The 57,671-nt window shown below is 31.6% G+C and carries 41 protein-coding genes (1 of these 41 running past the window's edge); 13 read left to right on the top strand and 28 right to left on the bottom strand.

All coding sequences use genetic code 11. The features are described 5' to 3' along the window. The 4 genes from P8I29_05345 to P8I29_05330 all read left to right on the top strand — a co-directional run. Window positions 1-1,176, top strand: partial view of a bifunctional (p)ppGpp synthetase/guanosine-3',5'-bis(diphosphate) 3'-pyrophosphohydrolase gene (locus P8I29_05345; GenBank protein MDG1917228.1) — the 3' portion only. The gene continues 1,032 nt to the left of window position 1, outside the view; the window shows 1,176 of its 2,208 coding nt (coding positions 1,033-2,208); its start codon lies off the left edge, out of view; the stop codon is at window positions 1,174-1,176. 68 nt (window positions 1,177-1,244) lie between these two features. Then, on the top strand, window positions 1,245-1,697 hold the full coding sequence (locus P8I29_05340) for a Fur family transcriptional regulator (GenBank protein ID MDG1917227.1): 453 nt from the start codon (window positions 1,245-1,247) through the stop codon (window positions 1,695-1,697). Between the two features lie 10 nt (window positions 1,698-1,707). Further along, window positions 1,708-2,973 (top strand): adenylosuccinate synthase, encoded by a 1,266-nt coding sequence (locus tag P8I29_05335; GenBank protein ID MDG1917226.1) that lies wholly within the window; start codon window positions 1,708-1,710, stop codon window positions 2,971-2,973. Between the two features lie 32 nt (window positions 2,974-3,005). Next, window positions 3,006-4,472 (top strand): OstA-like protein, encoded by a 1,467-nt coding sequence (locus P8I29_05330; protein MDG1917225.1) that lies wholly within the window; start codon window positions 3,006-3,008, stop codon window positions 4,470-4,472. Window positions 4,473-4,479: 7 nt separating this feature from the next. Here the strand turns inward: P8I29_05330 and P8I29_05325 are convergent, their stop codons facing one another. The 9 genes from P8I29_05325 to P8I29_05285 are packed head-to-tail and all read right to left on the bottom strand — an operon-like array spanning window position 4,480 to window position 10,793. Beyond that, a complete protein-coding gene (locus P8I29_05325) occupies window positions 4,480-4,815 on the bottom strand; it encodes a hypothetical protein (protein MDG1917224.1) in 336 nt (111 codons plus the stop codon). Next, the gene (locus P8I29_05320; GenBank protein ID MDG1917223.1) at window positions 4,800-5,195 is read right to left on the bottom strand and encodes a hypothetical protein; all 396 of its coding nucleotides are present in this window, start codon (window positions 5,193-5,195) and stop codon (window positions 4,800-4,802) included. The genes P8I29_05325 and P8I29_05320 overlap by 16 nt, the downstream gene beginning before the upstream one ends. A 46-nt stretch (window positions 5,196-5,241) precedes the next feature. Beyond that, complete coding sequence (locus tag P8I29_05315) at window positions 5,242-5,643, bottom strand: hypothetical protein (GenBank protein MDG1917222.1); 402 nt, start codon at window positions 5,641-5,643, stop codon at window positions 5,242-5,244. Window positions 5,644-5,686: 43 nt separating this feature from the next. Continuing rightward, window positions 5,687-6,154, bottom strand: coding sequence for an ABC transporter ATPase (locus P8I29_05310; GenBank protein MDG1917221.1), 468 nt, complete (start codon window positions 6,152-6,154; stop codon window positions 5,687-5,689). Window position 6,155: 1 nt separating this feature from the next. Next, window positions 6,156-6,944 (bottom strand): (Fe-S)-binding protein, encoded by a 789-nt coding sequence (locus P8I29_05305; protein ID MDG1917220.1) that lies wholly within the window; start codon window positions 6,942-6,944, stop codon window positions 6,156-6,158. A gap of 3 nt (window positions 6,945-6,947) precedes the next feature. Next, window positions 6,948-7,373, bottom strand: coding sequence for a phosphoheptose isomerase (locus tag P8I29_05300; protein ID MDG1917219.1), 426 nt, complete (start codon window positions 7,371-7,373; stop codon window positions 6,948-6,950). Continuing rightward, the gene (locus P8I29_05295; protein ID MDG1917218.1) at window positions 7,366-8,673 is read right to left on the bottom strand and encodes a (Fe-S)-binding protein; all 1,308 of its coding nucleotides are present in this window, start codon (window positions 8,671-8,673) and stop codon (window positions 7,366-7,368) included. The genes P8I29_05300 and P8I29_05295 overlap by 8 nt, the downstream gene beginning before the upstream one ends. 9 nt (window positions 8,674-8,682) lie before the next feature. Further along, window positions 8,683-9,669, bottom strand: a complete 987-nt coding sequence (locus tag P8I29_05290) for an MlaD family protein (protein ID MDG1917217.1) — start codon at window positions 9,667-9,669, stop codon at window positions 8,683-8,685. Further along, complete coding sequence (locus tag P8I29_05285; GenBank protein ID MDG1917216.1) at window positions 9,669-10,793, bottom strand: N-acetylmuramoyl-L-alanine amidase; 1,125 nt, start codon at window positions 10,791-10,793, stop codon at window positions 9,669-9,671. The genes P8I29_05290 and P8I29_05285 overlap by 1 nt, the downstream gene beginning before the upstream one ends. Before the next feature lie 109 nt (window positions 10,794-10,902). Here P8I29_05285 and P8I29_05280 point away from each other — a divergent pair, with 109 nt between their 5' ends. Next, a complete protein-coding gene (locus tag P8I29_05280; protein ID MDG1917215.1) occupies window positions 10,903-13,335 on the top strand; it encodes a putative LPS assembly protein LptD in 2,433 nt (810 codons plus the stop codon). Here the strand turns inward: P8I29_05280 and P8I29_05275 are convergent. Genes P8I29_05275 through P8I29_05210 form a run of 14 tightly spaced genes read right to left on the bottom strand, consistent with a single transcriptional unit; the run spans window position 13,329 to window position 31,610 of the window. Further along, window positions 13,329-13,892 (bottom strand): aminodeoxychorismate/anthranilate synthase component II, encoded by a 564-nt coding sequence (locus P8I29_05275; protein MDG1917214.1) that lies wholly within the window; start codon window positions 13,890-13,892, stop codon window positions 13,329-13,331. The genes P8I29_05280 and P8I29_05275 overlap by 7 nt on opposite strands. 11 nt (window positions 13,893-13,903) lie before the next feature. Next, a complete protein-coding gene (locus P8I29_05270; GenBank protein MDG1917213.1) occupies window positions 13,904-15,031 on the bottom strand; it encodes a glycosyltransferase in 1,128 nt (375 codons plus the stop codon). Further along, window positions 15,028-15,756, bottom strand: a complete 729-nt coding sequence (locus P8I29_05265) for a polysaccharide deacetylase family protein (protein MDG1917212.1) — start codon at window positions 15,754-15,756, stop codon at window positions 15,028-15,030. Before P8I29_05265 ends, P8I29_05270 begins: the two co-directional genes overlap by 4 nt. After that, window positions 15,746-16,825: a glycosyltransferase gene (locus tag P8I29_05260; protein ID MDG1917211.1), complete on the bottom strand. Its 1,080-nt coding sequence runs from the start codon at window positions 16,823-16,825 to the stop codon at window positions 15,746-15,748. Before P8I29_05260 ends, P8I29_05265 begins: the two co-directional genes overlap by 11 nt. After that, window positions 16,800-17,957: an O-antigen ligase family protein gene (locus P8I29_05255; protein MDG1917210.1), complete on the bottom strand. Its 1,158-nt coding sequence runs from the start codon at window positions 17,955-17,957 to the stop codon at window positions 16,800-16,802. The genes P8I29_05260 and P8I29_05255 overlap by 26 nt, the downstream gene beginning before the upstream one ends. Window positions 17,958-17,964: 7 nt before the next feature. After that, window positions 17,965-19,113 carry a glycosyltransferase family 4 protein gene (locus P8I29_05250; protein MDG1917209.1) on the bottom strand — a complete coding sequence of 383 codons (1,149 nt, stop codon included), beginning with the start codon at window positions 19,111-19,113 and terminating at the stop codon, window positions 17,965-17,967. A gap of 1 nt (window position 19,114) precedes the next feature. After that, complete coding sequence (locus tag P8I29_05245) at window positions 19,115-20,281, bottom strand: CDP-glycerol glycerophosphotransferase family protein (protein MDG1917208.1); 1,167 nt, start codon at window positions 20,279-20,281, stop codon at window positions 19,115-19,117. Next, complete coding sequence (locus P8I29_05240; protein MDG1917207.1) at window positions 20,281-22,623, bottom strand: polysaccharide biosynthesis tyrosine autokinase; 2,343 nt, start codon at window positions 22,621-22,623, stop codon at window positions 20,281-20,283. The genes P8I29_05245 and P8I29_05240 overlap by 1 nt, the downstream gene beginning before the upstream one ends. A gap of 1 nt (window position 22,624) precedes the next feature. Continuing rightward, on the bottom strand, window positions 22,625-23,368 hold the full coding sequence (locus P8I29_05235; protein ID MDG1917206.1) for a polysaccharide biosynthesis/export family protein: 744 nt from the start codon (window positions 23,366-23,368) through the stop codon (window positions 22,625-22,627). A 37-nt stretch (window positions 23,369-23,405) separates the two neighbouring features. Then, on the bottom strand, window positions 23,406-24,227 hold the full coding sequence (locus P8I29_05230; GenBank protein ID MDG1917205.1) for a prolyl oligopeptidase family serine peptidase: 822 nt from the start codon (window positions 24,225-24,227) through the stop codon (window positions 23,406-23,408). 11 nt (window positions 24,228-24,238) lie between these two features. Continuing rightward, window positions 24,239-26,617 carry a choice-of-anchor B family protein gene (locus P8I29_05225; protein MDG1917204.1) on the bottom strand — a complete coding sequence of 793 codons (2,379 nt, stop codon included), beginning with the start codon at window positions 26,615-26,617 and terminating at the stop codon, window positions 24,239-24,241. A 46-nt stretch (window positions 26,618-26,663) separates the two neighbouring features. Next, on the bottom strand, window positions 26,664-29,294 hold the full coding sequence (locus tag P8I29_05220) for a DNA gyrase/topoisomerase IV subunit A (protein ID MDG1917203.1): 2,631 nt from the start codon (window positions 29,292-29,294) through the stop codon (window positions 26,664-26,666). Continuing rightward, the gene (locus P8I29_05215; protein ID MDG1917202.1) at window positions 29,294-29,770 is read right to left on the bottom strand and encodes a hypothetical protein; all 477 of its coding nucleotides are present in this window, start codon (window positions 29,768-29,770) and stop codon (window positions 29,294-29,296) included. The genes P8I29_05220 and P8I29_05215 overlap by 1 nt, the downstream gene beginning before the upstream one ends. Next, window positions 29,760-31,610 carry a DNA topoisomerase IV subunit B gene (locus P8I29_05210; protein MDG1917201.1) on the bottom strand — a complete coding sequence of 617 codons (1,851 nt, stop codon included), beginning with the start codon at window positions 31,608-31,610 and terminating at the stop codon, window positions 29,760-29,762. Before P8I29_05210 ends, P8I29_05215 begins: the two co-directional genes overlap by 11 nt. 140 nt (window positions 31,611-31,750) lie before the next feature. Here P8I29_05210 and P8I29_05205 point away from each other — a divergent pair, with 140 nt between their 5' ends. From P8I29_05205 to P8I29_05185, 5 genes are read left to right on the top strand one after another with little or no spacing between them, the layout of a single operon-like run. Beyond that, window positions 31,751-33,454, top strand: a complete 1,704-nt coding sequence (locus tag P8I29_05205; GenBank protein ID MDG1917200.1) for a hypothetical protein — start codon at window positions 31,751-31,753, stop codon at window positions 33,452-33,454. 7 nt (window positions 33,455-33,461) lie between these two features. Beyond that, window positions 33,462-34,316 carry a UbiA-like polyprenyltransferase gene (locus P8I29_05200; protein MDG1917199.1) on the top strand — a complete coding sequence of 285 codons (855 nt, stop codon included), beginning with the start codon at window positions 33,462-33,464 and terminating at the stop codon, window positions 34,314-34,316. Between the two features lie 44 nt (window positions 34,317-34,360). Beyond that, window positions 34,361-36,778, top strand: a complete 2,418-nt coding sequence (locus P8I29_05195; protein ID MDG1917198.1) for a thiamine pyrophosphate-dependent enzyme — start codon at window positions 34,361-34,363, stop codon at window positions 36,776-36,778. Next, window positions 36,779-37,591, top strand: coding sequence for an N-acetylmuramic acid 6-phosphate etherase (murQ, locus tag P8I29_05190; protein MDG1917197.1), 813 nt, complete (start codon window positions 36,779-36,781; stop codon window positions 37,589-37,591). Then, complete coding sequence (locus P8I29_05185) at window positions 37,584-37,793, top strand: hypothetical protein (GenBank protein MDG1917196.1); 210 nt, start codon at window positions 37,584-37,586, stop codon at window positions 37,791-37,793. The genes murQ and P8I29_05185 overlap by 8 nt, the downstream gene beginning before the upstream one ends. Window positions 37,794-37,960: 167 nt before the next feature. Here P8I29_05185 and P8I29_05180 read toward each other — a convergent pair whose 3' ends face one another. Next, the gene (locus P8I29_05180) at window positions 37,961-38,665 is read right to left on the bottom strand and encodes an SDR family oxidoreductase (protein ID MDG1917195.1); all 705 of its coding nucleotides are present in this window, start codon (window positions 38,663-38,665) and stop codon (window positions 37,961-37,963) included. Window position 38,666: 1 nt separating this feature from the next. Continuing rightward, complete coding sequence (locus tag P8I29_05175; GenBank protein ID MDG1917194.1) at window positions 38,667-39,704, bottom strand: endonuclease/exonuclease/phosphatase family protein; 1,038 nt, start codon at window positions 39,702-39,704, stop codon at window positions 38,667-38,669. Window positions 39,705-39,784: 80 nt separating this feature from the next. Here P8I29_05175 and P8I29_05170 point away from each other — a divergent pair, with 80 nt between their 5' ends. The 3 genes from P8I29_05170 to P8I29_05160 all read left to right on the top strand — a co-directional run bounded on the left by P8I29_05170 (window position 39,785) and on the right by P8I29_05160 (window position 44,667). Continuing rightward, window positions 39,785-42,772 carry a T9SS type A sorting domain-containing protein gene (locus P8I29_05170; GenBank protein ID MDG1917193.1) on the top strand — a complete coding sequence of 996 codons (2,988 nt, stop codon included), beginning with the start codon at window positions 39,785-39,787 and terminating at the stop codon, window positions 42,770-42,772. Window positions 42,773-43,031: 259 nt separating this feature from the next. Then, window positions 43,032-43,385 (top strand): hypothetical protein, encoded by a 354-nt coding sequence (locus P8I29_05165; protein MDG1917192.1) that lies wholly within the window; start codon window positions 43,032-43,034, stop codon window positions 43,383-43,385. A 4-nt stretch (window positions 43,386-43,389) separates the two neighbouring features. Beyond that, complete coding sequence (locus P8I29_05160; GenBank protein ID MDG1917191.1) at window positions 43,390-44,667, top strand: hypothetical protein; 1,278 nt, start codon at window positions 43,390-43,392, stop codon at window positions 44,665-44,667. Window positions 44,668-44,758: 91 nt separating this feature from the next. On the opposite strand, the gene P8I29_05155 is transcribed toward P8I29_05160, so the two are convergent. The 3 genes from P8I29_05155 to P8I29_05145 are packed head-to-tail and all read right to left on the bottom strand — an operon-like array spanning window position 44,759 to window position 57,570. After that, window positions 44,759-46,012 (bottom strand): hypothetical protein, encoded by a 1,254-nt coding sequence (locus tag P8I29_05155; GenBank protein ID MDG1917190.1) that lies wholly within the window; start codon window positions 46,010-46,012, stop codon window positions 44,759-44,761. Window positions 46,013-46,030: 18 nt separating this feature from the next. Next, window positions 46,031-47,485: a PorP/SprF family type IX secretion system membrane protein gene (locus tag P8I29_05150; GenBank protein ID MDG1917189.1), complete on the bottom strand. Its 1,455-nt coding sequence runs from the start codon at window positions 47,483-47,485 to the stop codon at window positions 46,031-46,033. Next, a complete protein-coding gene (locus P8I29_05145; GenBank protein ID MDG1917188.1) occupies window positions 47,485-57,570 on the bottom strand; it encodes a gliding motility-associated C-terminal domain-containing protein in 10,086 nt (3,361 codons plus the stop codon). The genes P8I29_05150 and P8I29_05145 overlap by 1 nt, the downstream gene beginning before the upstream one ends. Window positions 57,571-57,671: the final 101 nt, after the last annotated feature.

Here is a 57,671-nt window from a genome sequence, read left to right as displayed (position 1 = left end):
ATGGATGATATTGCTGAAAAAGGTTTTGCCGCTCATTGGAAGTATAAAGGCTCTTCATCAAAAGAATCTAACCTCGATAATTGGATAAACAGAATAAGAGAGTTATTAGAAAACCCTGATGCTAACGCCATTGATTTTGTAGATAATTTTAAAATGAACCTCTTTACAGAAGAAATATTCATTTTTACTCCAAATGGTGATTTAAAAACTTTACCAAAAGATGCAACCCCGCTTGATTTTGCTTATGAAATACATACTGAAGTAGGTAGTCACTGCTTAGGTGCTAAAGTTAACGGTAAGCTTGTACCTTTTTCCTACATCCTTAAAAGCGGTGATCAAGTTGAAATAATAACTTCCAACAAGCAATCTCCAAAAGAAGATTGGCTGAGTTTTGTTAAAACATCAAGAGCCAAATCAAAAATAAAAAATGCTTTAAAAGAAGAAAAGAAGAAAATAGGTCAAGAGGGTAAAGAATTGTTGCTTAGAAAATTAAGACACATTAAAATAAACTTCAACCATAATACTGAAAATGAAATGTTGAAGTTTTTCAATTTTAAAAGCAGTCTTGATATGTATTATAATTTTGGGGTTGGAAATCTAAACAATAAGCATATTCGATCTTTTGTAAACACGAAAAATCAAGGCTGGTACGGTCTTATTAAAAGTAAAATATCGAAAAAAGATAACAAGATAGTTACAACTAATGATACTGTAAAACGTGCCAATAGTCAACCTGCTATTTTATTTGGTGATGATAAGCAAATTCTAGATTATAAACTTGCTAAATGTTGTTCATCAATTAGTGGCGATGAAATTTTTGGATTTACCACAATAAATGAAGGCATAAAGGTTCATAATGTAAATTGCCCCAATGCTATTCAACTTCAATCTAGATACGCATACCGCATAATGAAAGCGGAATGGGCAACTATAGAAAACTTAAAATACTCTGCCGTTCTTAGCGTTAAAGGGTTTGACCAAATCGGACTAGTTAATAAAATAACCAAGCTTATTTCAAACGAAATGAATGTTAATATATCATCAATCAATATTAAATCTAATAACGGTATTTTTGATGGTATAATTTCTGTGATTGTTATAAATAAAGTACACCTTGAAAATCTTATTAACAAATTAGAAAGTATTGAGGGGGTTGAGTCGGTAGAACGCCTTTAAAAAGTGTTGAAAAAATACTCATACAACTTCTCAAAAAAAAGTTATTTTTACACATAACATTAACACAAATGTCTAAGATAGAATCAACTTCATCTGTATTAGAAATTTTTACTCAATATCTTGAGAAAAATGGTCAGCGCAAAACACCTGAACGCTTCGCTATTCTACAAGAAATATACGATCATGATGGCCATTTTGATATAGAAACTCTTTATATTAAAATGAAAAATAAAAAATATAGAGTAAGTAGAGCTACCTTATATAATACTATTGAATTACTTATTGATAGTAAATTAGTGAGAAGACATCAGTTTGGTAAGAATCAATCGCAATATGAAAAGTCCTTAATTAGTGGGCAACATGACCATCTTATTTGCTCCGCTTGTCATTCAGTGACAGAGTTTTGTGATCCAAGAATTCAAAACATTAAGAATACAGTTGAAGAATTATTGAAATTTAAAGTGTCTAATCATTCTTTAAACCTTTATGGTTTATGTGAAAAATGTCAATCAAAAAAATAAACTTATATAAATGTCGGTAGATGTATTATTAGGCCTACAATGGGGCGACGAAGGAAAAGGTAAGATTGTAGATGTATTAACTCAAGATTACGATATTATTGCTCGTTTTCAAGGTGGTCCAAACGCTGGTCATACACTAGAATTTGACGGTATCAAACACGTGTTACATACTATTCCATCAGGGATTTTTCATAAAAATGCCATCAATATTGTTGGTAATGGAGTCGTTATTGACCCTATTATTTTCAAAAAAGAAATTGACGCATTAAACGAGATGAATGTTGATTTAGTTTCTAAACTTTTTTTATCCAAAAAAGCCCACCTTATATTACCAACTCACAAACTTTTAGATGCTGCTTCAGAAAAAGCAAAAGGTAAAAGTAAGATTGGCTCTACTTTAAAAGGTATTGGGCCAACTTACATGGATAAAACTGGTAGAAATGGCTTAAGAGTAGGTGATATTAGTTCTACAGAGTTTAAAAACCGTTATGATAAATTAGTATCAAAACATTCCCGAATGTTAGATAATGACTTTATGGGCTTTGATTTAGAGAAATTAGAGAAAGATTGGTTCGAAGGAATTGAAGTTCTTAAATCATTCAAACATATTGATAGTGAACACTATTTGCATCAAGCACAAAAACAAGGCAAAAAAATATTAGCTGAAGGTGCACAAGGTACTTTATTAGATATAGATTTCGGTTCATATCCATTCGTTACATCATCCAACACCATATCTGCTGGTGCTTGTACCGGTCTAGGAATAGCACCTAATAAAATTGGTGATGTCTTTGGTATTTTCAAAGCCTATTGCACTCGTGTCGGGAGTGGCCCCTTCCCTACTGAATTGTTTGATGAAGTAGGTGAATTTATTGGTAAAGTAGGTAATGAATTTGGTGCTACAACAGGTAGAAAAAGGCGTTGTGGATGGATAGATATTCCAGCTCTTAAATACGCAATCGCCATAAATGGCGTTACTAAGCTAATGATGATGAAAGCAGACGTTCTTAGTAATTTAGAAAATATTCAGGTGTGTACTCATTATGAATACAATGGAGAGTTAATTGACTATCTACCATTTGATGCTAGTGAAGACACCATTAAGCCCATATACAAGGAACTAGCTGCTTGGACAGAAGATTTAACCCAGCTATCTTCATTGGACCACGCTCCATCTCAATTGATAGATTATATCGATTTTCTTGAAAAAGAGCTAGAAACACCAATTGTTGTTGTTTCTGTAGGGCCTGATAGAACTCAAACATTAAACAGATAACGAATTTGATATTTCTTCGAAATATGGTATTAATGATTAGCATCATTAATATCGTATATGCACAAGAGAGTAGTCAACTAGAAATTATCAACGCCAATTATACTTATTTCGACCAAGAAAAATTCCCTGATATTAGACGTTTGGTCGGTGATGTGAGTTTTAAACACGAAGGAGCCATAATGGATTGTGATAGTGCTTGGCATTATTTCAAAGAAAATCGATTTGAAGCATACAGCAATATCCACATCAACAAGGGTGATAGTATTCATTTATATGGAGAAAAGCTAAATTATGATGGTGCTAATCATAAAGCCATAGTACAGAGAAATATCTTACTTAAAGATAGAACCATGAACTTAAAAACGGATGAACTGCATTACTTCTTAAAAAGTAATATCGCCTCCTATTATTCTGGTGCTGTAATTACCAATAAAGAGAATGTTTTGAAAAGTAAAAAAGGTGACTACCTTTCTCGAGCTAAAACCTTAGTATTTAAAGGCGATGTTACACTTGACAATCCAGAGTATTTGATAGAGTGCGATACTCTAGATTATAATATTGATAGTGAAATAGCTTATTTTAATGGACCAACCACAATAACATCAGACAGCAACTTTATTTATTGTGAAGACGGCTGGTATAATACCCTTACCAATAAATCCGAATTTAGCAGTAATGCCTATTTGAAAAGTGACAATCAGATACTTTCAGGAAATATCTTGTACTATGATAGAAACAATGGATATGGTAGAGCTCTTTCGAATGTAGCTATTGAAGACACTGCCAATGATTATACTATTTATGGAAATAAAGCCGAATATTTTGAGAAATTAGATAGCTCAATAATCACTGATTTACCTCTTCTAGTTGCCGATTTTGAGGAAGACACTTTATACCTACATTCTGATACTATTATCGCCAATTTAGACAGTTTAGGAAAACAACAAATTAAAGCGTTTACTGGAGCTAAATTCTATAGTCAAAACCTTCAAGGCAAATGCCAAGTATTGTTTTACTATATGCGAGACTCAACTATTCAGATGTTCAATGAGCCTATACTCTGGTCTGATAATTATCAATTGACTTCAGAGCATATTATACTTGAGCTAAAAGACAATTCTATTGATAAGATGAATCTATTACAAAATGCCTTCATCATTTCTCAAGATAGTTTAGACTTATACAACCAAATTAAAGGAAGAAATATGATTGGTTTTTTCAAAAGAAATGAGCTAAACAAAATCAATGTTAATGGCAATGGTCAGGCAGTATATGTCATAAAAGACGAAGGTGATAAAATATCCGGCATCAATACAGTAAGCTGTAGTCAGATGAATATCAATGTGAAAGAAAAAGAGATTCGACGTATATCTTTTCAAAAACAGCCCAATGCTATCATATACCCTATTGAAGAATTACCCAATGAGTGGAAAAGATTAGAAGGCTTCAATGAACGCTATCAAGAACGCATCATAGATAAAGAAGATATTTGGGAGTAGTTATTGACTAAAAATCACCAAAGCCCCACACTATACCAATATTGGCATAGTACAAATTACCTTCAAAAAAATCATCGGATTGTGATATCATATCATAACCAACATTTAGTGCCAAAGCAATATGATGTTTTGGGTTAAACATTTCGTAATACGAATATTTAGCTTGAAATTGAGCTAATTTTATTTCCGCACGACAACCTAAGCCATAGGTAAAATCATTTATTAATACATATTCTTTATCTTTTTCCGAAGGTCCGAACTGATTGCTTTCTATTGAAGTCTTAACTATATTTATATAAGGAGCAATATTTAAAACTTCTGAATCATCTATAAAATAACCCAATACATTCCTCTTTTAAAATATGATACAGAGTCATTTAATTCAAAGTTAATTGGTTCGTTATTATCTGTATATCCAAAAAATGGAGTTTTCACATTGAAATTACCTCCATTTAAATAAAGAGAAGCTAACACATTATGTATCCTAATATCCATTGACATATTGAAAATCATATTAGTAGAAAATGTATTTTTTAAATTATTAGTTAAACCAACTCCTCCTGTACCAAATGTATATGTAAAATAGGCTGGGGTATATTTTTTAGGTAATGCCTCTTGTATAAAATCAGAGTATTTAGTTTTAGGGAAATTGCTTTTATAGTTCCTCAATAATCGAGAATATTCATCATTTTTAGAACCCTCATTAACAAGGTGTAAATACATATTTATTAGTCTTTTCCCTTCACTATCTATAGCAGTCTTTTTTAAGTTATTTAAAATGTCTTCTTTTTTTATTGTCAATCTCTTTTAGCAATACATTGCCTATCTTATAAGAATCTGGATAAGGAGCTTGATTTGCATACATATCATATTTTTTGACTTTTTCTAAAAAGCCAGAAAAATCTGAAGTCAGTAAGTTAATATTTAAATTTTCAGGAAAGTAGAAAGCTGAATAGGCTTTATCTGACGTATATTCATTCAAATATTGGCTAATTTCTTTTGCTTTCTCATAGTCTTCTTTGGCAATGGATTGAATTAATAACTTTCTACCATTATTCACAAATTCAGTTGTGGAATCAGAAAATGATTTAATTTCATTTTCAATTTGAGCGTTCGTATTCGTAAATATAAAGATTAGAAATAAGAAAGGTATTACAATTTTAGTTTTCATGACATAAATTTTAAGGAGTAACAAATGTATAAAATATATCCCTTTAGGAAATATACTTAGCTAACCAAGAATCTGAGATAGGTATCTTCCACTGACTTTCATATTCCGCTTTAGTTTTCACTAAGTTGTTAAAAACTAGCGTTTCTGAACTTAGTATTTGCTTAAATTTAGGAAGTGGTAAAACCTGGGTATTCTCCCCTTCCAAATAAGCAATATTCATTCTATCAAAGCAATCTATTTGATACTGTTTAGCTATAGATTTAATAACGGCTACCGAACTGTCAATAGAACAGCCACTTGCGCCCTGCATACTCTCATCTACAAATAAACAAATGAACCAATCGTGTATTTGAAATGAACAATGCAATGCTGTTCCGTGAGTATTCCAATTATTACACAAGTCAATGAGTTGTTTTTCTATATCAGCTTTTTCATCGGAGTCAAACGCCCTATTGCTTTGATATATCCACACTCTAGCATCAGCACTTATTTGGTCGTAAGGAATGTACATTTTAAAGGTCTTGAGCTTGAGCAATCATTTCTGCAATATCCATGACTTGAATATCGTTTTCTTTTTCTTTGTTCTTTACACCATCCGTCATCATAGTATTACAAAATGGACAGCCTGTAGCGATGAATTCAGGCTTTACAGCTAAAGCGTCTTCTGTACGTTCAATATTGATGTCCTTATTACCTTTTTCAGGCTCTTTAAACATCTGAGCACCACCAGCGCCACAACATAGGCCTTTGGCTTTACAACGCTTCATTTCTACCAATTCGGCATCTAGCCTTTGAATTAGTTCTCTTGGTGCTTCATACACATCGTTAGCCCTACCCAAATAACAAGGATCGTGGAAAGTGATTTTCTTTCCTTCAAAACTTCCCCCTTCAATAGTTAGTTTACCTTTATCCAGCAATTCTTTTAATAATTGAGTGTGATGAACAACTTCATAATTACCCCCTAAATCAGGATACTCATTTTTTAAGGTATTAAAGCAATGCGGACAAGCGGTTACTACATTTTGTACTTCATAGGCATTCATAACTTCGATGTTTGCCATGGCTTGCATTTGAAACAAAAATTCGTTTCCTGCTCGTCTTGCAGGGTCACCACTACAACTTTCTTCCGTACCTAATACAGCAAATTTGACATTGGCTTTATTTAATAACTTAACAAAAGCCTTAGTTATCTTCTTAGCTCTATCATCAAAACTTCCTGCACAACCTACCCAAAAGAGAACTTCTGCTTTTTCTCCTTTGGCCATTAGCTCTGCCATTGTAGGTACTGTTAATTGACTCATATCTTATTTTTCAAATACTTGAATAGTAACTTTTTTCTCAACAAGGTCGGTAAATTTACCATCAAATCGTGTTGCTCTAACTAAGTGGTTATCAATCCAATGATAATTACCACCTCTTGGTTTTCCCATGAGCATACCATGGTATTTAAAACCGTGTTTGTTTAACCATTTCTCAGTCACTTCTCGATGTTCTTCTATCCTAGAAGTAAAAAAGGTAATAATGTGACCTTGATCATACCATTTGTTTAGTGTTGCTAAAGCATCTGGATATAATTCTGCTGTTGCCATTCGTTCTGGCTCTTCATTAGGGATATCATCACAAATAGTGCCATCGATATCAATCATATAATTTTTTACGTGTTCTGGTAATACTGGACTTATGTGCTGTCCATCGACAATTTTGTCTTCTAAATTAATCTTGTTATTCATCTTTCCAATTCAATCGGTCTGACATAGAGAATTGCCAAGGCGCACCATTATTCTCCATGTTAGTAAAAATAGTATTCAGTTCCATCGGTGCGGCTGATTCTTCCATCACTAAATATCGTCTTAAATCTACAATTATAGATAAAGGATCAATATTTATTGGACATGCATCTACACAAGCATTGCAGGACGTACAAGCCCATAATTCTTCTTTTGAAATAGAATCTAGTAAGGATTTATTATCGTTAAAATTGTCTCCTTCATTGTCAATTCCCTTTCCTACTTCTTCTAGTCTATCTCTTACGTCCATCATTATCTTTCTGGGAGATAATAATTTGCCCGTTTGGTTGGCAGGACATTCAGAGGTACATCTTCCACATTCAGTACAACTGTAAGCATTCATAAGCTGTATCCAGCTTAAATCTTGAACGTCTTTAGCACCAAAGCGTTCTGTTGCTACATCATCAGTTGCTGCAAAAGGATCAATATTGGGGTCTAGCATTTTTTTAACCTCGTTGGTTACCGAATCCATATTTGAAAACTTCCCCTTTGCGTTCAGGTTAGAATAATATGTATTTGGAAAGGCTAATATGATATGTAAATGTTTTGAAATAACTAGGTAGTTCAAAAATGCAAGAATCCCTATAATATGAAACCACCAGCATATTCGTTCTACTAAAATCAGACTGGATTCAGAAATATCACTAATTAAAGGAATGAAATATTGACTAATAGGTGTTGCAAAATCTACGGTATAATGTGCTGAATTCATAGCTACTAGCAAAGAGTCACTAGCATTCATTAGAAGAAAAGCAAACATCAAAACTATCTCAAACACTAGAATTAGATTAGCATCTGTTTTTGGCCATCCTTTCATCTCTTTACTTAAAAATCTTGGAATACGCATTATATTTCTCCTAGTAAGGAAGAAGACACAAGCAATGAGTACTAAAGCTGCTAAAACTTCAAATGCTCCAATGATGAATGAATAAAATGGTCCTAAGAAAGCCAATATTCTGTGTGTGCCAAAAATACCGTCAATGATGATTTCAATAACTTCAATATTTATGATTACAAAACCAATATAAATCAATAGATGTAAGAACCCAGCTATTGGTCTAGTTACCATTTTAGATTGTCCAAGAGCTACCCGAGCCATTACTTTCCATCGCTCAGACGAATTGGAAGACCTATCAATATCTGTTCCTAGATTTATATTACGAATGATTTTTCTAAAATTCTTGGCAAACAAGAATGAAAAACCTATAAAAACTAATAAAAAAATGACTTGCTCTAATCCCATATATGATGGTTATTTAACGGTATCTTTTTTTAATTCAAATGTTGTTCTTTTACCTCCTAAAAGTGAAAAAGTAACGTAACGTTTTGGGTGTTTTTTCATATCCTCAATCAACAAGTCTAATTGTTTAGATGCACTTGATAGATTATTATACATTTCTTTATCATTAAGAAGTAAACCAATTGTACCCTCTCCATTTTCAATCTTTTGAAGAATTTTATCAAATTCAAATAACGATTTATCTAAATTCTTGATTGTACTTTTAATATTCGATTTAGCTAAAGAATCAGAGATGGATTCGAAATTCTTTAAGGTTCTTGCAATCATATCGTTATTGTTATGCAAGTTAGTGGTAATTGACTCTACATTTTGAAGTATGGTAGTCACTCTCAAATCATTTTTATAAATTACACTATCCAACTTTACCATCGCCAACTCCATAGTGCTAAAAGTTCTGTTGAGGCTTCTTAAACTGCCTGATAAACTTTCTCTAGCATCTTTGTCCAATACAGTAGTAATTACTGTCATAACAGAATCAATAGATGAAATGAGCTCTTCTGCTTTATTTTTTAATGGAAGTACTTGTTTGTTCACTTCATCTTTGAGGCCATCTTCTATCTCTGCGTAAAGAGTATCACCGGGAGATGCAAACAGATTAGAGTTGCCATAAATTAACTGAACAGCTTTAGTCCCCATTATATCCGAATTATAAATTCTAGCAATTGTATTTCTAGGAAATCTAATGTCATCATTTAAAGTAAATTGAACAATGATGTCTCCTGAATTATTAGGATGAAAGTATATTTCAGTTACATTTCCAACCGTCAAACCATTTATTCGTACAGGAGCTGAAGACTCAAGACCATCAATATTATTATAAATAGAATAGTATTCATTAGAATTTTTAAAAATATTATTACCCTTTAGAAAACTAATTCCCCAGATAAGTAACAAAATAGAGAGAATACCTATAATACCTATTTTTAATTCTGCTTTCATTATTCTTGATTTTGATAATTTATAGCTTCAGAAATGCCTATTTTTTTGTTATTTAAAAATGCTATGATAAAAGCATCTTTATAGCCATTTTCAACTGCAATTTGTTGAATTTCCTTTGCCTTTTCCAATTGCATCTCATTACCTATTGTGTATTTATACATGTTACTTTCTTTGAATACATCTACTTTATAATCTAAAATAGATGAGAATTCTTTCGGTTGTAAAGAGGTTTTAATTTGGACTTTAAATATAACACCTTTTTGTGTCGTTTCATTATTTGCAAATAACTTTGTCGAATCTACCATATCCTTAGCTACAATTGCTGGGCTTTCTAGATTATTTGAAGGTAATTCTAGATCATTTTTATATTCCTTGATAGCTCTAAAAATAGCAGAAGCCATGTAAGATTGTCCATTTTCAGAGTTTAAAAAGTCTTCTTCATTAGGGTTTGATATAAAACCTAATTCAACTAGAACGCTGGGCATAGATGTTGCTCTAGTAACCCATAAGGGTGTTTGCTTAACCCCTCTATCGGATCGTTTAACTCTTTCTCTAAATTGCTCTTGAATTTTCTGAGCGATTAGTATGCTTTGATCCAAGTAAGTAGTCTGACTTAGTGAAAATGCTATTATACTTTCTGGTGAGTTAGGGTCAAAACCATCATAATTTTCTTCATAATTATCTTCAAGATAAATCACAGAATTTTCCTTTTGTGCAACCCTTAAATTTGCTTCTGTATAGCGTAAGCCCATAACGTGGGATGAACTGCCTTTTGCTGATGACTTAGTAAAGGAGTCACAATGAATTGAAATAAATAAATCGGCATTAGAATTGTTGGCCAAATCTGTTCTATCCTTTAGCGTAGGAAAAGTATCACCTGTTCTCGTATATATGACTTTCATTTCAGGAAATGTCTCCTTGAGGTACTCTCCTACCTTAAGAGTAACCTCTAAGGCAATGTGTTTTTCTGATTTAGAATACCGTCCGGTTCCCAAAGCACCTGGATCTTTACCTCCGTGTCCTGCATCTAGCACAATAGCTTGAACAACACTTTTTTGAGCTAAAGTAGCATCAGCAAAAAAGAGTGATATCAGAACAAGAAATATAAAATTATAGCGTTTCATAATATCAAGCTTTTAAAATAGTAGAAATGATTAGTTTTGAATCCAAATACAAGTGTAGTTGAAAAACCATCTTTACATTTCAAAATCAATCTCAAAAGTAGCATATTTTATGTGCTACTCTTTATTCTCATTATTTGTTTTTTCAACAAGCAATGCACAAGAAGTTATTAGCGATTCTCTGAGTATTAGTTCTGATTTAATTTCAGAAGATAAAATTGAAGAACAAGTGATAAGCTCTGCTCAGGATTCTATCGATTATGATATTGAATACAACAAAGTGTTTTTATATAATAATGCTGAAATTAAATACGGATCAATAACACTTAGAGCCGCATACATTGAACTCGATTCAGATAAAAATATTGTTTTTGCAAAAAGCCTAGTTAATGATAGTACTGGAGAAAAATATGGATTTCCTGTATTTACTGAAGATGGAAAAAGTTTTACATCTAAAGAGATAACATATAATTTTAACACTAAGAAAGGAATAATAAAAGAAGTTCGTACTCAAGAGGGTGACAGTTATATTCTTGGAGAAAAAGTGAAGAAAAATCCCGACGATGTTGTTTACACTTCCAAAGGAAGGTATACCACCTGCGATGCCGAAATACCTCATTTTTCTATTAAAGCAAATAAAATTAAGACCATTCCTAACAAAAAGATTATTACTGGTCCAGCAGTGCTTGAGTTTGGTGGTGTTCCTACTCCATTAGCAATTCCTTTTGGATTCTTTCCAAATCAGAAGAAACAGAGTTCAGGAATAATCTTTCCTTTTTATGGTGAATCTTCTAATCAAGGTTTTTTTCTTAGAAATGGAGGCTATTACTTTGCTATTAGTGATTACATGGATTTATCAATTATTGGCGACATTTATACTAAAGGATCTTGGAATTTAAAAGCCAATTCAAATTATAAAAAGAGATATCGATATCAAGGAAATTTCAATTTAAGTTATTCAAGCCTTAAAAATGGTAATCCTTTAGTGGGTAACAATACCGATAAAAGAGACTTTTTTATTAGGTGGAAACATCAACAAGATGCTAAAGCTAATCTGAACAGACGTTTTTCAGCAAATATAAACGCTGGTAGTAGTTCTTATCAACAAAACAACTCTTTTTCTGATAAAGACTATTTAAGCAATACTTTTCAATCTAACTTATCATACTCTAGAAATTGGAAGTCATCGGCGTTGTCTATGAATCTTAGACACAGTCAAAATACCCTTTCAAAACAAGTAGATTTAAGTTTGCCAGAAGTAGCCTTTAACTTAAACCGTTTTTATCCCTTAAAGCGCTTTAATAAAAGTAATAAACCCAAATGGTACGATAAATTATCCGTAAATTATTCTAGTAATTTTAAAAATACAATTTCTATTGCTGATAGTTTACTTTTTCAGCCTTCTACCTTAACAAAATTTAGAAATGGTATTGTACATAATATTCCGGTATCAACTTCATTAACTGCATTCAAATACTTCAATCTATCCCCATCATTTAGTTATCGTGAACGATGGTATTTTGATAGAACAGAAAAACAATGGATAGACAATCAATTAAACACAGACACTGTTAATGGCTTTTATAGAGCATTCAATTACTCCTACAGTTTATCAGTTAGCACAAAGCTTTATGGAATGTTTAATTTTAATGGTAAAAAAGTAAAGGCAATTAGGCATGTATTAAGTCCTTCCGTTTCATTGAGCTATTCTCCAGATTTTTCAGCTAATAATTTTAACTTTTTCGATGAAGTTCAGATTGACAGCCTAGGAAACACTCAACAGTATTCTTATTATCAAAATGGTATTTATGGATCACCAGGGAGCCAATCAAACGGATCTATGCGTTTCTCATTAGGGAACATACTTGAAATGAAAACACTATCGAAAGATACTATTAACCCTATCAAGAAAATAAAACTATTAGAAGGTCTAAATGTTTCAACAAGTTATAACTTCCTAGCTGACTCTATGCAGTTCAGCAATGTTTTAATTAATGGTAGAACACGATTGTTTAATAAGTTTGACATCACTTTTAGTAGCACTTATGACCCATATCAAAATATAAATGGTAGCCGAGTCAATAAATATTATTTTTCGGACACCTATTTGCCTGCCAGATTAACAAATGCCAGTACAAGTTTAAATTTTAGATTAAATGGAGGTGCTAAAAAGGAAGAAAACGATATTACACATTGGCTTGATTACGTAGACTTTGATATTCCTTGGAACTTAAGCGTGAATTATACCATGAATTACAATAAACAATCAATAACTCAAAAATTAAATCAATCTCTAAATTTTTCAGGAGATCTTAAACTTACTGACAAATGGAAAATTGGTTTTAACTCTGGATATGATTTTGACGCTAAAGACTTGAGTTACACATCATTAAATATATATAGAGATTTACATTGTTGGGAAATGTTGGTAAAATGGATTCCTTTTGGATTTAGACAGAGCTATAACTTCACAATTAGAGTAAAAGCTTCGGTATTACAAGATTTAAAATGGGAAAAGAAAAAAGATTGGTACGACTATCAATAAGTCAACCAATTATCTAGAATCTTTTCTCCTTGGGGAGTTAGAATAGATTCTGGATGAAACTGTAAACCTTTCACATCGTATTGTTTGTGAGTAATTGCCATAATTAAGTTCTCACTCTCGGCTATAACTTTTATATTACTAGAAATCGTCTTATCGTCAAGAATCCATGAATGGTAATGTCCAACTTGAATTGGATTTTTTAAACCTTTAAATAAGTAATCATCGGTGTCATAAGTCGTCAAAAAGGATTTAGAGCCATGAATTACATTGCTCATTTTGAGCATTTTACAGCCAAACACCTCGCCTATCGCTTGATGACCTAAGCAAATTCCTAAAATACTCTTAGACATTGAAAAAAACTCTACTAAAGGTTTAAGTTTTGAAGCTTCTGACGGAATGCCTGGACCTGGTGATAAAACAATTTTATCGTATTGATGAACTTTATCAAAATCGAGTTTATCATTTCGTACTACATCAATTGAAGAAACTTTGCCCTGTATTAGATGAAACAAATTGAATGTAAAAGAATCGTAATTATCGACCAATAATATTCTCATCAAATAACTTTTTAGCTTTTAGATATTTTTAATAAAGTTGATTTATAACTTTCGGCTATTTTATCCCATGAAAATTGTTCAACAACATGGCTTGTATTTTTTCTATAAGATTCAACATCTTGTAATAAGGTGATTACGGCTTTGGTCATTGCCTGTGGCGTATTGTCAATGTGAAAACCGGCATGCTTAGTTTCTAATACACCCCAAGGAGTATGCTTTGATGCAATAACAGGTGTTTTTTGATTCAAAGCCTCAGCTGCTACTATCCCAAAATTTTCAGTATGAGAAGGCATTACTAAACACTGTGCATATTTCAAAAAACAATTTTTATCATCTGATTCCAAAGGACCTTGAAACTCTACATTGTTTTCAATGTTTAATTCTAATGTCAATCGCTGAAGATTATCTAACTCTCCTTCATCCATTCCAGCTATGAATAGCTTTAGTTTAGGGAGGGATTTTATTATTTCAGGCATTGCCTTCAATATAATATCATAGCCTTTAATTTTGTGAATCCTTCCTAGACAAGCAATGTAAAAGCTATTTTGCCACTTTTCACTACAAACGTGCTTTATTTTGCTTTCCTCAAAATCAACACCATCAGGTATTAATTCAATTTTAGCATTAGGAAAAAAATGACGGATATCATCTATTTCTTTTTGAGAAGTGGCGTGCCAATGTATTCTCTTTGCAAAAGGCTTAATGAGAAAAGCTATCCACAATTTTTTCATCATTCCCCTATGTTTAAATGAATAAGTGGTTAAACTCCCTCTTGGAGAAAGTAAAGTGGTCTTTTTTTGAATATATGAATGAAATAAAGCAAAAGGAGTACTTAAAGAATAAATGGATTGAATATGAACAACATCTGCTTTTAGAATATCATTTGCTAATCCAAAAATCATTTTAAAGGAGAAGAAAGGAATCAAACATTTATTGTAATACTTAACTTTAAAGCCATTAAGTGAAGTTAAAATATTAGGTGTTACGTCTAGTTTAGTACTGCCATTTAAATTAGTTGTTATGACTTCAACATCAACATCATTTTGAGCCGTTTTATGACTTAAATGATATGCTGCAAAAACAGCGCCGCCATAAACATAGGCTGGATAAAAATATGGTATAACAACAACTAGTTTCATCTTGAGAAATGCTTCGCAAAATACAATTTATTAAAAATAGAATTAGCACCTTTAAGTACTAATTTCAACTCTTTAGTATTTGCAAATTGAACAAGGTTTCTTCTATATACATTTTCAAAGGGATTATCATAATAAGAACCTGCTAATGATGAATATTGAAATTCATAATTTGATAACGAACACTCCTTAATCACTTGACTTGAAAATTTACCTAAAGGATAACAAATAGAATTTGTTGTTGTTTTAGTTAAACTTTCTATAATTTCTTTCGATTTTTCCAACTCATATTTGAGAGACTTTTTATCTATCTGATTTAACTCTAAATGTGAATGAGAATGAGATGATATTTTTACTAACCCACTATTTAAAAGTTCTAAAATTTGCTTTTCATTTAAGAAATTTGGATTACCAATTTCAGAAGTGATTATAAAAATCTCAATCGGTATTTTTTCTTCAATTAAATACTCCAAACAGTCATAAACACCTTTATAACCATCATCAAGTTGCAATTTAATTTGATTTTCTTTTCTAGTTATCTCTGAAACAATTTCAAAGGATTCAGCTCTGATTATCTTAATGTGCTCCATAAAGAGATCTAATGACGTTGATGTCTGGCTATAAGTGTTAGCTTTATGAATATCATGATAAAATAAAACTTTACTATCCTTATTAGAATATAAAAACGAACCTAGCTGAAGTAAAATATTTCTCAGTTTATTTTTCATTTATCATTTTAGATAATGCCAATTTTAATTGTTTTGAATAAAGGTTAAAATTCCAATATTCATGCATTAATGAATATGCATTTTTTGAGCATACTTGATACAAGTCTTTATTTTTATATATGATATTCATCTTATTAGCCAAATCTCCCTCAATCGATGAATCAAACGTAAGGCCAGTATCTTTATCATCAATTAAATCATGATTAGCACCAATTCCTATGTTAGATAACACGGGAATAGCTGCAGACATTGCTTCATTAATAACTAAACCCCAATTTTCATTATTAGAAGCTAAGACAAGTACGTGAGCCAATTCAAACTCTTTTTGTAAAGCCTTTCCCGATAATCGTCCTTTGAATATGACATTTTCAAATTTAGAATAGTTTTCAAAAATGTTAGAATATCTATCCCCATCTCCAACAAGAATTAGCTGTACGCTACTGTCATTTTTAAATTTCAATAAAAACTCATCAATTATACACTCAATTTGTTTTAATGGAATGAAACGTCCTACAAAAAGAAACGAAAACTTTGTATGTCTTTTTCTCTGAGGCAGATAATTAAATTGATTAACATCAACTACCATTGGTAAAAAATGAATTCTTTCAAAAGACATTCCGTAATGACTAAACAATTGCTTTTGTGACTTATTACCTCCTGCTAATCCATGTAGATATGGATTTTTAAATAAATAGTTTAAATACAACCTTTTAACTATTCGTTTAAAAAAATTAGCTGGTATTTTTAAAGGAGTATCAGACTCAATAGCAATGGGTTTTTTATTTTTCGAGAAAATATGAACCAACCATAATAAGAGGAAAGAAACAGAATCATAACCATTAAAAACAATAGCATCATGATTTATATAGTCTTCTCTAATTGTTTGAAAACGACTTACAATAGGTATTTTATTCAAAAATAAATCATCATTATTAATTAGGTTTGATTCTAATCTAGTGTAAGATAGGTCAAACAAAAATTTATACGAAATATGATTAGGTATATGAACATTTTTAACCAAATCAATTGTATATGAAGCTGGTTCAGTCAGAAATGCTATTACTTTCATCTTTATGATATAAAACAAATAATAAATAAGCTAAAGTAATCCAAAACAAATTACTCTGAAAAAAATTAATTCCGATAAGGGTATTTTCAAACATTCCATTAACTAAAGTGTATGAAATTAAAAAAAACAAAAACTTGGTTTGCAAAATATTTTCTCCAAAAGCTTCAATTTTAGATTTATAAATTTTGTTTAGGAAATAAATAAAAACACTGAAGAATATTATTGAAAAAATGATACCGTATTGTACTAATATTGAAAGGTATCCATTATGAGCACCAAAATCAATTTGTACATCATTAAATTGAATTAATGAAAAATCGATAAAAGCATAATTCTTTAGTCCATGACCAAATATTGGTTTTTGTAAAAAAGTATCAATTGCATATAGGTATTCATACCTTCTATTAACAAGCAAGTCTACATCAAACATTCTTTGAATAGCATTATTTTGACCGCCCAAAAGAGAGAAAGCTATCATAGTTAATACAATGAAAATAATATTATTTAAGTTCCTTGATTTATAATGAAGGACGTAGGTAATAATGGCAAGACTAAGACCTACAATTGCTGACCTAGATCCAGATAAAACGATAACAAGCAAGAATAGTGTTAGAATCAAATAATTAATTGTGGTTTTATTTTCTGTAAAGAGAATAAGAGCGAAACCTATTACCATGATAATAGAAAATTCATTTGGGTTGAAAAAAATACCCATATACCTAGACTCAAAATTTGGAAAGTTGAATAGTAATGATATGAACAAAGATCCTATTGTAATGATTTTCAAAAGTTTAATAAACTTTGATGGAAAATCTTCTTTTAAAGAATAAATAGAAATTGAAAAAATAGAGAATTGTACAAACCTTGCAGATAAATATTTTAAAGATTCAAAATCTCCCAATTCAATAAAAAGATAATATACTAGATTTAAGAAATTTAAAATGAAAAATAATTGAAATGATTTATCAAAAATCACATTCTTCAAAATGTTAACTGAATACATTACAACCAATAAGGAAGCTCCCATAAAGATTAGAAAAAACGATTCTGCATAATCATAAAACCCACTTATACTAAATACAATATTATTTATCAGAAAAATAAAAGCTAAATATTTTATAATGTTATTCATATCTGCGCTATTGATTATTTATATGATTTAACATTTGTCTAATAGTATTATCAATGTTGTATATTTCATCAAATTTAATAGTCAAATTATTTGAATAAAAGTAGGAAATCAATTTTGATAAATCAGCTGGAGAATTCTTTTCTACAAGCTGAAAATCTTTCAAACCATCAGGAACAACATCTTCTATACCTTGGTTTTTCACTCCAATAAATGGCACTCCACAAGCTAATGCTTCCAAATATACACATCCAAAAGCTTCGTATTTTGAAGGAAGTACAAACAAATCTAATTGATTATAATATGTACGTAATTCACTATGCTTTATTTCATCTACAAATTCACAGTCTATATTGTTATTCTTAGCATATTCAAAACATTGCTTAAACGTTTCTCCATTTCCAACTAACTTTAGGTGTATATTTTTAACACCTTCATCATTTAATATTTTAACCGCTTTTAAAAGAGTAATATGATCTTTTAGTTCCCAAAAATTTGCAACACATCCAATGATAAACTTTGAATTTTTTGTTTTTTTTAGTGAGTCAACATAAAATTTGGAGGTGTCTACACCATTAACACATACATATAAACGATTCTTTAGTTTTGGCACGATTTTAATTAGCTCTGCCTTGACAACACTGCTAACTGCAATATGTGTGCTTATGTAAGTCGAAAAGCTTTTAAATCGCTTTAAAATGATTTTATTTTGAATGTTTTTTAAAAATGGTAATCTTAAACCTGTCTGCGTTTGCAATATATCTAAACCATGATGCTGCAAAATTGTTTTGCATTTATATTTCTTAGAAAAGAAATCTAAAAAATTTAAGGATGGATAATTAATATGTCCATGAATAATAGACTTATCATTAGGAGTTAAGCCATTTTTTTTCAAAAAGACATTAAACCTAGATAGATTTATAGAATGAAAAATACCTGGAAAAATAAAAGAAGGTAAATCTAGAAGTTGAAACGTTATACAATTAACTCCTTCAAAAGTATAATTTTCATCTGATTTCTTAAAAAAAGAGGATAATATAATTACCGTTAATTTATGATTTGAATTGGATTGTATAGCTTTAGCCTGATCCAACAAATAAGAACCCCTAAAAGAACCCTTGCTTGGAAAAAATGGCGTTATTACTATATAATCAATCATCTTATTTTATTAAATCTATGAAATATTTTTCATCAAAAGGTTGATACAATTCCTTTGACCATTTAACTTGCTCATCAATTATTTTTTTATAGAAATTGTCGTTATTGATTTTATTAAAGTTATCAATTAGACTTAATTTACAGCTAGTAAAAGAATATTCCCTTTCATAAATATTCATTTCTTCAGAAAATGCTGTTAATAAAGTAGGTACTCCTTCAGTAATAGAATCGAAAAGCACTGAAGAATACTCCGTAATGTGTAGGTTACAAATTTTAAAACAATCCTTTAAATTTTCAGGTGCACACTTAACAAAATTATATTCGTATAACATCTTAGTGTCAACATTTTTATCAAATCTAGGGTGCGATTTTAGATATATGGTTAAATTTAATTTACTAGACTTAATTTTTTCGAATAATTCGATAGTTTTATTCAATAGGAATTTATTGAACTCATAGGAATGACTTTCTGTAAATTGTAAAGTAAACAATACATTTCCATTAAATGATTCTCTTGGTTTTTTGTATTCTTCGTAGATAGATCCAATGACAAAGGAATGATTTTGAAAATACTCCCCTCCTCTGATATTCAACAACTTATTCTTAAACCCTTGACCATAAAGCAAAACATTTGATTGATTATTAGTGATGTGTTGAGCAATGGAGTTTCCATTTATATAACCATAATATTTTGATGAAATTAAACCATGCTGATAATCATAGAGATTAGCATTGGGAAACATACCTCTAAAAATAGACTGAAAACTTTGAGAGACAGTTATTATGTTTTTAACATCACGATTTATGAGTAATACCTTTGACAAAAGTTTACCAATTTTAACGTCTATTAGATTATAATCATTACCCCTGTAAAACTTTCTTAAAAATAATGCCAAAATCCATATAAAATCAATGGGCACTGCCTTTCTAGAACGGCTTTCTCTAACAAATATATTAGGCTCTTCAATTACCAAAAAAGAAAGTCGGTTATTCTCAGTACTTTTAATTAATGGCGAAAGAGATAAAGGATATTCAGATTTAGTATTAAAATGCTGAGGATAATAATAAAAAACATCCGTTCTATTATGAGAAGTAAAATAGAATAAAAGTCTTAATGAACGATAAAAAGAAAGTGAAGTAAAAAACTGGATATAATAAAAAATCCTCATTAGTCTTCATCATAATATCCGCCACCATAATTGTATCCATAATTATAGCCATAATTGTAACCATAGTTATAGCCATAATTATAACCGTAATTATTAGAGAAATCCACATCATTTAAAATTAAAGATATGTTTTTGACTTTATCAGAATCATAAAAACTATTTGCATAATTTAATAATTCGCGTTTAGTATAGTTTTGTCTCAATACATAAACATTTAAGTCAACAAACTCCATAAGAGACATTGAATCCGAAACAATAAATACAGGAGGAGAATCTATAATAACATAATCATATTCATTTTTAAGTTCATCAATGAATGATTTCATTTTATCTCTCCCTAATAATTCTGCTGGATTAGGAGGTATAGGTCCAGAAGTAATATAATCTAGGTTTTCAATTTTAGAATTTTGAATGATTTCATCTTTAGTAGAATGACCGGAAAGAAAAGTTGATAAACCAACATCATTTTGATCAGTAAAGGTTAAATACATTTTTGGTTTTCTTAAGTCAGCACCAATAATGATAGTCTTCTTTCCAGAAATAGCATATACTGTAGCAAGATTTTTAGCGCAAAAGGTTTTTCCTTCACCACTAATTGATGAAGTAAATAACATTGTCTTACCAAAATTATGTTTAGGCAAGATGAATTCGATATTTGACCTAATATTTCTGAAGGATTCTGAAATCCTAGACTTAGGTTTTTCATTAACTATCAAATCAAAACCCGTATTATTACTGGCTACATAACCTAGATACGGAATTTTAGTATTTTTTTCGATATCGTTAGAGCTAGTTATTTTTGTATAAAACAGCTCAATAAGAGTAAATACTGTAAAGGGCAAAAATATTCCTATCAACAATGCTAGAATATTATTTTGTGATTTATTAGGGGAAACTAACACTCCTGATTGAATAATTGCTGGCTCTACAATTTTGGCATCTGACACATTCCCAGCACTTAATATGCCAGCCTCGGTTCTTTTAGTCATTAAAAGCAAATAGATGTTTTCACTCAATTCGTAATGTCTCTCAATATTTATGAGTTCCCTTTCGACACTAGGCAGTGTTTTAAGCATTTCTTCGGAGACTTTAATTCGCTTTGTCAAGTCGTTTATCAAGATACTATTCTTAGATTTCAAATTAGAAATCATATCATTAAGTGTACCTTTTAATCTATCAATCTTACCATTAAGCTCTGAAACAACAGGGTTTATAAGTGTACCGTTAGGATTCAGTAAATCTCTTTCTAGCTGTAAGTCAACTAACTGTGTAATTAAATCATTTAATAGGTTATTCGATATTCCATAAGAAACAGGAACAATTATATCTTCAAAGGATGATTTTTTGTTCAGATAATCTGAAAGATATTTGAAATATTTATTTTCAATTAAAAATTTAGATTTTTCATTTTGTAAATCTTTAATATCACCATAGAAATTTTCTGATTCGACACTTATTTGAACTACTCCATTATTTTTCTTGAAAATCTGTAATTGTGCTTCAATTAAATTTAAAGAATCCTTAATTTCTATTAATTGTTGATCTATAAATTTAATAGTGTTAGTAGAAACTTGATTTTTAGTATTTAAATCATCTTGAATATAATTTTCACAAAGCTTATTCAAAAACTCTGTTTCTTTAACCAAGTCCTCCCCTTCTATAGATATATTTATTATTGAAGCTTCCTTTGAAAGTCTATTAACTTTTATCTTGTCTTTGTAATATTTAGTAATAGAATGCGGGTTTTTAACCTTTACAATTAAAGCAGGATAATCATTAATCTTTTCTAGCTCAAAATAATCATTAAGAGATACAGAAAAAGAGCCATAAGAAGTATTTACTACTTCATCAAAATTGTAGGTCTTCTTCATCAACAAATCAGATTCAATAGAATATTGATATTGATTTATTAAATCAATATTAAATTCTTGCCCATATTTTTTATTAAAAATTAAAGGGTTAAATGTTATGGGTCTATACTTATAAGATTCTGCTGTTTTAATATTACCTTGTATAAAATACTCTACATCAAAACCCAAATCATTGATTGTTTTGTAAACCAAAGGATATGAGGTTATCATAAATATTTTATCAGAAAAATTTACCGAATTGAATCTTGATGTTTTTTCACCCAATACGGATTCTAGTGGATCTATTTCACTAGAAGAATTATTAACATTCATTTTAATTGAATTAGAATAAATGTTAGCTGAATATCTATTTATAAGTAATGAAACTAGTAATGATAAGGATATACTTACAATAAACCATTGCCAGTTTTTTAAAATTAAAAAAACAAACTTTTTAATTGGAATAAAATCTTCATCTAGTAATTTAGCCATATTAGTTTGTTGTAAGTAAAAAGTAAAGAGTTAAACTTGAAATGATTACCGAAATCCCTGATGACAAGCTATTAATTACGAAAAATCGTTTTTTAACAGGTTCTACCGTTATTATATCACCCGATTTTACAAAAAATTTCTCAGAGTTAGATACATTAGTATCCGTTAAATCTATAGTATAAACCTGTGGTTTTTTACCATCAAATCGAATAACTTTAATTTTTTTTCTGTTTGCAATTGAAGTAAATCCATCTACCATACCAATTGCATCGATAATATTCATTGAAGGATCCACGACATTTATCTTACCAGGGCTATTAACCTCGCCTAAAACAGTGATATTGAAGTTTAGTAAAACAACTTTAACAAAAGGGTTGGAAAAATAATTTTTCGATACATTTTTTATTGTTTTTTCTGCTTCCTGTATAGATTTACCTCGAACATATATCTCACCTAATATAGGGAGAGAAACAAAACCCGAATCATTAACTAAATAGCCATAAACATACGGATTAAGTAATTTTGAGTTTGAATTATCTTGACCTTTGTTGAAAAAATCATAATTAGTTGGTGTTAATGATTTTATTTCAACATATATCAAGTCACCATCAGATAATTCATTGACATTTTCAAAAACATTTATTTCAGAATCCTGTTTAACTTGAAAGATATCCAAGTCCTTGTTGGTAATACAAGACGACAATAAGAAAATAAATAATAAGTATGTTAAGGTATTTCTAAACATGTTTAGGTAATTAGTGTACTAGCAAATATAGTGGATTTCAATTTTTAAAGAAAGAAATACTTTCAGCAATTACTGTTTTAAGCTGATTTGAGAAAGAATTTTCATCAAAAGGGTGCTTTGCATTAAAAACATGATCTGAGTTTACCAACTTTAATAATTGAGAGTTATTAATATTAGTGTGTAAATCTTCTGCTTCTGAAAAGTCTACTGTTTGGTCCTCGTCACCGTGAATAATCAGAGTCGGTATAGTTAACATACGGCATGCATTAGGTATAGAAAAAAGCGACTTATTATTGATATAATCTTCGTAAAACTGATAATATAGTGGCATTTGCTGATTCGTTCTGCTATTAAAAACATAGACTACTCCCCTATCCTTCCATAGATTAACTTTATCATTTTCGATTCTTTTTTCAAAATCACTTACACTTGCCCATGAAACTAATTTTTTGACTTTTGTATTTGTTGAAGCTTTTAGGATGGAAATACCTCCTCCTCTACTATGACCTAATAAATATATTCTATCAAGATCAACTTTATCAGCTAAATTATTTGTTGCCCAATCAATAACACTTTCTAGATCTTCTAATTCAATAGAAAAATTATTACTACCAAAAGAATCTAAGTCAGTAAATTCTAATAAATTTTCATTTGAAACTCCATTGTGCGAAAAATTAAACTTAAGAAAATTCAGTCCAGATTGAGCAAAAATATTAGAAATCGCATTAAATGGCCCCCAATCTTTAAAACCCTTGAAACCATGACTAAAAATAACTAATGGATCCTGTATAGTTTTTGTAAAATTAATATCAAGAGTAATGTTTTTGTTTCTTTGGCTTGAGATAACAAAAGTTTTCATTGTGACGATTTTTATAATTTAACGAATTTATAAAAATGTTCGTTAGAATTTATAAAATATACTCCTGCTTTTAATTTAGTAACATCAATTATTTTTTCGTGTGTTGACAAGACAAGCGTTCCTGAAAGATTATAAATCTTCTTTAACCCATTGATAGAAATATTTATTTCATTTTCTGCTGGATTAGGATAGATGGTGTTTTTATCAAGGAATTTGCTATTTATTGACACTGTGTTATCTTCATAAACTTCAAATCCGTCAATTCCTGCTTCTACTAAATGATTGTATGGATTAAAATCGGTGACTTTAAATGAAATTGTCATTTCTGATGTTGGCTCAAGAAAATTAGAAACATTAATATTTTTCTCAATCCATTGGTTATTCATCTGACCTACAGTATAAGCTACCATTTTTGAAGTTATTCCATTAGAGATGAATACATTTAAAGAATCATCTCCGTCTGACCAACCGCTTCCGTTAGCAAACCATTCAAAATACTTTATAGCAGGGTTATTATACGAAGTCAAATCAAAAATAGGTGATGTTATTTGTGTATATCCATCATCCACATCGTCAGCTGTAGATCCGCCTCCGAGTGCATTACCAGTAATTAGTGCATTGATATAACAATCGTTATCAATATCATCACTAGGATTATAAATTTCATCGTCTTCAATTGTAGGGTTTGGGTTGCCTATCTCCCATATACCGCTTGAAGAATTTCCAGAAATAATCCAACCAAAATCAAAAGTAAAATCATCGTAATATGAATAATCTAAATGAAGAACTATTGGTAAACTATCATTTGAAATTGTTATCGTTTCACATTTTGTACGAAAACCCCAACTTCCATAATAAATTGAGTAGTCAGATTGATACAACGTATCAAGTGAAAATTCTCCATTTTGATTGGTTATTAAGGAATCTTCATAGAAACTACTTGATATAAACAAATTACAATTTGGAATCCCTACACCTTGACTATCTACAATTTTGCCCGTTTTTGAAAATGAATCTTTTGGCAACAGAGAAACGTTTTTAGTTACTATCTCGCCATTAATTAAGGTAACTTGTACAGTATCTGTGAAATAACCTTCTTTGCTATATTCAACGTCAAATGTATTGGCATTTTCTACTCCCATAAAGTAATTTCCTGACAAATTTGTTGATGAAGTTGTGACACTATACCATAAAATTCTAACCGAAGCATTTGATAATGAATTTCCTGAAAGTGAATCTTTTACTGTACCTTCTAAAAAGGCTGCTCTTTTATATTCAGGATCTAAAACTAATAATTGTCCAACTCCATTTGGACCACTATTAATTTCTGCCGAAAGCACTAACCCTGAAGGCAAATAGGGATATGCACCCCATGATCCGTCAAAGCCATCTCCTCCTCCTGCAAAAGCATCATAATGCCCTACTTCTACCATATTATTTGGGTGTGATATATCATGAATAACGATACCATCTCTATAATATGAAGTCACTAAAAAATCTCCGTATACGTGTGCATTATGAGGAATAACAGTTCCTATTTCTGGTGAAGATTGAATTCTGTCTATTTCTTGAATATTTTCTAAGTCAGAAACATCGTATGCTGCTATATATGCACCACTTTTCTCATCAGTTGTAAATAAAGTATTACCATCATCTGATATCCAACAATTATGAGTAAAAGCATTAGGCGTTTGATGAAAAGCTAGACTATCGTTAAATATTACAGGCTCAGCAGGGTTTGATACATCTATTGCGAAGAAGTTTCCTTCATATACAGCTGAACCCCATAATGTATCACCACGCGCCATACCATCGTGTAAATAGAAATTGTCAAAAATTCCTAAAACAGTTGGTAGAACAACATTTCCTTGTTCTAGTGAAACATTAGTCACATCTAAAATAAGAGCACCAGCATTATTTACGGAATTACCTCCAACATCACCACCAAATAAATAAGCCTTGCCAAATTCATCAATATAAATATTATGTGCTCTATTGAAGATTAAATCATTATTAATGTCTGTGGTTGTATAAAGATATGTATTTCCAGTCATATCATTTAGGTCAACAATCAACAAACCATCACTTCCTTCATCAGCTGTTACATATGCATAATGTTCCCATACTTTTATATCACGCCAAATGGATTGAGTTCCTGAAATAAAGAAAGATTCTGTAGGGTTAGCAGGGTCTGATAAGTCAACTACAGAAAAGCCATTCTGCAAACCAACTAAGGCATATTCTCTTCCCGTAGAATCGACATATCCCCAAACGTCATTACCTTCAGTACCCGCGTAATCTAATAAACCTACAAGTGAAATATTACTGCTACTTTGTGAAAATGCCGTCAGAGAAAATATAAGACAGGTGAAAATAAATAGCTTTTTCATAATATAAAAGTTTGGTACAAATATACTCAAATGGTTTTGAGTAAGTTTATAATTCGAGTTTGAACTGATTGTCAGTGCTATCTTCGTCAATAATTATTTTTGTATCAGATTCAGATTCTGTTTTAATTTCGTCAGATGAATCATTTTTTACAAAATCTTTATCTTTATTTATCTCCTCTACAACTTCTTCTTCATTCTGTTCAACTTCTTTTTCAATCAAACTGAGTTTGTGAATTTTCTTTGAGCTGAGTTTATTGCCTTGTGCTTTTTCACCTTTTACAGCGATAAAATCTTTAAGAACTAAATGCTCTTCTTTCCTATCTTTTCCTCTTTCCTTGACAAAGGAAATATTTAATTCTGGCGAAGGGTGAGAAGTTATTATTTCAAGAAAAGAACCTTTAGAGTCACTAATTATGGTTATGGACTTATCAGAATTAACAGGAATAAATCGCTTGACATAATAACATTCTTTTGAATTATCAAAATACACCGCCGTTAAAGGGTTTTCTGGCTTCCATTTTTCAATAAGAAGAATGTCATCATTAAAATGTCTACTTAAATCAAAGTTTAATAATTGAAGAACCCCTGATTTTTGAATAACAAGGATCTTATCATCTGCTTCAAATTCCCCTAAGTATTTGCCTCTTTCTTCTGTATTTAACTTGTTTATTAACTCATCAAAACAAATTTTTCTGGCTGATAAGGTAGAAACACCTTCTTCTTTTAGCTCTATCTTCTTAATGGGTGATTTGCAAACCAAATTACCCATTGATAATTTGCCTTTGATTGCTAGTTCAGAAAAATCTATATCTAATTTTAACTTTTTCAAACGTTGTAAAGCTCTTAAGTGTACGGTAACTTTTTCTGCCTCTCCATTTGGATTTGAAGTAAAATAAAGAACTTCTCCTTTTCCATTTTTAGTAAGATCGTATTCTTTATCTCTTGTCGAACTTGTTATATGAAAACGTTTCATATAGGAGTTTTTGGTTACTCCATTAGTGTAAATCATATTATAAGTTGTCCTATCATCTTTCTTTTTAAATACAGCTAGATGTATAATGTTTTTACCAACAAAAGTCTTTTTATCAACTTTAGTCACAACTACTTTTCCGTCTTTTCTGAATACTATTATTTCATCTATGTCAGAACAGTTGAATGCAAATTCATCTTTTCGCATACTTGTTCCTATAAAACCCTCTTCTTTATTAACGTAAAGCTTTTGATTTTTAGCGACAACTTTAGCGGCAATAATGTTGTCAAATGTTTTTATCTCAGTTCTTCTACCTCTTTTTTCACCGTATTTCTTTTTAAGGTTTTTAAAATAATCTATAGCATAATCAACAAGATTATCTAAATGATTTTTTATGATAGCTATTTGATCTTCTAGTTTCAGAATATCTTCATCCGCTTTAAAGCTATCAAATTTCGAGATTCTTTTAATTTTTATCTCTGTGAGCCTAACTATATCGTCTTTGTTAACCTCTCTTAAAAGATGTTTAATGTGTGGTTTTAATCCATCGTCAATTGCTTTAATAACGGCATCCCAAGTTTCACATTCTTCAATATCACGATAAATACGGTTTTCTATAAATATCTTTTCTAAAGATGAAAAATGCCACTTCTCTTGAAGTTCTTTAAGGTTAATTTCTAACTCTTTCCTTAGAAGCTCTAAAGTATTTTGAGTAGAAACTTGAAGCATTTCGCTCACCCCCATGAAACGTGGGGTGTCACTATCGATAACACATCCTAATGGTGATATTGCTAATTCACAGTCTGTGAAACTATAAAGAGCATCAATAGTTTTATCAGGAGAAACACCTGCTGGTAAATAAACCAATATCTCAACTCCCTCTGAAGTGTTATCGTCAATTTTTTTAATTTTAATTTTCCCTTTATCGTTGGCTTTTAATATGGAGTTAATTAAAGAAACTGTAGTTGTAGCATGAGGGAGCTCACTAATCTTTAAAGTTTTGCTATCAAGAACTTCAATTTTAGCTCTAACTCTTACCTTCCCTCCTCTTAAACCATCGTTATAATTAGAGAAGTCTGCCATTCCTCCATTTGGAAAATCTGGGTATATCTTTGGCTTACTTCCTTTTAAAATTTTAATAGAAGCATCTATTAATTCATTAAAATTATGTGGTAAAATTTTGGTTGATAAACCGACAGCAATACCTTCAACACCTTGTGCAAGAAGTAGTGGGAATTTAACGGGTAGTGCAACGGGTTCTTTACCTCTACCATCGTATGATGGAGTGAATTCAGTAATTTTTGAATTATATACAACCTCTAGAGCAAATTTGGATAATTTAACTTCTATATATCTAGCTGCTGCAGCACTATCACCAGTAAGTGTATTTCCCCAGTTTCCTTGTAAATCAAGTAGAATATCTTTTTGACCTATTTGGACCATAGCGTCATAAATAGAAGCATCTCCATGAGGGTGGTATTTCATTGAGTGTCCTACTACATTTGCTACTTTGTGGAATCTACCGTCGTCTAGATCTTTTAAAGCATGAAGAATACGTCGTTGTACAGGCTTTAAACCATCTTCAATCAATGGAACTGAACGTTCTAAAATAACATAAGAAGCATAGTCTAAAAACCAGTTCTTATACATTCCGTTTACATGAGAAATGTCTTGTGGTAAATCGTTATGTTCAGAGGTGTTATCCACTATTTATTACTTTTTAATTTTTCTTGTAAATCATTGTGCTGAATGCTAGATAAAAGAGAGATATTTATTTTACCACTTACTAATTTATCATTGATGTTTTGTCTAATGATAAGGGATTTCCTTAATCCAAAATGAGATATAGTAATATTTTTGTCGAATGGCTCATGAAGATTAATTATCATTTTTTTATTGAATTTATCTGAAAAGCTACTCATGACAATACAATCAGAGTATATTTTGACATTTTCAGCATTTTTTTCAATCTTGAAATTATTAAGACCAACCATTGACAAGAATATAGGAATAAATAAAGGAAGTAAAATGTATAAATAATTATCCTGAATATTATTTTGTATAGAACCATTGGTAAAAAATAAAAACAATAGAATGATTATATATCCTACCAGCATTGCTATGTATAAGCTCTTTACAAAATTGAGCTTATTTTCAAATGAAAACAAATCGTTATTCTTCATTACTAATATCTTTTTCAACTCTTAGATTTTCTATTATAAATTCTTGTCTTTCAGGCGTATTTTTGCCCATGTAGAATGAAAGCAAATCTTCAACACTCATTTTCTTACCAATAATAATTGGTTCTAAACGCATATCTTTTCCAATGAAATGCTTAAACTCATTAGGTGATATTTCTCCCAAACCTTTGAATCGTGTTACTTCAGGATTTCTACCAAGTTTGTTAATAGCATCTACCCTTTCTTGTTCTGAATAACAATAAACGGTTTCTTTTTTATTTCTGACTCTATACAATGGAGTTTCGAGGATATACAAGTAGCCTTCTCTTATCAGCTCAGGAAAAAACTGCAAGAAGAAGGTTATAAGTAATAATCTAATATGCATACCATCAACATCTGCGTCAGTAGCAATAACGACATTTTTATATCGCAAACCTTCTAAGCCATCTTCTATATTTAATGCTGCTTGAAGTAGGTTAAACTCTTCGTTTTCATAAACGATTTTTTTTGTCAAACCATAAGAGTTCAAGGGCTTGCCTTTTAAGCTGAATACAGCTTGAGTAATGACATCTCTGACTTTGGTTATAGAACCACTTGCTGAATCACCCTCAGTTATAAATAATGTGGTTTCAAATCGCCTATCATTTTTTTCATTATTCAGATGAACACGACAATCTCTGAGTTTTCTATTGTGTAGGTTAGCTTTTTTAGCTCGTTCTTTTGCCAACTTCCTAACCCCAGCTAATGCTTTTCTTTCTTTCTCTGCTTCAATAATTTTCTTCAAAAACAACTCTGCTGTTTCAGGATTTTTATGAAGATAATTATCTAGTTGTGTTTTTAAAAAATCATTGATAAACGTACGAATAGTAACCATTCCTGGCCCTATCTCATTTGAACCTAATTTTGTTTTGGTCTGGGATTCAAAAACAGGCTCAATTACTTTTATACTAACTGCCGCAACGATACTTTGTCGAATATCAACCGCATCAAAATTCTTGCCATAAAACTCTCTTACCGTTTTAACTACTGCTTCTCTAAAAGCTGCTTGATGTGTTCCTCCTTGAGTAGTATGCTGACCGTTGACAAAAGAATAATATTGCTCACCATAAGCTTTCTGAGAGTGAGTCATCGCCACTTCAATGTCTTCTCCTTTCAGGTGTAATACAGGATAAACTATTTTAGAATCAATATTCTGTTCTAGTAAGTCTTTTAAACCGTTTTCAGAATAAAATTTTTCACCATTGTAGATAATTGTTAAACCAGGATTTAGGTAACAATAATTCCATAGCATTTTCTCAACATATTCATTGAGAAAACGGTAATTCCCAAATATAGAATGATCAGGTGTAAAAGTAACCTTTGTACCTTTTCTGTTGGTACTAGATTCAATAGGAGAATCGTTAATAATAACCCCACTTTCAAATTCTGCTACTTTGGTTTGGTTATCTCTAACACATTGTATTTTAAAATGGCTTGACAGTGCATTAACTGCTTTTGTTCCTACACCATTAAGACCTACTGATTTTTTAAACGCTTTAGAATCGTATTTGGCACCAGTATTGATTTTAGATACACAATCAATAACTTTTCCAAGAGGAATACCACGACCATAATCTCGTATTGTAACCCTCTTGTCTCGAATGGATACTTCTATTGTCTTACCATTACCCATCACATACTCATCAATGGAGTTATCAATAACTTCTTTGATAAGAATGTATATACCATCATCGGCAGAAGAACCATCACCTAACTTACCAATATACATACCAGGACGAAGGCGAATATGCTCTTTCCAATCTAACGAACGGATATTGTCTTCTGTATATTGATTTTCTGCCATTAACTATCTTTAAATTTCCTAAAAAAATATAGGATTGTAAAAGTAAAAAAAACACCTTTCATGAAATCCTAAAGCACACCAACTTTATTAACAGAGTTTTCAACGAAGAATCTGTATATTTGGGCTCTATTTTCAACCTCATGATGCACTATCTTTTTTCATATACCAAAGCTCACAATCACTTCATTGATATTGACTTAAAAGTTAAAACAAATGGAGCAAATCTTCTCACTTTTCAGCTTCCATCTTGGAGGCCAGGCAGATATGAATTAGCCGATTTTGCTAAAAATATTCAGAAATGGAATGCTTTTGATGAAAATGGGCTTGAACTAGTCTCTAGAAAAACAACAAAAGACCGTTGGGAAGTCGATTGTAATGGTATTAATGAAGTCACTGTTACGTATAATTATTACGCAAACGTTTTAGATGCTGGTTCTTCCTATTTGGATGAAAATCAGCTTTATGTAAATCCAGTGAATTGCTGTTTGTTTGTTGTAGGAAGAGAAAATGAAGAACATCAAGTTGAACTAGATATTCCAGATGACTACAAAGTAGCATGTGGCATGAAAATCAATGACAAGGGTTTTCTTACAGCAAATAGTTTTGATCAATTGGCCGAATCACCATTCATAGCTTCAAATAGTATGCAATATGCTAATTATGATGTTAATGGCGTAATTTATCATCTATGGATTCAAGGGCCTTGTAATCCAGATTTAGATAGGTTATCTAAAGATTTTAAAGCATATACCATAGAGCAAGTTGAAAATTTCGGCACACTTCCTGTGGATGACTATTATTTCTTATTTCAAATCACACCATACAGAAGTTATCATGGGGTAGAACATACTAACTCCACAGTCATTTTAATGGGAAATACCGAAGATGTATTTGATAAACATTACGATAACATTCTAGGAATTTGCTCTCATGAGCTTTATCACACTTGGAACATAAAGGCTATTAGGCCTCAGGAAATGCTGCCTTACGACTACTCTAAGGAAAACTACTCAAGACTTGGATATGTAGCAGAAGGTGTTACCACTTATATGGGAGACCTTATGCTTAAGAGAAGTGGTGTATTTAATTGGGGGCAGTTTATTAAAACACAAAACGAAAATTTAAAACGCCACTATGAAAACGATGGAAGACATAATATGTCGGTCGCAAATAGTGGCTTTGACTCTTGGCTTGATGGCTACTCTTTAGGAATACCCAATAGAAAAACCTCTATTTATGCCGATGGCGCTTTAAATATGCTCATGATTGATTTATTCATCATAGAGCATTCTGATGGCAAACACTCTCTTAATGATGTTATGAAACGCCTTTATGATGACTTTCTAACAACAGGATATACAGAAGACGACTTCCAAAATTTATGTGTAGAATATGGCGGATTGAACGTTAGTGAAGTGTTTAGTAATCACATCTATGGAATTGAAGACTATACTGAATCTTTAAAGTCTGCAATGAAAATAGTTGGTTTTGAATTAGTTAAGACAAACAACCCTAATCCATCTGCCAATAAGTTTGGTTTCATATCCATTGTAGAAAACAACAAGCATATCATCAAGAAAATTCAAAATCGCAGCATTGCCGATAATTCAGGAATAGCTGTTGAAGATGAAATACTAGCTATTGATGGTAAAGAAATTAAAGGGCAAAAAATAAGCGACCTCTTGAAAGACTCCAAAGGTTTGGTAAAAATGACAATCAAAAAACGCTTTAACACTGTTGATGTGAACTTAGAATGCGGACACTACTACCCTATTTATTGTTTAGAAAAACAAGACAAAGCAAGTGAAAAGCAATTGATGTACAGAGCCGTTTGGGCTAAATAATTTACTAATGGCAAATATTAAAAATTACCTTTCTCTCATAAAATTTAGTCATACCGTTTTTGCATTACCTTTTGCAATTATTGGCTATTATTTAGCTAGTAGCCGATACGGTTTCGATTGGAGCATATTGATTTATGTTCTTTTATGTATGATTTTTGCCCGTTCTGCTGCTATGGCTTTCAACAGATATATTGATAGAGATATAGACCTAGAAAATCCTAGAACAGCCCAAGTTAGAGAAATACCAAACGGCACAATAAAACCAAAATCTGCTTTATTATTTGTCATTTTAAACTGCTTAGCTTTTATACTAACAACTTATTTCATTAATAGTCTGTGTTTTCACCTCTCACCTATTGCTCTACTAGTGATATTAGGGTACAGTTATACCAAACGATTTACAGCTTTATGTCATATTATTTTAGGCTTAGGTTTATCATTAGCTCCCTTAGGTGCATATTTAGCGGTATCCGCTGAATTTGCAATTTTACCGATTCTTTTTTCTATATCCGTTTTATTTTGGGTGGCAGGTTTTGACATTATTTATTCATTACAAGACGATACCTTTGATAGTCAGCATAAATTGCATTCTATTCCTGTAGCCTTAGGACGTAAAAATGCATTGCTAATGAGTCGTTTTTTACATCTATTAACTGCTTCTAGCCTATTGTTAGCAGGTACTCTTTTTGAAACTCAATTATTATATTGGATTGGCTATTCTATTTTCACCCTATTGTTAGCGTATCAGCACAATATAGTGTCTGAAAAAAACTTGAGTAAAGTAAACATAGCATTTTTCACAACGAATGGAATAGCATCTATTATTTTTGGTGTTTTTGTCGTTATAGAAATACTTATCTAAATCCTCTTTTTTTCTTAATTTCGCTCATTCAAATCCCAAGGTTTATGGCAAAGAAAAATAATGATTCACAAGAATTAACATTTAATGATTTTAAATCATCTGTACTAAGGGATTTTAAAATTGCATGCGAGAGCAGAGAAATTAGTTTGATGGGAAGGCGTGAAGTTCTTTCTGGCAAAGGGAGTTTTGGAATTTTTGGTGATGGTAAAGAATTGGCACAGATAGCCTTAGCTAGGTGTTTTAAGAAAGGGGATTTCAGATCAGGTTATTATAGAGATCAAACTCTAATGATGGCCTTAGGAGAGTTAAATATCAATCAGTTTTTTGCTGCTTTGTATGGTCATGCCGATATAGATGCCGAACCGCAATCTGGCGGAAGGCAAATGGTAGCCCACTTTTCTACACAATCATTGAATGCAGATGGTAGTTGGAAAAAATTAACTGAACAATACAATTCAGCATCTGACATTTCGTGTACTGCTGGTCAAATTACTCGACTAGTAGGATTAGCACAAGCATCAAAAGTTTATAGAGAAAATGAATTACTTAAAACTTGGGATAATTTTTCTAAATCAGGAGATGAAATAGCTTGGGGTACAATAGGAAATGCTTCTACTTCAGAAGGTCATTTTTTTGAATCTATAAATGCTGCTGGGGTTTTACAAATTCCAATGGTAATTTCGGTATGGGACGATGGTTATGGTATTTCTGTTCATAGCAAACACCAAACTACTAAAGAAAATATATCTGAGATACTTAAAGGGTTTCAAAGAGATAAGAAGAATAAAGGCTTTGAGATTATTAAAGTAAAAGGATGGGACTATCCTGCTCTTATTGAAGCTTATGAAAAAGCTGAAAAAATTGCTCGTAATGAGCACGTACCTGTTCTAGTACATGTTACCGAAATGACACAACCTCAAGGCCATTCTACTTCAGGTTCTCATGAAAGGTATAAATCTAAAGAACGTTTACAGTGGGAAACAGACTTTGATTGCATAGAATTGTTTAAACAATGGATCGTTTCAAATTCAATAGCTTCAGAAGAAGAGTTAGATGTTCTAAGGTCTAACATTAAGAAAGAGGTATCTAAACAAAAAAACAAGGCCTGGAAAGCCTATCAAACACCAATTATTGAAGAACTTAACAGAGCTATCAGCCTATTGGACAATCTTATTAATGAAAGCCCAAATGGAGTATTCATCAAACCGATTAAAGAAAAGTTAGAGTTTGATGCTAAACTTAATCCTCATCGCAAAAACATTTTTAGCGCCATTCGTTCAGCTTTACGCCTTGTTAGAGGTGAAAATGGAAACGCAAAAACACAATTAAAAAGTTTATTATCTGAATGGAATTCGCAAAATCAAGAAAGGTACAGTTCTCATTTGTACAGTCAGTCTACACAAGCTATAAATAGCGTTAAAGCTGTTGAACCTAAATACTCCAATGATTCTGAAGAAGTGGATGCTAGAATAATTTTAAGAGATAACTTCGACTCTATATTATCTAAAAATCCAGAAGTACTGATTTTTGGTGAAGATAGTGGTCAAATAGGAGGTGTTAATCAAGGGTTGGAAGGTTTACAACAAAAATTTGGCGAACTCCGAGTATCTGACACAGGTATAAGAGAAGCTACTATTTTAGGTCAAGGAATTGGCATGGCTATGCGTGGACTTAGACCTATTGCAGAAATTCAATATCTAGATTACCTTTTGTATTGTTTCCAAGGAATGTCCGATGATTTATCTACCCTTCATTATAGAACCAAAGGAAAACAAAAAGCACCATTAATTATCCGAACAAGAGGTCATAGACTAGAAGGTATATGGCACTCTGGCTCACCAATGGGCATGATGTTAAACGGCTTAAGAGGTATGCATGTACTTGTACCTCGAAATATGACTAAAGCTGCCGGTTTTTATAATACATTGTTAGCAAGCGATGAACCTGCCATAGTCATAGAATGTTTAAATGGATATCGTTTAAAGGAAAAATTACCGGCTAATTTAGGTGAGTTTACAACGCCTGTTGGTATTCCTGAAGTTACTAAACAAGGGACTGACATTACTCTAGTAACTTACGGCTCTACTTGGAGATTAGTGACAGAAGCTGCCAAAGAGTTAGAAAAAGTTGAAATTTCTTGTGAAGTAATTGACGTTCAATCATTATTACCATTTGATGTTAACCACTCTATCGTTGAGAGTCTGAAAAAGACCAATAAAGTCTTGTTCATAGATGAAGATGTGTCGGCTGGTGCTACTGCCTTCATGATGCAAAAAGTAATCGAAGAGCAAAAAGGTTATTTCCATTTAGATAGCGAACCTAGAACACTATCTGCTAAAGACCACAGACCTGCTTACGGTGAAGATGGTGATTACTTCTCTAAACCTAATACTGACGATATTTTCGAAAGTGTTTATGCTATAATGCACGAACACAACCCTACAAAATACCCCAGTCTTTAGATGAAGAAAACAACCGAACAAGACTCAAACCATAATCATCTTGAAAAGATGAATACCCTCAGTTTGTTGCAAGGGATTAATCAAGAAGATAAAAGTGTTGCTACAGCAGTTGAGCAAATTATCCCACTATTAGAACCTTTAATTGACAGTATTTACTCTAGAATGATACAAGGTGGTCGCTTGTTTTATATTGGCGCTGGCACATCAGGCCGATTAGGCATAGTAGATGCTTCTGAATGCCCACCTACTTTTGGTGTTTCTCATGATTTAGTCATTGGCATTATTGCTGGTGGCGATTCTGCCATTAGAAAAGCTGTTGAGTTTGCCGAAGACGACCGCCAACAAGCCTGGAAAGACTTATTAGATTATAACATAAACGATACGGATACAGTCGTTGGTATAGCTGCTTCTGGCACTACACCTTATGTAATAGGAGGATTAGAAGAATGTAATAAAAACAACATTTTAACGGCTTGTATTACATGCAATGCTGCCTCGCCCCTTTCAAAAGCTGCCAAACATTCTATTGAAGTGGTTGTTGGTCCTGAATTTGTTACTGGTTCAACACGAATGAAAGCAGGTACTGCTCAAAAACTAGTATTAAATATGATATCCACTTCTGTAATGATTAAATTAGGCAGAGTGAAAGGAAATAAAATGATCGATATGCAGTTGAGTAACAACAAATTGGTTGATAGAGGTACGCTTATGGTAGTTAAAGAAACAGGTTTGGATTACGACTCAGCAAAACAATTATTAAACGATACAGGAAGTGTAAGAGCTGCTGTACAAAAACACCAGAATAATGGATAAACAGAAATTAGCAAACGGTATGATGTGGATTTCAATGGCTATCTTCTTCATTTTCACTGCTGCCATTACGATTTTTATTGCTGACAGCAAGGACAGTATAGCGCTTAAAGGGCTTGGAATCTTCTTTATCTTATGCTTGTTTTTCTTTGCCTATAAAGGACTTAAAACTACACTCGATGCTTTCTTTGATAAGAAAAAATAAATCAATCTAAAGTCGTTTTATCTTGAGGAAATAGCCAACTAAACGGCACTCTTAAAGTGGCAGAGCTTTCATTGGCTTAAATTTTGGTGACTTAAAAGGGTACTCCTAAGAATACTTAACAATACATGTTGCTTAGATATAAAAAACTGTTTTAATTTTGGCTACTACTAAAACGGATTAGTTGCCCAAACGTTGAGTTCTGTTATAAAGCCTTTGTCTTCCATTTCTAGAATAGATACTATAGAATGTCCTATTTCTTTAGGAGATAGTTTGTTGTGTTCTTCTGCCCTTTCCTTTCGCTCTTGGTTATAAAAAGCCGTAGTTACCTCACTTGGATTAAGTTGGCACACTCTGATATTGAAGGGTCTAAGTTCGGCTTGCCAACATTGGGTTAAGGCACGAACAGCAAACTTAGATGCGGCATATACACTACCCCCAGCAAATCCTTTCACACTAGCCGATGAACCAATGTTAATAATAGTTCCACTTTGTGCCGATTTCATTAGTCCAATGATTTCTTTAGATAATAAGGACAAACCAAATACATTAGTGTTAAAAATTAGCTCAAAATCATTTTGAGTCACTTCATCAATTTTTTGAAATGTACCAAGTCCAGCATTATTAATCAAAGCGTCTACTCTACCATCTAGTAATTCAATACACTTTTGAGCATTTGCGGCAACATTATCTAAATCCGAAATATCAAAAACTAGACTTTGTGCACCAGAGAACAAAGCCGCTTCTTTTAAGCGATTATCCGACCGCCCTGTTATAAGTACTTTGGCTCCTTTATCAACCAACATTTTAGCTGTTGCTCTGCCTATTCCTAAGCTACCGCCTGTTAGTATAATGTGTTTTCTCTCTAAGTTCATATTAATCTAATAAAATTGATTTTTCTACAGTTCCATTTTCATAAAAATAGAATTGAATTTGATTGTGTTGTGGATTCGTTATTCTACCTTGAATATCTCGAATTTGATTGAGTCTTTTGTCCGTTGGTTTTTTTTCCTCAATCTCAGTTACAAAAGGCCACAAACGCATGCCAACAGGATAATGATCAGAAATACAATTGTCATATCCATAAAAACCATTTGTAAAATAGTCTGCCATCTTTATAGTAGTAGCATAATTATAGGCATTATTGAACTCATCAAATAATTCATTAGTAATAAGGATATGATCCAAGTGAGAAGGCCAATTAGGAAATGACCAGTGAGAGTTTGGCAAATCCAAAACAGATATATCAGCAAAAAGATAACTGTCCGAATCATCTAACAAAGATTGAAAAACATTATTTGATGTATTATCCTCTAACAAATCGTTATAATCACCCAATACAATTACCTTTTCATTAGGGATATAACTATCGATGTAGGTTTTGATTTGATTAACCGCTTGTAGCCTTCTATTCTCCTCATCGGAACTATCATTTGTATTCAAGCTACCATCTCCACAACATTTAAGATGAACGTTTATCAAAAAATAACTAGATCCATTAAAAAGTAATTCTAATAAAAGAGGAGGACGTCCAGCAAATATATTATTGTAAGAAGATGAGGCATAAATGGAGTTCAAATTTACCACTTCAATATCCTTTTTAACTAGGTATGCCAAAGTCAAGTTATTGTAATTTTCAGGAATAACATAGGCTTGATAGTCTTCTAGCAAATCATCTAACTCTTGTAGTGCGTCAAGATCATCAATCTCTTGCAAAGCATAAACGTCGGCATTGAGTGAACTTATGGCCAAAGCAGTAGAATCAATAGTGGTTTGGTTATTTTTTGGAAAAAACTCCAAATTCCAAGTCACAACTTCAAAGGAACCTACGCCACCAAATGTAAGGTCCGAAAGACTTTGAGAAAAAGTGTTAGAAAAAAGGAAAAATAAACTAAGGGTTAAGATTTTTTGCATAGAACAAATTTACAACTAAAAGCATTATGAAATGCTAAGGATATTCTTATTAATTTAGCTTGTTATAAAACTTATCCTTTATGAACCATCTTTTCCTATCTTTATTTGGTGTTTTCTTCTTCTTATTTTTCATTAATACTAATGGGCAATCGCTTAGTAATTTGAGCTTTGGTAACGATAATACATTCGATGTAATTACGTGGAACTTAGAAACCTTTCCTAAAGTAGATGGCACAACAGAAGATTATGTTTCTGATATCATCATAGAATTGGAGTCTGAAGTAATAGGCTTTCAAGAAATAAACGATATGGATGCTTTCAATGCTATGATGGCTTCTACCAATGGTTACACAGGATATGTGCTAGATGCTAATTATGGCGGTATTAATCTGGCTTATGCTGTTAAAAATGATATTACAGTTATTGACGATTACGCTATACTATCGTCTAACAACTACAATTATGCTTTTGCAGGAAGGCCACCTTATTTGATTCACGTAGAAAAAAACAACATTGAATATTATGTAATTAACGTCCACCTCAAATGTTGTGGAGATGGCAACCTTAATACCTCTGATTCTTCTGATGAAGAAAACAGAAGACTAGTGGCCTTGAACCACATTAAATCCTATATAGACAACAATTTAAATGATGAAAATGTATTGGTAATTGGCGACTATAATGACGAACTGACGGATGACGAAAGTGATAATGTTTTTCAAAACTTCATTGATGATAGCGATTATCAATTTGCAGATATGGAAATAGCATTAGGTAATCCACAAAACTTCTCTTTTCCAAACTGGCCAAGCCACATTGACCATATACTTATTACTAATGAAATATTCGATGAATTCAATTCAACAGTAAGCGATGTAGCTACCATTCAGGTTGATAATTATATCAGTGGCGGATTCAACTCTTATGACAATAATATTACAGACCATATGCCCGTAGGCATTAGTTTAGTTTATGCTAACGGTTGTACCGACCCATTAGCCCTTAACTTCAATCCTGATGCTTCAATAGACGATGGATCTTGTACCTACGACACAGGAAATGATGATATTGTTCTCTTTTTCTCCGAATATGCCGAAGGATCTTCAAACAACAAATACCTTGAAATATATAATCCTTCATCTTCATCGGTAAGTTTAGATAACTATGCCATGGCTTTGGTGGTAAATGCTCCAGCACAAGTAGGAGTTTATGACTCTTGGCATTACTTCGATATTGGTTCTAATGTGCCTGCTAATGGTGTTTTTATTGTAGCTCACGCCTCTTCAGACCCAACAATACTCGCATCGGCAAATATGACTACTACGCATCTCAGTAATGGTGATGATGGCATAGCTCTAGTATATGGAACCCAACCTTCAACAAACTCTAACCCAACAGTTGGAGGATATATAGTTGTTGATAGAATCGGTGATTGGAATGGTGACCCTGGAAGTGCTTGGCCAGTAGCTGGTGTATCAAATGGAACAAAAGACCATACATTAGTTAGAAAATGCTCTGTTAGTCAAGGAAATGATAACTGGGAAGAATCAGCAGGAACAAATTTAGAGAACTCCGAATGGGAAGTATTGTCAAATAACGATTGGAGTAATTTAGGTAGTCATTATCAACCCTGTGAAATAATCATTCAAGGCTGTACCGATCCTGCTTCAATAAACTTTGATGCCGATGCAACAGTAGACGATGGCTCTTGTATATGTTGTTACTTCGGTTGTACTGATGAATTAGCAATAAACTATAACCCAAACGCTTATTTTAATAATGGTAGTTGCGAATATATATCAGGGTGTACTGACTCATCAGCAACGAATTATGTCCCTCAAGCAACATTATATGACGGAAGTTGTTTGTACCCTGATAACCCTTGTGACAATGCTCCAACTGGCTTAACTGTTAATAATATTATTCACAATAGAGTTACATTTAATTGGGATCAGCCTAGTGCTTTACCCTCTTATTACATGATTCGCTATCGTATTCAAGGCCTATCGTCTTGGACCGTTATTTCTGCTGGATCTCAAAATACAAACCCCTACTCTGGTGTTTCAAGAACACGGTATTTCTTAGAAGATAATACAACTTATGAGTGGTCTATTCGAGCAAGGGTAGTCAACCCAAGCGGCAGTACAGAATGCCAATCGGATTGGTCTGAAAATGCAACATTTACCACTTTACCTTCATGCCCCAACCTTGAAAACCTATCCGTTGAAACAGAAGCAAATTGGGTAACATTTACGGCCAATGAACCAAGCGGTGATTGGCAAATATGGCAATCCAAAGGAAAAATCCGAGAGTCTGGCACATCTAACTTTAGATACGTTAATGGTGGTAATTCTATTGACGTTTTAAAAGGCAACTTCACTCCTAATACTTCCTATGAATGGCACACCAAAGCATGGTGTACAGGAAATAGTGATGAAAATGGAATATCCGATTCACAATACCATTCTGGCTGGGGAAGTTTTATTCCATTCACTACACAAGATAACTGTGATAAAATACCAAACAACCTAAGCACAACTAATAATAGTGCTAATACAGCAATAACTATGTCATGGGACACTCCTACTAGCGGACAACCAGACCATTATTTTTTAGAACTTACCAACCTAACAACTGGGCAAGTATGGGCGTGGAATAATCTTTCAGGCTCTTCAAATACTAAAACTAAGTTTGGCCTATCTGCTGGTGATTACTGTTGGAGAATTAGAGGTGCTTGCGGTACTAATGGCACTTCATGGGCTACACCTTTTACAGCATATCAATTTTACGCTTTGGGAAGCAATAGAATAAATACCTCATTAGAAAATATTTATGTTTATCCTAACCCCTCTAATGGTATATTTAATATTTCAGTAACACTTCCTAACATACAAAATGTTGATATTAAAATTATTAACCCAATTGGTCAAGAAGTAGTTACTATTACTAAAATCAAAACAGATTCTTTTGAGCATGATTTGAATTTAATGGATTTTCCAAAGGGTTTTTATATTCTTTCAATTAATACAGCTTTCAATATTTCTAGAATTAGACTCATTTTTCACTGATAAATCGACCTTTAAGCTCTTTTTTTAAAATAATTATTTGTACTTAATATGTACTTATTTTGATAGTATATTATCTTAATTTTGTATAAAATTTCGTCTAAACACAAGTTAGCTATTTTAATCAGATAGTTTAATTTATATAACAATGAGAAAAAAAAACCTTAGCTCGAAAATCAAAATGTTACTTTTAATGTATTTGTATTATCAGATAATAATACTTTATGTTATAGCTCTTATTGTTTTAATAAGCACAAACGGCATGATAAGTATTAGCATTAAAAGCAATATTTTATTATTTCTTATTCCTGCAGTAATACCCATACTACTATCCATTATTGGGGTAAATCAAATTTCTATATACTTTAGTGATGATTTGATAAAAATTAAATCTACCAATGTTTTTTTATGGTTTTCAAAGAACCATATTAGCTATATTCAAATACCTAAATCATCAAAAATTAAAACCTCTGAAAAATCTAAATATTTAGGACTCAAGAAAGAGTTAAAAATTACTACATTATCAAAAAACAAACATATAGTAAACGTATCTATTCTTAACAAAAAAGAAAGGAAGAAACTAATTGATAGTATACTAAGTATGAAAATAGATTGATTAGATGTCGAGTAGTAAAAACACATATTTTTTTGAAGAACTTAAAAGTATTACTGAAAAGAAAGTAAAATTTAAAATTAATAATTTAGGCAACTGCAAACTATTATCAGAAATTATTCTTGAGACAATTGATGAATACATAAATTATAATACATTTAGAAGAATTTATGGACTTGCTCCAGATGTTAAAACACGTACAAAAACTCTAGATAAATTAGCTCGATTTAATGGTTATAAAAATTATTCGCATTTTATTCAAACCTATTCTTTTAAATATAGACTTAAAATTTCAGACCGTATTTATAAAACCAATGAAAAGGAGTTATTACACTTAGTAAAAGATATCAGAACAAGTTCAAGTGATGTATTGAGTTTATTAACTCTTCTTATTCGTGAACTTATCTACAACAAACAATTTGAAGATTTAAATAAAATTTTCAAACAAAAAGAATTAAAGTATGATAGTTTTAGCTATCACGAGATCTTAAACTTAGGAAATTCTGTTGGAATCATTTTTAGAAAGAATAATGTTGTAAATAAAGAGTTACTTCAAAACATTAATTTTTTAAGAATTGTTTTTTTAATTTTTGTTGATTACACCAACTTGAATAAATACTATGGTGAATGGGCAAAATATGTCAATGAAACAACAAAGAATAAAGAGATTAAACTCTTTACCTCTGCCTTAATGGAGCTTAATAGCTATATGAATAATTCAGCTGTTGTCGATAAATTTGATAATTTGGCATTCAGCTCAGAATTCCACCCTGTTTTATGCAGTCGTTTGTTGTCCGTAAAAATCATGGCTAACAATTACGATGATATTGAAGATTTACTAAATCGATATTCCAGCAAACATGAAATAATGGAGAAGAAAAATCTCGATTATTTCCTCGAAATTATAGTACAAGCATTGATTTCTAAAAATATGGATATTATGAAATATATTATTAATTACTTCCATAACGAAAATCAATTATTCAATAGTGACTACAAATTATTTTATTTGAATTATTATTATTTAATGTGCACTTATTACTATAAAATAACCAAAGTAAAGAGTCTTGAGAAAAAATTCTTCAAGCAATTTTCTTTAGATGAAATAAGATATAGTTATGAAGATATTGCAATGGTTTTTTTACTGATATATAAATATTCTATTGAGAAGGATTTAAATGAAAAACAGAAGATAAAAGCTGAGTATATTAAACTTCATAAATTACTTAATTATAAGAAGTTTTCTATATCATATATTGACAACTATTTTATTGAAGATAATTAATCTACAAAAGAATTCCATAAACTTTCTAAAGAGGTTTTAGAAACTTTGTGAGACAATATTAAATAATTATAGGATTAGAATTGATAAAGCATTATTCAATGCTTAAAACCCAACTATCGTATTCAAAACTATCTCTTAGTTGACGAATCTCATTTATATTATTAGATTTCATAGCATATAAATAATACATATTATTTCTTAATAATATGTTGGATGGGCTGATCTCTATAAAGTTGGCAAAGGATTCTGAATTGGATTGACTTGAAAATACACCTACTATAAGGTAATGATTAATGTCAGAGTCATTATCGACAGCAAGAGCATCTATTGTTTGAATCTCTACTATTTCATCATCAATGTCATTTTCATTTTCTAATGATTCTTCTTCTATTTCTGTCTGCTGTATTTCAGTAAAATCTTCATCTTTTAGCGAAGAAGTATAATTTATACTATCTGGATTAAAATCAAAGAAGCCTAGTATATATTCACTATTATCTTTTACTTCATTTACATCATTATTAACGCTAGCAACTGGTTCTAAAACTTCAACTTGATTTTGGTTTGGAATAATAGTATCAGGTTCATCGCTTGTAATAAAATCAATTAATGACACTAATGAGTCATTGCTAATGGCTTGTTTATTGTTGAACTGAAATTTTATTCCAAACATTAAATCTATCTGATTATCTGTCTCATTACTAGAAGGTATATCTCTTTGGTTGTATATATTAACATTGTCGAGTAAATCATTAGTATTTTTTCTGTAGTGAGACTTTACAAAAATTTCAAAATTATCTACTAGTTGATATGAACATTCAATCGTTGGGCCAAAACTGAAATAATTTAAATTGTAATCCTCTAATTGATCAATATTTAATTGTGACATATCTGTCTCGAAATTATTTTCTGAAAAATAACCTAATTCATTCCATTGATCTATTTCAAAATCGGAATATAAAATACCTCGATTATTTTCCAAATTAGTAGAAATGGAATATTGATTGAACCCTAATTCTAAGCCTAAACTAAACTTTAATTTATCTTGTTCAATTAATTCATGACTGTATGCTATATAAGCACCTTGTACTTCAGTTATATAGTTTTTATACAAATCTTGTTGTTCCAGAAAATTGCCATCATAACTGAAACTAGAATTTAAATATCCAAATTGAAGTTCGTACTCACCTTTGTTAAGCGACAACCCAATTTTATTGGATAATTTTTCAGTTTTCGAATCTATATCAAAAAATAAAATAGATGCTCCTTTAGAATAATTTAGCTTAACATCTTGTGCATTAGACAAGAGGCAAAACAAAAAATAGACAGAAAATAATAAATACTTCATACGATAATCATTCTAGTTTTAAATAAAAGTAATTCCAAACTCTACCCTTCTGTTTTTTTGCTTATTCAAATCAGAATCATTAGGAACTATTGGCTTTGTTTCACCATAAAAATCAATGATTAATCTTGATTTAGAAACACCCATTTTTGTGATGTGATTTCTTACAGCTTGTGCTCTTTTAGCTGAAAGACTAAAGTTGTATTCATTAGAGGCATCACTATCTGTGTGACCTGAAATGATAAGTAACATATTTTTATTACCTAAAAGTAACTTTCCAATATTTGAAAGGTAAGGTAATGAGGATTGCTTTAAATCAGAGGAGTTTTTATCAAACTCCAGATTAAACATTGCATCGGCAACAGTTGAACTATCCTCAAGACTTAAGATTGGACACCCTCCATTCATTAAATCACCAATTGTATTTGGGCAGTTATCTTCAGAATCCCTTACTCCATCATTGTCAAAATCTGGGCAACCATTAGCTGATTTACTTCCATATTCGTTAGGACATTGATCTTCTTCATCTATAACACCATCGTTATCTGAATCTTTAAATACTTCTTCTTCAGTTATTACTTCTTCTTTTTTAATTGGAGCAACTTCTTCTTTGGCAGAAACGACATAACTTAATGTTAACTCACTAGTTCCAACAGAATAAGATGAAACTTCGCTTGAGTTAAATTCTTGACTAATCAGAGATGTGATACTTCCGAAGTTTAGTCCTAAAGTTACTAGAGGACCAAAATCACTATCTTCAGTGAAGTTTCCTTTATATCCGAAACCAATTGTTAGTGCATTTTTGTAAGACAAATTAAGATTTAAGTCAAATTGTGACAAACCACTTTCTGCTTCTTTATATAAGATAGAAGGTTTTAGATCAACAAAAGAACTTACCATATAATTGTAAGTCATGAATGCGTAGTAATTCTTTTCTATAATATTCTCTTGATTTGTAAAGCCTAAATCTGATTCTAGCAAACCATCAACAGATATACCACATAACAATGAATTGTGGTTATATGTTAAACCAAATGACGAATTTGGCGACCAATTATATTTGTTATCAAAATATTGAAAGTCAATTGGCGATATATTCTGAATTTGATTATTCTGAAAACCACCAGACAAACCAAAAAATAATGAAGATTCATCATCAATAGCTACACGCCTACTATAACTGACATTAAAACCACTTTTAGTAATATTTCCAGAATTATCACTAAAAATACTGACTCCAACACCGTCATCAGCAAACCCTTTATTTATTGAAAGTGATGAACGACCTATATTGGCATCAGTAAACTTATACCATTGTTGTCGTGCATTCAAACGAATCGATGTATTTTGGTCATAGCCAACCATACTTGGATTTAAAAGCGTTATATTTTCATAGTAATGAGATATTAAAGCGCTTTGCTGTCCAAATCCTACAAATGGCAATAAGGTAAGTATTAATATAATTTTTCTAATCATTATTTCAGAAGTGTTATTATTCCTGTTAAATCGTTAAACAAAGTGTTATTAAACTTGATAATGTAATAGTAGTCTGCACTAGGAACTAAATTTCCATTTAAATCTGTACCGTCCCATTTTGGGTTCACAGATTTTTGATTGTATAACATTGTTCCCCATCTGTTGTATATAAACAGCTCTACATTTTCATAAAATGCTTGTGCTGGAGCAAACTCATCGTTTATACCATCATAATTTGGAGTAAATGTTGGTTCAGGAACGATACATCCATAGCCCCCTTCGTGAGTTATAGTAATGGTAGTATCGTATGTACAAATCGAATCGTAATTGATTGTCAAGATGTAATCGCCAGCAGATAAATTGTCGAATAAAAGCTCATTTGTCGTACTATTTTGATAAGATGATGTGCCATCAGTCAATTGAACAAAATAGTTGCCGTCTTGTGGAAAATCGACATTCAAAGCACCGTTGTTGGTATATTCACATTCAGTAAGAGTAACAGCAGTAAATACATTTAATTCCAATGCACTCTCAATAGATACAGTATCGGTTTTAAAGCAACCCTTATTATCAACTACAGTAATGATATAGTCATTCGGACTTAAGTTTGTGTTTTCTATTCCTGATAAATTTACATCAGACCAGAACACTTCAAATGATTCTTGAAAATCTAAAATAGATGTAATGATTTGTCCATCATTAGCGTTTGTACAAGTTTCATTAAATACAACTTGACTAATAACTATTTCTTTTGGTTCTGATATTTCTATCTGATCATCAAAAGCACAACCATTAGAATCTGAAACGCTTATGAAATAAGTGTCAGCCGCCAAGTTAGAAACAGTACTAGAATCTGAAATTAGTATTCCGTTAACATCTGTAAACTGGAAGGTATATGGTAAAACACCACCTGTTACATTAAAAGTTACCTCGCCAAATGACTGACCAAAACAAATATTATTTTGAATTATCGATTCAAATATTAATGAATCTGGTTGAGAAATTAATAAGTCTGAAATATATTCACAACCATTATCGTCAATTATCTGAAAGTTATAATTATCAGCAATCAAGCCCTCTATAGAGAATGTTTCATCTTCAGTATAGTTAGTATTATTAAGTATCAATACATATGGAGATGAGCCTCCTTGAACGTTTAATTGTACGTTCCCATTAGGCACTCCATAACATTCTAAATCCGTGACAGACTCTACAACACTCAAAATCTCAGGATTATCTATAGCTATAGTATCCAAAATCTGACAGTCATTTTCGTCAGTAATAATTAGAATATATGCCGATGAAGCTAGAGAATCAAATTCTAATAAATCGAAATTCTCTAAGTTATCCTCTTCATGATAAAAACCTGAAGTATTATATAATTTAAATGAATACTCCCCTACACCACCATTAATATTACTAATCTGCATAGTTCCATCAGCTACAGAATTACATGAAATTTCTCCAATATTGATGTCATAAGCTAATGAGTCTGGCTGATCAACATTCAACTGACTAGCATTGGATAAAGTGTTAGTACAGCCATTAATATCTACTACATTAAGCTCATAAAAACCTGAAGATAAATCAGTAAATAAAGTTGACAGCTCAGTAGATTCAATTGTTTGAGTATTTTCTTGATTTGACAGATCAAATGTATAATCAGCAATACCACCTTGAACTTCAGCAAGTATAACTGCTTCATCAAGTCCATTACAGCTAATTGGAGTGTATAAACTCAAAGAAGGAATAATTTCTTCAGAGGAAGTAATTTCATAAGAGAAGGTGTCTACACATTCGTTTAAATCTTTTACTTGAAAGTTTACAATACCAGCACCTAAGTTTTCAAAATTATATTCATTGAATGTATTTGAAACAATAAAGGAAGTGCCACCATTATTAGAGTAATCATAAGGACCAACACCTCCTGAAACAGAAGTTAAAAGCGATGCATCATTGATACCAAAACAACTGGTATTCACACCATTATAGTCTGAAACTGAAACCAAACTAAAACTCAAGGTATCGGGAGCAGTTATGACAGTATCTAATGTTTCCGAACATAAATTGGTATCACTGATTGCAAATGAATAATCTCCTTTACTCAAGTTTTCTAATACAAATCCATTGGTGATCATTAATGACGAGTCATTAAATGATAATTCAATATCACCTGTTCCTCCAGAAATATTTATCGTTAATGATGCGTCATTAGAGTTGTAACATGAGTTGTTAAAACCATTATAATCAGAAAAATTACTAACCGAAAGGAATAAAGGTTCTGGCTGATTAATAGATACTGATTCTGAAAAAGTACAATCATTATGATCAGAAATCAAAACTTCATAATCTCCACTAAATACATTCAGTTCTTCCATACCATCAAAGTCAGTAGTAACAAATGTATTACCAGCATCTAAAGAAATATCATAAGGTGCAATACCACCAGAAGATTGAATAGAAATCAGTCCATCATCGTTTCCAAAACATAAAACATCAGTAGATAAAATTTGAACCTCTAATGAAGTCGGTTCAAACAATGAAAGTTGTTCAGTCGTATCAATACAGTTTTCACCGTCTTTAATATAAATAGTATAATCTCCAACTGGTAAACTATCAATAACAAATGTTGGGGTGATAACCATTTCGTCAAATGAATTTTCATCATTTATTGAGTAATAGTAAGGATAATTATCAGCGTTCAAAATACTAACTGTAATTGAACCAGTCGAATCACCCTGACATAATACGCTATCAGAAGAAAGCGATGTAAATATTTCATTTGATCCACTAATAAGAGCAGAATCTGTTAGCATACAATCATAGAAGTCAGAAATAATAAATGTATGATAGCCAGGCATTAAATTAGAGATAGACATTGTTTCATTAGTCGGATCGTCGAGCCAGAAAAATTCATAAGGCAGAGTACCACCTTCAACGGAGGTAATATTTACAATCCCTTCAGTACAACTTTGGAAAATACCTTCTGCTGAAGCTACTAATTGTGGCGATTGTTCTACATAATATGACTCTGTTGTTTGGCATCCATTTTCATCAGAAATAATGACTTGATATGTGCCTTCACTTAAATTTATAATTTGATTTACATTGTCTTCTGTAGAATCCCATTCGTAAGTCAACTCCCCTGTTCCTCCCGAAACATCTAGACTAATAGAGCCAGTTGAATACCCAAAACAATTTATATCAACAATGTTAGTTGTGATAATAAATTCCTCAGCTTGATCTAATGTTAATGAAGAAGTTACCGAACAATCCAAATCATCAGAAACAGTAAGGGTATAGTTTTGAGCTGTTAAATCAGTCGCTGAAGGAGATATAGAAATAATCTCGTTCAGATCGTTGCGCCACTGATATGAATAATCACCAAAGCCTCCAACAATAGATGAGTAAATGATTCCATCGTCGCCTCCAAAACAACTAATCGATTGAGCATTTATTTCTAATGCTAAACTGTCGTTTTCAAAAATTTCAAAAACTTCAGATTGATTACAACCGTTAAAATCCGTAACGACGAGCTCATAAATTCCTGCCTTTAGATTTAATGGGTTAAATACATCACTTTCTATATTTACTCCCATTGAATTGTTCCACTGATAGTTTAATGGTAGAGTACCATTAACAACTGTTGCTAAAGCTGTTCCAACACTATCACCAAAACAATCAATATCTTCAGTAACTATATCTATAGTTATTTCCGATGGATTAAATAATTCAATAGTATCGGAGTGAATACAGCCTAAGTTTTCGTTGATGACTTCTACAGAATAAACACCTGGGCCTAAATCAGATAAAATATTAACTGTACCCCCTTGAGATGCTAAAACTGCATTTCCGTTAAAATACCATTGATATAGCACATTACTATTAATAGGGGTATTATCATCATTATAGACTACAGCCTCAAGCTCTGCTTGTGAGTCATTAAAACAATTGTTAGGGTTAAGAATATCTATTTGAACCTGAATTAATGCATTTTCAGATTCAGGAATTTCAACAACCGTTAAAGGAATTGCACAACCATTATCGTCAGTACCATTTAAATAAATTGTTCCTGGACTTAAACCTGTGGCAGTCTCAGTCGTTTGTGTAATATTATTTTCTTGGTTTATTGTCCATACATAATTAATAGGTTCTGAAGCATTTAATATAGATGCCATAGCGGTTGCACCACTTACATTAGAACACACTGAAGGAGAAGTTAGAATCGTAACTTCTATTGAGTCTGCTTGCTCAACACTAAAGAATTCTGATTGTATACATCCGATACTATCAATAACTTCAAGAATATAATTACCTTCGACTACATTATTATTTAATATTTCAGAGAAACTAATTGGTTCATAGTCGTTTAAAGCAATTACTTTAGACCATGTATTATTTACAGGACCTATATTGTTTTGAACATCAAATGTTGCACTACCGTTATTACCGTCATAACAACTAACGTCAGTAACATTTACGTTTAATAAAATAGCATCTGGGTCATTTAGTGTAAATAAAACTGAATCTTGACACGAATTTATATCGGTAACAACGAGATTATAAGTTCCTGAAAGAAGTTGATTAGAATAAAATTCTTCAGTTAATATATTATTTGACTCATCTTTTAATACAAATTGGAATCCATCTGCCCCACCATTTACAGAGGCTATAAATTGCCCATCATTAAAACCAAAACAAGAAGGATCATTTTGTTCAATTTCTATGCTAATTGATGAAGGTTCCACCATTTCATAAGACATTGACGAGGTACATCCGTAGGTATCCATTACTTCTACAGAATATATTCCTGAGGACAGGTTAACAATATCCGGTGAAATACCTCCGTCAAGGCTTGAAATAGCACCTCCGTTCAAATACCATTGATAAGTATAAATTCCTGAGCCTAAAGAAGCTGTAGCAGAAATAGAGCCATCTGACAGACCATTACAACTAATTGTTGATACACTTAAATCTATTGCTATAACGTCAGGGTCATTGACTACAAATGTTTCTGTATGTACACATGATGAAACGTCAGTTATTATCAAATCATAAATTCCTGCTGACAATCCAGTAACATTATTTGAAATCATACTTCCAGGCGACCATAGATAATCATATCCTCCATTTCCTCCAGAAATTATTGTACTAATCGAACCATCAGATGAACCTACACATGAAGGTGAGGTTATTTGTGAAACAACAGTGATAGGATTAATATCAATAATATCAAAGTAATGAATTGTTTCACAACCCAAAGTATCTTTAACAGACACGTAATAATTTCCTGCACTAAGACCTTCAACAATTATATTTGATTGTGCTATTGGAAGGATCGAGCCATTTTCGTACCAATTAATATCGAAAGGTCCTTGACCACCATTAAAAGTTAAAATAGCTATACCATCAGAATCACCATTACATGATGGTGAAGTCACTTGTACATCAACAAATATAGAATCTACTTCATTAACTTCCACAATGAAAATATCATTGGAAGGAATGATAGGAGTTATACACTCGTTAGAATCCGAAACTATTAGAGGGTAATTACCTGAACTTACGCTATTACCAGAAACATAGTTTTCAATTCCATTTTCTTCATATGATACATAATATTCATAGTCAAAGAAATCAATATCATAAGCAGTAATACCACTAAAAGGTGTTCCTCCTGTAATGGTAATATGTACCTCAGGGTCAAATGAATTATAACAATCACTATTTTCTATTTCATAACTATACGAAATAGGGTTAGGATTTGTAATAGGCGTACTAAATGTAGATAAACAACCACCAACATCTTCAAGAATAACAAAATATTCTCCTTCAGAGAGGGACGAGAAATTTAATAAATTAGAATTGGTTGTCTGTTGATCAACAAGTATATCCTGATTATACAAGTAAATGGTGTAAGGAGGATATCCTCCTTGAAAGGTATTTAGAGAATATATTTTGCCATCATTAGCATTATTACAACTTATATTTTCAACTGTTAAATCTCCGATACTTAAATTGCAGTCATCTTCTTCAACGATAAATTGTTCGAAAGATTCACAATTATTTTCATCCGTTGCAATTACCTGATAAATCTCATTGCCACAAAGGTTTTCAATAGTTGAAGTTGTTTCACCAGTAGACCAATCAAATGTTACTAAACCAACTCCTGATGTAGAAGTAACACTAGCCAAGCCATTGCATAATCCATTTGGAACAGAGACTGAGTGCGTTAAGTTAATAGTGAATTCATCAGGATTATCCAAAGTGATATTACCAATACCCAAAGCCGGTGATTCTCTATAACAATTGAATTCATTTTCAATAGCAAAATAATAACTCCCTTCACAAAGGTTGTTTAGAGTGTTTGAATTGCCTATATATATTGAATCACTTACATCATACCAATAAAATAAATCTGTAGATGTATTACTTGTGAAGACACTTATTGAACCATCACAATTATTGTGACAACTAATAGGATCAGTAGTGTAATAATCAAACTCTATAAATTCTGGTGATAAAATTTCAAATGAATATACAGGTGAAGAACAGTTGGTTTGATCACTAATAGTTACAGAATAAGAACCTGGTGAAAGTCCGTCAATATTTTGTAAAGATGGAATAGAAACATCAGACCAAGAATATTGATACAAGCCTGAACCTAGAGTATTACCACCTTGAGCAATAACAGATATTGAACCATCAGAAGCCGAGGTGTTAGTTCCTTCAGTACAATTTGTATGACTAACAATTGCATCGAATAAGGTGATTTGAGTAGGCTCTGAAATATTAAAATAGGATGTGTCTTGACAACCATTATCATCCTCAATAGTCACTATGTATTGTCCAGAACTTAAAGCATAAGGATCAACAGGATTTAAATCTAATCCTAACCAATTAATGTCATAAGGTGCTGTACCGCCAGTTACGTCAGTTAATGGATCAATGATAATCTTTCCATTCTCACTACCATAACATGATGCATTTACCATATTCGCTGATAATGAAATGGGTTCAACAACAGGAATTACAAAATTATAAGTAAGTAAACATCCACTTGCATCTTCAACAAAAAGAGTATACTCATTTCCAGCAGGAACAACCAAATCGTTGGCTAAAGAAGAAGTTATGTTAGTATTAGGAAGTACTTCGTCAATATTACCATCTGAATCAATATCACCTTGCAAATAACAACTGTATGGGGGTATACCTCCATAAAGATCAAAATTAATGATGGCGTTGTCGCCTGAGCAACTAGGCTCAACAACAGATGGATTAATCTGAACATTACAATCACCCTGATTAACTGCATATTCAAAAAGTTCATAACAGCCGTTAGCATCTACTACAACCAGTGTATAAATTCCTGCTTGTAGATTGATAATATCTTGAGAGTTAGAAATAAATCCTGGACCAGTCCACGAAATATCATAGGGTTGTTGTCCTCCTGTTACGCTAATATCTATTGAGCCTGTTGAATTACCAAAGACTATAACATCTGTGATGTCAGCATATACATTTATTGGGTTTGGACTCTGTACCGTTTCACTAAAAGATAGTAAACAGCCTTGATTATCAACAACATCTATATCATATGAATCTGCAGATAAATTGTTAATACTAAAAGAAATACCAGTTTCAACTTGATTAGTATCCTCATTTACAATAACTTCATAGAAACCACTTCCTCCGAAAAGATCTAAGATAATTTTACCGTTGGAAATTAATCCATTTTGAAGAAGATTGTTTTCATTACAACTTGGTATAACAACATCTGAAGTATAGCTAATTATATCTGGCTGAGATATGGTGTTAATCAGTGTTTTTGTACAACCATTACCGTCCTCTAAGAAAGAAGTGTAGCTAGACGCCGCAAGTCCGAAAACAGTATCATTAGCTTGTATAGCTCCTTCGAAGTAAATGGTGTAAGGAGGTATAAACCCTTCTTCAAAACTATATGCAATGAATCCATCGTTTGACTCGAAACAAGTCAAATCACTAGTTGTAGAGCTAAAAACTAAGTCGTCAGGATTATTAAAAGTAAACAGTGAATCTATTTCACAACCATTAGAATCTGTAACTTTAAAATTATATTCTCCAGCAGGTAAATTTTCTAGCTCGTTATCAAAATATAGGCTTCCAGATGTAATTTCTTCAAGTTGATAGGTGTAATTAGTAACACCACCATTAGCAAAAATATTCATTGAACCATCATTGACATTAAAACAAGAAGGTTGAGAAATCACAGAATTGGGAAGGAAAATCAATTCAGATGGCTCAGATATTTCAACTACAGGAAATGATAATTGACATTCGTTTGAATCTATAACGGTTAATTCATACAAACCCGCTTCTAGCGATGAAGGGTTAGCTTGAGTTATTATTACACCATTGTTATCCCAACTGTATTGATAGGGAGCTAAACCACCTTGAATAACAAGGTCAGAAATAAATCCATCATTACCACCAAAGCAGCTGACATCATTAGGGTTTGGAAGTGATTGATACTGAATCTGATCAAATTGGGTAATTTCAAAAGAAAATGATTCGGAACAAACACTGTCATTAACTAACAAACTATAAGTACCAGCAGATAAATCAGAGATAAAACTTTCATTACCAATTGAATTATTCAATTCATCTGTCCAATTATAGATATAATTCCCATGCCCCCCACTAACGGTTACTTCAATATTTCCTGTTGAATTGCCAAAACATAAAACATTAGTTATAGTAGTATCTGTTATGGAAAGTTCTGATGGTTCAAAAAGACTTACACTATCTAGGTACTGTGAATTGGTACAGCCGTTATCGTCAGTTATAAAAATTGAGTAGTTATCCGCTTCAAAATTTTGAAAAGAAGTATCGGAATTGATATTCAAATACTGTAATGGTAAACTATTTTCTCCATTAAATGTAATTGAATAATTAGGTGTACCTCCACTTATAGCAAAGCTAATTTCACCGTCTGAAGTACCAAAGCAATTTGTGTTAACAATTGAATTTAAGCTAAATTCTATGCTATCAGCTTCTAAAACGTTAAATGTAGCTTGAATCAAACATGAGTTTTCATCAGTGATATTAATTTCATATTCACCAGCAGATAAATTCTGAGTATTCGTATTTGAAGTGCCAGCTGGCCAATCATAAGATAAATCTCCTGTTCCGCCAGAAACTACTAATTCTACAAAGCCTTCAGTATTCACACATAAAGCGTCATCAATTATAATATCATCTATTGATAATGCTGGAATTTCATCTAATTCTATAAAACTATTGCCTTGACAACCATCAGCATCTTCAACAACAACAGAGTGAAAACCCGCTCCAACTAAAATCGTTGGGGTTGTTTCACCATTATCCCATAAATAGGAGTAATTAGAATTATTTCCTCCAGAAGCAGTAACGGTTAATTGGGCATCGGAAGAATCATAACAACTTTCAAGATTGTCAATTGTGATATCAACAGAAATGTTTGAAGGCTCCGATACATTAGCAACAAATGAATTATTTTCACATCCATTATTATCGGTTAAAAACAGAAAATAATTACCTGCTGAAAGACCGCTTATTTCAGAAATAAAAACATCAGTTTGAGTAGCGGTAAAACCATTTGGACCAGACCAACTAAAATTCAGTGGTGGAACACCACCAATACTATTTACTTTTAGTGTACCATCAGAGTTGCCATTACATTCTAACACATTGTTAGAGTTCATCTGATTTACGCCTAATTCTACTGGCCATGGCATTGTAGTCCAGATAGTATCTGTAACAACATCAAATGACTCGTTGGTTATTTCCAGAACGTAATTTCCGGTATTTTCAAAACAATAATTTAACGTACCACTGGAGGAAGTAATCGGTTCATATAAAGCACTATTTATAACATCTTCGACTATTCCAATAAGTTGGTTGTTCACTAAACCAATGTCTCTCCAAATCCATAAGTCATATTGCTCATCATTAGAAAAACTAATTAAGTCAATATCGACACATTCTGCATCTCCATTACAATAAATAGAATCGGTTATACTAATTTGCGTTATAGATTGACTATTAGCAAAAAAAGGTATAATCAATATAAAAAATAAATATCTTTTAATTGTCAAGGTTGTAAAGGTTAAATTGTTAAAAACTTGTTCAAAAGTAATTTATTTTTTCAAACTACAAGGAGAAAAAA

The sequence above is a fragment of the Flavobacteriales bacterium genome, from assembly GCA_029248105.1.
GTDB lineage: Bacteria > Bacteroidota > Bacteroidia > Flavobacteriales > UBA7312 > UBA8444.
This window is presented reverse-complemented; position numbering and strand designations above follow the sequence as displayed.

What these genes read in the sequence shown, in the direction of transcription:
- P8I29_05340 (MDG1917227.1), top strand. Translation starts at nt 1,245, where the DNA reads ATGTCTAAGATAGAATCAACTTCATCTGTATTAGAAATTTTTACTCAA.
- P8I29_05335 (MDG1917226.1), top strand. Translation starts at nt 1,708, where the DNA reads ATGTCGGTAGATGTATTATTAGGCCTACAATGGGGCGACGAAGGAAAA.
- P8I29_05330 (MDG1917225.1), top strand. Translation starts at nt 3,006, where the DNA reads ATGATTAGCATCATTAATATCGTATATGCACAAGAGAGTAGTCAACTA.
- P8I29_05320 (MDG1917223.1), bottom strand. Translation starts at nt 5,195, where the DNA reads ATGTATTTACACCTTGTTAATGAGGGTTCTAAAAATGATGAATATTCT.
- P8I29_05315 (MDG1917222.1), bottom strand. Translation starts at nt 5,643, where the DNA reads ATGAAAACTAAAATTGTAATACCTTTCTTATTTCTAATCTTTATATTT.
- P8I29_05310 (MDG1917221.1), bottom strand. Translation starts at nt 6,154, where the DNA reads ATGTACATTCCTTACGACCAAATAAGTGCTGATGCTAGAGTGTGGATA.
- P8I29_05305 (MDG1917220.1), bottom strand. Translation starts at nt 6,944, where the DNA reads ATGAGTCAATTAACAGTACCTACAATGGCAGAGCTAATGGCCAAAGGA.
- P8I29_05300 (MDG1917219.1), bottom strand. Translation starts at nt 7,373, where the DNA reads ATGAATAACAAGATTAATTTAGAAGACAAAATTGTCGATGGACAGCAC.
- P8I29_05295 (MDG1917218.1), bottom strand. Translation starts at nt 8,673, where the DNA reads ATGGGATTAGAGCAAGTCATTTTTTTATTAGTTTTTATAGGTTTTTCA.
- P8I29_05290 (MDG1917217.1), bottom strand. Translation starts at nt 9,669, where the DNA reads ATGAAAGCAGAATTAAAAATAGGTATTATAGGTATTCTCTCTATTTTG.
- P8I29_05285 (MDG1917216.1), bottom strand. Translation starts at nt 10,793, where the DNA reads ATGAAACGCTATAATTTTATATTTCTTGTTCTGATATCACTCTTTTTT.
- P8I29_05280 (MDG1917215.1), top strand. Translation starts at nt 10,903, where the DNA reads ATGTGCTACTCTTTATTCTCATTATTTGTTTTTTCAACAAGCAATGCA.
- P8I29_05275 (MDG1917214.1), bottom strand. Translation starts at nt 13,892, where the DNA reads ATGAGAATATTATTGGTCGATAATTACGATTCTTTTACATTCAATTTG.
- P8I29_05270 (MDG1917213.1), bottom strand. Translation starts at nt 15,031, where the DNA reads ATGAAACTAGTTGTTGTTATACCATATTTTTATCCAGCCTATGTTTAT.
- P8I29_05265 (MDG1917212.1), bottom strand. Translation starts at nt 15,756, where the DNA reads ATGAAAAATAAACTGAGAAATATTTTACTTCAGCTAGGTTCGTTTTTA.
- P8I29_05260 (MDG1917211.1), bottom strand. Translation starts at nt 16,825, where the DNA reads ATGAAAGTAATAGCATTTCTGACTGAACCAGCTTCATATACAATTGAT.
- P8I29_05255 (MDG1917210.1), bottom strand. Translation starts at nt 17,957, where the DNA reads ATGAATAACATTATAAAATATTTAGCTTTTATTTTTCTGATAAATAAT.
- P8I29_05250 (MDG1917209.1), bottom strand. Translation starts at nt 19,113, where the DNA reads ATGATTGATTATATAGTAATAACGCCATTTTTTCCAAGCAAGGGTTCT.
- P8I29_05245 (MDG1917208.1), bottom strand. Translation starts at nt 20,281, where the DNA reads ATGAGGATTTTTTATTATATCCAGTTTTTTACTTCACTTTCTTTTTAT.
- P8I29_05240 (MDG1917207.1), bottom strand. Translation starts at nt 22,623, where the DNA reads ATGGCTAAATTACTAGATGAAGATTTTATTCCAATTAAAAAGTTTGTT.
- P8I29_05235 (MDG1917206.1), bottom strand. Translation starts at nt 23,368, where the DNA reads ATGTTTAGAAATACCTTAACATACTTATTATTTATTTTCTTATTGTCG.
- P8I29_05230 (MDG1917205.1), bottom strand. Translation starts at nt 24,227, where the DNA reads ATGAAAACTTTTGTTATCTCAAGCCAAAGAAACAAAAACATTACTCTT.
- P8I29_05225 (MDG1917204.1), bottom strand. Translation starts at nt 26,617, where the DNA reads ATGAAAAAGCTATTTATTTTCACCTGTCTTATATTTTCTCTGACGGCA.
- P8I29_05215 (MDG1917202.1), bottom strand. Translation starts at nt 29,770, where the DNA reads ATGAAGAATAACGATTTGTTTTCATTTGAAAATAAGCTCAATTTTGTA.
- P8I29_05210 (MDG1917201.1), bottom strand. Translation starts at nt 31,610, where the DNA reads ATGGCAGAAAATCAATATACAGAAGACAATATCCGTTCGTTAGATTGG.
- P8I29_05205 (MDG1917200.1), top strand. Translation starts at nt 31,751, where the DNA reads ATGATGCACTATCTTTTTTCATATACCAAAGCTCACAATCACTTCATT.
- P8I29_05200 (MDG1917199.1), top strand. Translation starts at nt 33,462, where the DNA reads ATGGCAAATATTAAAAATTACCTTTCTCTCATAAAATTTAGTCATACC.
- P8I29_05195 (MDG1917198.1), top strand. Translation starts at nt 34,361, where the DNA reads ATGGCAAAGAAAAATAATGATTCACAAGAATTAACATTTAATGATTTT.
- murQ (MDG1917197.1), top strand. Translation starts at nt 36,779, where the DNA reads ATGAAGAAAACAACCGAACAAGACTCAAACCATAATCATCTTGAAAAG.
- P8I29_05185 (MDG1917196.1), top strand. Translation starts at nt 37,584, where the DNA reads ATGGATAAACAGAAATTAGCAAACGGTATGATGTGGATTTCAATGGCT.
- P8I29_05180 (MDG1917195.1), bottom strand. Translation starts at nt 38,665, where the DNA reads ATGAACTTAGAGAGAAAACACATTATACTAACAGGCGGTAGCTTAGGA.
- P8I29_05175 (MDG1917194.1), bottom strand. Translation starts at nt 39,704, where the DNA reads ATGCAAAAAATCTTAACCCTTAGTTTATTTTTCCTTTTTTCTAACACT.
- P8I29_05170 (MDG1917193.1), top strand. Translation starts at nt 39,785, where the DNA reads ATGAACCATCTTTTCCTATCTTTATTTGGTGTTTTCTTCTTCTTATTT.
- P8I29_05165 (MDG1917192.1), top strand. Translation starts at nt 43,032, where the DNA reads ATGATAAGTATTAGCATTAAAAGCAATATTTTATTATTTCTTATTCCT.
- P8I29_05160 (MDG1917191.1), top strand. Translation starts at nt 43,390, where the DNA reads ATGTCGAGTAGTAAAAACACATATTTTTTTGAAGAACTTAAAAGTATT.
- P8I29_05155 (MDG1917190.1), bottom strand. Translation starts at nt 46,012, where the DNA reads ATGAAGTATTTATTATTTTCTGTCTATTTTTTGTTTTGCCTCTTGTCT.
- P8I29_05150 (MDG1917189.1), bottom strand. Translation starts at nt 47,485, where the DNA reads ATGATTAGAAAAATTATATTAATACTTACCTTATTGCCATTTGTAGGA.